Consider the following 52,168-nt stretch of genomic DNA (forward strand, 5'->3'; position numbering starts at 1 on the left):
TGCGGGTTGTCTCTCACCACCTCGCGCAAGGCTGCGTACTCTGCCGGCGCAATTACGGGTGGTCGGCCTGTCCTTGCCATCACATTGTTCCTGTTCAATCAAGGCTGCAGGATTGTATTTTGTTTTTTCTACACCCTCTTGGCGACGCAAGAGAAAGTTACTGCGCCGCCGGGCGCACATCCCGGCTCCCGCCCTCAACCAAGGCATGCCGCCAGCACGACCAGAAAACCGTCACCCACGTCCCCGCACACCGCCCCATTCAACGCGCCACCACCAACCTCAACGACCCCTGATAAAACGCCTGCCTGCGCAAGGCCCCATACCGCGCATCCCAAACCCCCGACACCAGATCCCCCCGCAACGCAGCCACACTCGCATCGACCGATGCAGCCGGCACAACCCCCCACGCCGAACACACCGTGCGCGCAGCCGGCACCAGCAGCATCTCGGGCCGCCCGTAGTACGCCTCGTTGAACCCATCTCGGCAATCCCAGGGAATCGGCACCGGCAACACCTCCACATGCCCGCCCAGCGCCGCAGCGATGCGCTCCATGGCCGGGTAGCGCCGCGCCTCGGCCGCCAGCACCCCGGGTGCATAGTGGGCCAGCCAGAAGTCCTGCACCGCCAGCGGTTCGCAGGTGAGAATGACCACCGCCCCGCGCGCCACGCGCCGCATTTCGCGCAGGCCGGCCTCCACGTCGCTCCACTGGTGGATCGAGAAGGTGCTCATGGCCGCGTCGAACGCGCCATCGGCAAACGGCAGGTGCTCGGCCACGCCGTCCACCGCGGGCGGCAGGTGCGCAGGCCGCTGCTCGCGCATGGACTGCGAGGGCTCGAGCGCAGTCACCGTGCGGCCCGTGGGTTCGTACGACCCGGCCCCGGCGCCGACATTGAGCACGGCGGTGGCCGCCGGGCCCAGGGCCTGCTCGATCAGCGCGGCGATGCGCGGCTCGGGCTGGCGGTAGGCAGCGTAGGTGGTAGCACCACCCACGGCACCGTAGTTGACATCGCCTGCGCTGCCGTCGGCGGACCGGACGATGGTGGCGGGGTTGTTGTGGTTGTCTGCAGGCATGGGCAAAAAGGCCTCCCGGGGATGATCAAGGCCCCCATGCTGGCCCCAGACTGGCACACCGACAAACGAGATTTGCAGCGCCCATGCGTGAGAAGAATGCACACATGGGCCCAGGGGGCGGGCAGCCCCTCAGGCCGGGACCAGCGTGATCCAGTAGCGCGTGCGTGTCACCACCTGCACCGGCAAGGTCTCGCGCAGCATCGCCAGGATGTACTCGGTATCGTTCAGCTGGAAGGCGCCCGAGATGCGCAGCGCCGCCACGGCCGGGTCGCAGCGCACCACCCCCGGGCGGTAGCGCGCCAGCTCGGCCGCGAAGTCGTCCAGCCGCATGCCGTCGGCATACAGCACGCCCTGCGCCCAGGCCAGGGCCTGCTCGCCCAGCGCGGTGGAGGCCTGCACACCGCTGGCCGTAAAGCGGCATTGCGAGCCGGCCTGCAGCACACGCTGCGCGCCGTGGTGCGGCGTGACTTCGACCGCGCCTTCGGCCACGGCCAGGTGCACGGCGCCCTCGTCGAGCAGGCGCACGGCAAAGCGCGTGCCCAGGGCGCGCAGCCAGCCGCCGGGTGTCTCCACGCGAAAGCTGCGCGCGGCGGAATCCTTGGACGTGGTGATGAGCACCTCGCCCACGCGCAGGCGCAGCAGGCGCTCATGGGCGTCGAAGGCCACATCGAGCGCGCTGGCGGTATTGAGCAGCACCTCGGAGCCATCGGCCAGCGTGACGCTGCGCCGCTCGCCCGTGGCGGTGCGGTGCTCGGCCGCCCACTGCTGCCAGGGCATGTGGCGCCAGCCCAGGTATGCCGCCGGTGCCGTGGTGCCCACCAGGGCCAGCACACGCAGCGCAGCGCGGCGGTTCACCGCGGTGCGCTCGGCCTGCGCCAGCACCGGCATCCCCAGGCCCGCAGGCACGGCGCCAAAGGTGCGCGACAGGCGTTCTGCCCGCTGCCAGGCGGCTTCGTTGGCGGCATCCTGCGCGCGCCAGGCGGCCAGGGCCTGCCAGTCGTCTGGGCGGGCCTGGCCGGAGTTCAAACGCACCAGCCACTGCGCGGCCTCGCGCAGGGCGGCACGGCTGGGCGCGGTATCAGGATTGGCGGATGAGGTGGCGCTGCCCATGGCGGATTCACTCCATGGCCAGCAGGCAGCACTCAAAGCCCTGGGCCATGTAGCGCTTGATGGTGCGCTCGCTCACCTGCAGCTGCACGGCGATCTCGGCATAGCCCAGGCCTTCGAGCTGCGACAGCAAAAAGGCCTGCCTTGCCTTGGGCGCGAGGCCGTCGAGCATGGCATCGATCTCGTGCAGGGCTTCGAGCACCAGCGCGCGCTCTTCGGGCGACGGGGCCAGCGGCTCGGGCATCAGGGCCAGGGCATCGGTGTAAGCCTGCTCCAGCGCGCGGCGGCGCCACAGGTCGGAGACCAGGCCCTTGGCAATGGTGGTCAGGTAGGCGCGCGGCTCGCGCAGGCCCTGGAGTGCCTGGGGGCGCAGCAGCACGCGCACAAAGGTGTCCTGCGCCAGGTCGGCCGCCTCGTCCCTGCAGCCCAGCCGCCGCTGCAGCCACGCACGCAGCCAGCCATGGTGGTGGCTGTACAGCGTGTGGGGGTCGTGGTCGGGATGGACCAGGCCGGGGTCAGCGGTGCTCATGCGGCAGGATGGGCAAAGAGAATGGGGGGATGTCGCAGAAATTATAATTGAGAACAATTCTCAATTCATAGCCTCGGTGCCCTTGCAGGCCAAGGGATATGCCCGCAATACACCCTGCATGCCATTCGATCTGAAACGCTATGAGTCCGCCGGCTACGGCGTGGTGACCGATGCCGTGCCCGCCCGCCTTCTCGCCGCCATGGATGCATGGCTGGCCAGCGCCGAGGCGGCGGCACGCCAATGCAGCGCGGAGGAGCAGGCGCGCGATCTGGTGTTCGAGAAGGACCTCTCTGACGCGGGGCGCAACGGCATCCCTGCCACCGAGGTGGGCGATGCCATTTTCATCCTGGGCGACCTGTGCCGCTATGCGCCGCAGTTCAGCGCCCTGCTGCAGTTACCGGCGCTGGTCGATGCCTGCGCACAGGCCCTGGGTAACGCCGATCTGGTCGCGCATTTCATGAACGCGACCAGCAAACACCCGGGCTTTGGCCGGGGCATCGGCTGGCACCGGGATTTCCCCAACGCGTACCTGAGCGGCGCCGACTCGCGCTTTCTGCGCGTGATGGTGTGCCTGGATGGCATGGCCGAGCATGGCGGGGCCACGCGCTTCATTGCCGGCAGCCACCGCGTGGACGACAGCTATGCGGCGCAAGAGGAGCGCGGCGGCGCCAGACACCGCTATGGCGCACACCATGGCGTGGCGGCGGAATGCGCGCCGGGCGATCTGGTGCTGATCCACCCCAAGGTGGTCCATGGCGGCCCCGCCAACACCAGCGCCCTGCCCCGGCGCAATGTCATCGTTCAGGTGGGTGTGGCTGGAATGGAATTGGTCGGTGAGCGGGAGACAGTGACGGGCTGGCCAGTGGCCTTTCCACCTCAGCCCGCAGCTTCTTCATCCAGCTGAAACAGGCTGGTCGCCACCAGGTCCAGCACCGCCGCCCCGTCCTGGTTGGCCAGCTCCCAACGCCAGCGCAGAATGCCCAGGCCGGGCTTGCTGGTGGAGCGACGCACCTCCTGCACCGTGGCGGTGAGCACCAGTTGGTCGCCCGGGCGCACCGGGTGCGGCCAGCGGATGTACTCGATGCCCGGCGAGGCAAAGGATTCGGAGCCGTGCAGCGCCTTGTCCGCCACCAGCCGCATGGCGATGGCGCAGGTGTGCCAGCCGCTGGCGATGAGGCCGCCAAAGCGGCCCTCCTGCGCGGCGGCCGGGTCGGTGTGGAACCACTGTGGGTCGTAGGACCTGGCGAAGGTGAGCACCTCGTCTTCGGTCACGGTGTAGGGCCCGGCCGTGAGGACCTGGCCGGCATGGAATTCGGCGAACTTCATGACTGGTCTCCCCCGAAGTTCGCGGGCCGCTTGGCGTTGAGTGCAGCAAAGCCTTCGCGCGCATCACGGCCGGCAAAGCCCAGCATCTCCAGCGCCAGCGAATGCTCGAAGGCCGGCCAGGCCGCGCGCAGCCAGTGGTTCAGGCTGCGCTTGGTGAAGGCCAGCGCCGTGGGGCTGCCGCGTGCGAGTTCTTGCGCGATCTGCAGGGCCCGAGTGTCCAGCTCTTCATCGGCCACGGCCAGGCTGACGAGGCCGATGCGTTCGGCTTCCTTGCCTGAGATGGTGTTGCACAGCAGCAGGTGGTACTTGGCCCGGGCCATGCCGCACAGCAGCGGCCAGAGCACGGCGGCATGGTCGCCAGCGGCCACGCCCAGGCGGGTGTGGCCATCGATGATCTTGGCGCGCTGGCCGGCCACGGTGATGTCGGCCATCAGCGCCACCGCAGCCCCTGCGCCCACGGCCGCGCCGTTGATGGCCGAGACGATGGGCAGATCGCAGTCCATCATGCCCTGCACGATGGCGCGGGCCTCCTGCATGGTGCGCAGACGGGCCTCCTGGCTGTGGAGCATCGCCGTCACCAGCTCGGGTGAGCCGCCCGCGCAAAAGCCTTTGCCCTCGCTGCGCACCAAGATGCTGCGCACGCCCGGCGTGGCCTGCAGGCGGGCCCAGATGGTGCCCAGGTGCGCATGCCCCTGCACGTCGGTGAAGGGCATGCCGCCCGCGGGGCCGAAGATGACGTGCGCCACGCCGTCGTCGGCAATGCGCACCTGCAGGTGGGGACCGAGGTCCCAGGGTGGGGCTTGCGGGTCTTGCATGGGGTGGTGTCTCCTGTGGTGTTCTGGTGCGGTGAAGCAGCTTACACGCTGCGGCCTCGGCAAGAGCCAGCGCCCGACCGTCAGGGAGGCGGTATCTGGCCGGCCAGGGCATCCCGGACCAGCGAGCGGCAGAAGTCGCGCACGACCTGCAGGGCCGGTGACTCTGCGCGCCCCTTGAGCGTGACAAATGCGAACTGCGCCTGCAGCTTCGCATCGGGCGTGGGCATGAGTTCATGCAGGCCGCCCTCGGCCAGTTGCGCGCGGGCCGCTGCCACCACGCCGAGGAACACCGCGTCGGTCGCGGCCACGGTGCGCAGCAAGGCACCGACGTCTTCCGAGGCGGCCTGGATCCAGGGCTGGGGGTGGGCGCGCTCCCCATAGCGTTCGATCAGCGTACGCGCGGCATCGTCGCTCACCTGCGTGCACACCAGGGGGTAGGCCCGCAGGTCCTCGAAGCGCAGACGGGGGCGCTGCGCAAGCGGGTGCCTCGTCCGGCAGACGAAGCCGGAGCGCAGCGCCGGCAGAACCTCGAACTGCAGGTCGTCCACCGGAGGCAGCGCCCGGTAGGTGATGACCAGGCCATCGGCCTGGCGCGCGCGCAACTGCGCTATCTGCAGCTCGGGCGCCCCGCCCAGCAGGCGCAACTGGACCTGTGGGTGCGAGCGCAGCAGATGCGTCATGAGCGGCGCGGCGAACAGCGCCCCAGGCGCAGACCCCATGCCCAGGGCGATGGTGCCGGCCGCCCCGCCCGCCATCAGCGTGGCGGCACGCCGCAGTTCTGCCGCCTCCTGCACGATGTGGCGCGCCCGGGCCAGCACCTGGGTGCCGAGCGGCGTGAGTTCGTTGCTCTTGCCGATGCGGTCCACCAGGGGCATGCCGAGTTCCTGCTCCAGCATCTGGATGCTGCGCGACAGCGCGGACTGGGTTACATGCACCACCTCCGAGGCACGGCTGAACGAGCGCGTGTCGGCCAGTGCGACGAAATGGTGGAGCTGCTGCAGGTTCATGGACTTCAATTATTCACAAAACTCATGCAAATCACAAAAACAACCCATTGGACGACTGGACTACAAGCCCGAAGAATGCGTCTGCATCCATTTCCCCAAGGAGTTTCCCCATGCACCATCCCTGTCGCCGCGCCATCGCCGGCATTGTTTGCAGCCTGCTGCTCGCCCCGCTGGGCGCGCAACCGCGCGAAGGGGCGTTCACGCAGCCCGTTTCGCTGATGGTTCCCTACCCCGCGGGCTCGGCCAGCGACTTCACCGCACGCACCATGCAGGAGCCGCTGGCACACCAGTTGGGCGTACCCGTGGTAGTGGAGAACCTGGGCGGCGCCGCCGGCGCCATTGCCGCCAACAAGGTGCTGGCGGCGGCGGCCGACGGCCAGCAGCTGTTCCAGGGCTCGCCCAACGAGCTGATCCTTTCGGGCCTGGTCAACAAGGGCGTGAAGTACCAGCCGGACGATTTCCGCATGGTGGCGCCGGTGGCCATCTCGCACCTGGTGGTGATCGCGCAGGCCCGCCTGCCCGCAGACAATCTGGACCAGCTGGCCGAGCTCGCGCGGGCACGCCGCAGCGAGCCGTTGAACTACGGCTCTTCGGGCCCGGGCACGATGTACCACTTGCTGGGCGAACTGGCTTCGCGGCGCGTGGGTGCCCCCATGACGCATGTACCCTACAAGGGCGGTGCGCCGCTGATGCAGGACCTGATCGGCGGGCTGATCGATTTCGCCTTCGTGCCCTACCAGAGCAGCTATGCCGACCTGGCCAGGCAGGGTCGGATCAAGGTCATAGGCTCGTTGGCCGACGCACGCCTGCCCGCGCCGTTCCAGAACGTGCAGAGCTACCGCGATACCCAGAACTTCAAGGATTTTTCCTTCAGCATCTGGACCGGCTACCTGGTCAAGCGCGGCACGCCGCAACGTGCGGTGGAACAACACGCCGCCGCCTTGCAAGCAGCCTTGAAACTGCCCCAGGTGCGCAGCCCGCTGGAAGCCCAGGCCAAAACGCTGTTTGCCCCCATGTCGCTGGAACAGGCAGCGACCTTCTACCGAAATGAGACCGCCCGCTACCGCGAGCTGGTGAAAACCGTGGGGTTCGAGCCGCAATGAACACCAACACCCCCCTCCCGGCCAGCGGTGCACTGGCCGAGGTGCAGCGGCACCTGCTTGATGGCAAGGCCGCCACCATCGCCTGGCTCGAAAGCTACCTGCGCCTGCAGAGCGTGAGCGCCGACCCGGCCCATGGCCCGGACATGGCGGCCACGCGCGCCTTCCTTGTCGAGCGCCTGCACGCCATGGGCCTGGCGGATGTGCAGTTGCTCGATGCAGGCGGCGAGGCAGCGGTGTTCGGCCAATGGCTCGGCGCGCCGGGCCGGCCCACGCTGCTCATCTATGCGCACTACGACGTGCAGCCGCCGGAACCGCTCGCGCTTTGGCGCACGCCGCCGTTCGAGCCCACCACCGTGGGCGACCGCATCTATGCGCGCGGCGCCTCCGATGTGAAGGGAGCCACTGCCATCGCCCTGGCCGTGGTCGAGAGCTTCCTGCGCGTGCACGGCGGCTGCCCGGTGAACATCAAGGTCTTTCTGGAAGGGGAGGAGGAGACCGGCAGCCCCTCGCTGCGCGCGCTGGCCCTGCGCCATGCTGCGCTGCTGCGTGCCGATGCCGTGCTGTCGGCCGATGGCGGGCGCGCCAGCGCCCTGGTGCCCACGGTCAACACCGGCGCGCGCGGCAACGCCCAGTTGGAGGTGCGGCTGCGCACTGCGGACAAGGACCTGCATTCGGGCCGCTACGGCGGTGCCGTGCGCAATGCGCTGCACGAAGCCGCCCGCCTGGTGGCCTCGCTGCACCGGGCCGATGGCAGTGTGGCAGTGCCAGGCTTCTTTGCGGGCGTCAGGGCGCCCGGCGAACGCGAACGTGCCGACACGGCGGCCTTTCCCTACGATGAAGCGGCCTTCTTTGCCGATGTGGGTGCCCTACCGCATGGCGAAGCGGGCTACAGCGCGCGCGAGCGCATCACCTTGCGCCCCGCGCTCGATGTCAACGGGCTGTACGGCGGCCACACGGGGGCGGGTGGCAAGACCATCGTGCCCTGCGAAGCCGTCGTCAAGCTCACCGTCCGTGTAGTCACAGGCCAAGACCCCGCCCAGGTGATACACGCCGTGGCAGAGCACCTGCAGGCGCTGACCCCGCCCGGATGCTCGCTGGAGGTGACGGCCCTGCACGAAGGCTCGCCCGCATCCACGCTGGCGCCAGAGCACCCGCTGGTGCGCGCCGCAGAAACGGTGCTGGCGCAGGCCTCGGGCATGCGGCCCATCCACGTGCGGCTGGGGGCCAGCGTGCCCATCACCTCCCTCTTCAAGGAGACGCTGGGCATGGACACGCTGATGTTTGGCTACAACCTGCCCGACGAGGATGTGCATGCCCCCAACGAGTTCTTTCGGCTGTCTTCGATCCATGACGGCCTGATGGCCTGGTCGTCCCTGCTCCATGAGCTGGGCCATTTCTCCGCAGCCGACTTCCCTCTTGCCACCACACCCACCCAGGAGATTTAGCATGCCCTCATTCCACACGGCCCTTGCGGCCTGCATGGCCTTGTGCCTGGCCCTGACCGGCTGCGGCGGCGGTTCGGACGCGCCCGCCGACCCCGGCCTGGCACGCACCAGCGAAGGCCTGGTGCGCGGCCAGGCCGCCGGTGAGCTTGTTTCGTTTCTCGGCATTCCCTACGCGGCCCAGCCTGTGGGCGCATTGCGCTGGGCACCCACGGCGGCCGCACCCGCCCGCACGGACACCTTGAAGGCCGAGCGCATGGGCCCCTCGTGCCCACAGAGCGGTCCGGGTGCGGACACGGCCACGGACGAGGCCTGCCTGTACCTCAACGTATGGAAGCCCGCAGGGGCCGCACCGGGCGCCAAACTGCCCGTGCTGGTCTTCATGCACGGTGGCGCCTTCGTGCTCGGCTCGGGTGCCCAGACCGACCTGCGCGAGATCAGCCGGCGCCAGGTGGTCACGGTGAGCTTCAACTACCGGCTGGGCGCTCTGGGCTACCTTGCCAACCCGGCGCTGCGCGCGGCGAACAAGGACGGCAGCATGGGCAACTTCGCGCTCATGGATGCCATCGCCGCACTCCAGTGGGTGCGCCGCAACATCGAGGCCTTTGGCGGCGACGCCGGCAACATCACGCTGTGGGGGCTGTCGGCCGGCGCGACGCAGACCTTCTCGCTGCTGCATTCCCCCAAGGCACGGGGCCTGTTCCACCGCGCCATGATGCAAAGCGGTGGCGGGGCGGAGTATTCCAACCTCAGCGCCGACGCGGCCACTGCGGTGGGCGATGCAGCCGTCAAGGCGCTGGGATGCGCGGGCGCGAGCGACCAGGTAGCCTGCCTGCGCGCCCTGCCCGTCGCGGCCATCCTGGCCGCACAGGGGGCGGGCAAGTGGCGGCCCACGGTGGACGGCCAGGTACTGACCCAGGTTCCGCTGCGTGCCTTCGCCACAGGGGACTTCAACCGCGTGCCGGTGATGGTAGGCGGGGTGTACGACGAGGGCACGCTGTTCTCCGATCCCGGCATGAGCGCGGCGGTGTACCCGCTTGCGCTGCGCTCCCTGGTACCGCCGGGCTTCGACACGGCACAGATCGATGCAGCCTATGCCCTGTCGCGCTTTTCCTCGCCAGGCCAGGGCTTTGCCCGGGCCACGGGGGATGCGATGTACGCCTGCGGCAACAGCGTACAGCGCAGCACGCTGTCCGCCTGGGTGCCGGTGTTCGGCTGGGAGATGACCGATCCGGCGATGTCGTTCCCGGCACAGCCCAAGGCCTACTACTACGGCAGCTCGCATGGCATGGATGCCATGTACTGGGCCGGTGGCGTGGACTTCCTGCCCAGCTACCCGTTTCTCGACGCGGCCGTGGCCGCCGAGGTCACGAGCCCGTCGGCGCTCGCGCAGCGCAAGGCCTTGAGCGAGCGCATGCTGGGCCACCTGGTCAACTTCATGCGCATGGGTGATCCCAATGGCGCACCCGGTTCTGCCGCCCCGGCCTGGCCACGCTTTGCCGGCGCCACCGAGCGCCACCTCATGCACTTCACGCTGCCGCAAAGCCGCGTGTCCAATGGCGAGTTCGAGGCGTCGCACCAGTGTGCACTGTGGCCCGTCATCTGAGCAGCCTCCATTGCAGGACCCGATGGCCTCATGTCCGGCGCGAAGCCATCGTGGACTGGAAGAACGAGCGCAAGCACGAAGCAAAGTGGCTCTCATGCGTGTTGCGCGCCGCCAACCAGGCTCGCAGTAGGTCGCGGCGAAACAGAATGTCCGGCTTGAAGGCTACTGCCAGCCGGGCAGCCGCATGGTGCGCACAAGGCAGGTGGCGGCGGCGTGCGATGTCTCCAACACCATGGTACGGCCATCGCCGCCAACCAGGCTTCATCGGGCCTGGACATGTGGGTGCGGCACACCTTCCGATACGGATTTGCATTTGATCGTATAGCGAGGCGAAAGCCGCTGACCGTGCTACAGCACGGCAAGGAAACCCAACTATCGCTTGCGGTTAAAGGCAAATCCGTATGAGCAGGGTTTGCCGGCGGGCCAGCCTGGCCGCAAGGAGTGGATGACGGCACAATAAGCCAGCACCAGCCGCATTCCCCCCCAACCCATGGCCCGTACCCCAGCCCCATCCCTGGCAAGGCACCTGCTGCCTGCAACCGCCGTGCTCGTCCTGTGCGTCGGCATCGCCCATGCTGCCGACGTGCCCCCGGACATCCTGGAACTGCGCACCCGCTGCGTCGCCGGCACGGCCGGCATCGACCTGGTGTTCGAGCTGCGCAACCGCAGCGAGCGCACGGTCTGGGTGTCGGCCGATACGGCGCCGTGGACGCCCTCTTCGCGCAGCCTGCGCATCACGGCAGAACGCCAGGGCGCGAATGCGCAGCGGCTCCAGGGGCCGGTTGTGGCAACGGCCCCTACCCCATCAGGTTCGGCCCGGGTACCGCCCTCGGGCCATGCCGATGGCATGGTGCCGCTATCGCGCCTCTTCCCTGAACTGGCGCAGGCCGCGCAGCAAGCGCCCGTGCGCATCCACTGGACCTGGCAGGGCCTGGTCAGCGATTCGGGCACGGCCGGGGCCTGGGGGGTGACGGGGCGGTTCGAGGGAGAGGCGACTGTGCAGGGTGGCGGGTGTTCGATGGTGAATGCCCGGCGGGTCTGACCGGCACACAGTTCCCCACTGCAGGGCAGTTCAGGCAGACGCCTCGATCAGCTCGCGGGCCCCGCGCAGCACCAGCCCCTGGCCCAGGCGTCCGGCGCGGTAGGCCGCGATGAGGGCCTGCTCGGTGCCCAGCGCCCGCAGCCCTGCGCCGATCTCGGTGGCCAGCAGGTCCAGCAGCAGCGGGTAGGCCGCAGGCTGCCCTGGGTTGTCGAGCGCGCTGGCGGCCAGGATCAACTCCCGGTGCGCAGGGAACAGCCTCTCCAGGCGAAAGTACATGTGGGTCTTTTCCACCCGCTCCACCGGCGCCGGGTCCAGCCGGTGCAGGCAAAAGCCGGCATTGATGAACCACTGGTCGCCAAAGCCTTTCTCTGCGTTGACCAGCACCGTCGCGCCCTCGCCCGGCGCATGCAGGGCATGGCGCTGCTTGGCAAAGCCTGCGCGCTGGAGGGCGCCGTAAACGCCGCGTTTGTATTCGGTGCCCGTCATGGCCTGGCTTCGCGGATCACCTCCCGCACCCGCATCAGCGCAAAGCCCAACAGATTGCTGCCCTGCCACTGCGCCGGCTGCAAGGCGCGCGGGTCATCGCCGGCCAGGCCGATGCCCCAGACCCGGTCCACAGGGCTGGCCTCGACCAGTACGCGGTCGCCGGTGGTGCGCAGGAACTCGCCCATGGCGGGGTACTGCGTGAACTTGGCGACATTGCCTTCGACCACGGCATCGAAGCCGCGCGCCTCCCAGCGCGCATTGTCGAAACCCGCGACCTCGCGGCCGAGCTTCTTGGCGTGGGCGGGGGTGGGCGCGGAGAGGATCTTGTCCAGCGTGGCTTCATCGCCGAAGAGGCGGGCCTTCTCGGCCATCATGTAGTGTTCGGCGGTGGCGTAGTGGATGCCGTTCAGGATGAACGGCGCCTCGAACCATTGGCTGAAACAGGTCTTGCCGATGGCGCCGTCCTTGCGGGGCTGGTGGCCCCAGAAGAAGAGGTACTGCGGCTCCAGGCCCTGGGCGATCTGCGCGATGAGTTGTTGGGTGTGGTGTTCGGGTCGCATATTGTTTTCGTTCGTCATTCAAGTGGGAATCGGTCAGCGCAGCAAGGCCTCGTACAGCGCCAGGTCGCGTGCCGAGAAGCAGCAGAAGCTGATCTCCAGCGGTGCATCGCCCGCGGCCTCACGGCAGGCCTCCACCGCGATCTGCGCGGCAGCCTGCGCGGGGTAGCCATAGGCCCCCGTGCTGATGCAGGGGAAGGCGATGGACTGAACACCCTGCAACTGCTGCAGCGCGAGGGCGATGCAGGCGCGGTAGCAGGCGGCGAGCAACTCGGCCTCGTTGCGGTTACCGCCGTACCAGACGGGGCCCACGGTGTGGATCACGTACCTGGCAGGCAGGCGAAAGCCCGGCGTGGCCTTGGCCTGGCCGACCTTGCAGCCGTTGAGCGGGCGGCAGGCCTGCAGCAGCTCGGGGCCCGCCGCACGGTGGATGGCGCCGTCCACCCCGCCCCCGCCCAGCAGCGAGGTGTTGGCGGCGTTGACGATGGCGTCCACCGGCAGCCTGGTGATGTCGCCTTGCAGGGCCTTGAACGTTGCCATGGCGGTAGCCTCCTTGAAAATTGCTTGACTTAGTTTATTCGTTGAACTTATGATAGTTTCACAACAGCACTAAGTCAACATCCCAGCTGTTGCAAACGGTGCATGCAAGGCACCGAGAGGATCACAACAACAACAAGAAGAAAGGAAAGCTTCCATGAACAACAACAACAACAACGAACAAAGCAAGCGCATCGTCTCCACCAGCAAGTTCCTGAGCCTGGTGCTGCGCCATGAACCCGGCCGAGCCGGCCTCACCCTGGGCGAAGGCGGCTGGGTTGCGGTGGCGGACCTGCTGGCCGGCTGCGAGCGCGCGGGCAAGCGCATCGGCCCTGCCCTGCTGCGCGAGGTGGTGGCCAGCAATGACAAGCAGCGCTTTGCCTTCAGCGACGATGGCCTGCGCATCCGCGCCAACCAGGGGCATTCGGTCGATGTGGACCTGGGCCTGGTGCCGCAAGTGCCGCCGGACCGGCTCTACCACGGCACGGCATCGCGTTTCCTGAAATCCATCCTCGCGCAAGGCCTGCTGCGCGGCAGCCGCCACCATGTGCATCTGACCGAGAAGCAGGACGTTGCCGTGTCCGTCGGTACGCGCCATGGGGTGCCCGTGGTGCTGGTGGTGGATGCCCTGCGCATGCAGCGCGACGGGCATGCGTTCTACCGCTCGGACAACGGGGTGTGGCTGACGGATCGGGTGGGCGTGGAATACCTCGCGCAGTTGGAGGGCAAGGCATGAAGCTGCCTACTGAGTTGCATAGTATTCAGGACGCCGGGTGGCCTGCCTCGGGCGAGCACATCCTGGCGCACTTCGACGATGAGAGCATCGTTGTCTACCAGGCGTACCGGCCTGAGACGGCACTGTATGCGCTACAGCACGGCCACTTCGGTGGCCCGACCTACAGCTTCAACCGCATGAGCTGGATCAAACCCAATTTCCTGTGGATGATGTACCGCTGCGGCTGGGCGACCAAGCCCGGGCAGGAGATGGTGCTGGGCCTGCGCATCCGCCGCAGGTTTTTCGACCAGGCACTGGCCAGCGCAGTGGCATCGACCTGGCGACCCGCGCAGTACCCCACCCGCGAGGAATGGAAGGCTGCGGTCGAAGCATCGGACGTGCGACTGCAATGGGACCCCGACCATGATCCGCTGGGGGCGCCCCTGGAACGCAGGGCCGTTCAGTTGGGCCTGCGCGGGTCGACGCTCAAGGCCTTTGCCACCGACGAGTTGCTCGAAGTGATCGACATGGCGCCCTTCGTGCATGCGCAGCGGCCGTTGGCGCTGGCGCGGAACGGCGGGATGCGCATGCCGGTGGAGCGGATCTATGGGCCGGCATGAGAACGCGCCGTGACCTCGTTCTCTTCCACACCGGCAATCACGGCCACCCGATGCCTTGCCCAGAAGGTTTGGTCCTACTAGCGGTACGTATCCACCGCCGACAGCCCATGGAATGACAGCCCCGTGCGCTCTTCAATGGCGGCGATGGGGGTCTGCTGGTAGTTACCGAAGTCGATCTCCTCGGTGATCGGTCCATGCGCGCGGATCTCATCGGACTGGTCCAGGATGAAGCCCGCGGCCTGGAGCAGGCCGCCCTCGACCCAAGCCACGACCTTCCAGAAACTGGTGGGCACGCGCATGCCCTTGCGGCGCTGGGCCAGGGGAACGCCGGCCTTGAGTTCGTTGAAGAACTTGTCTTCCACATCGAAGATGGGGCCTGCGAAGTACGACACCTTGTGGCCCGCCTGCAGGTGCTCCGAGACCAGGTCTTCCAGGTCGCCCCACTCCACGTTGTTGAAGTTGCCGATCATGGGCGTGGCATTGGTGATGACGAAGGAGTGCTTGTCTGCCAGGTCCAGCTGGGCCTGGTCCTCGCCCTGCACGGCATCTTCACGCTTGAAGAGGTGGCCGCGCTGCATGGCGTTGCTGAAGATCGCATCGTCGGGCTGGTACTTGTCGTCCATGCGCGGGTCGAAGGTCCAGGCCGGCCGCTTGGGCATGGGCCCGTCCATCACGTTCTTCCACAGCAGCTGGCCGTCCACATTGGCCGCCGCGAAGATCGCGGTGCGGCGCCGGGCATGCATGAAGACGCTGTAGTTGCGGTACCTGAGTTCGCGCTCGTCGCTGTCGATCAGCGGCGCCGTGGCGCGGCCCACCTCATAGGACATTTGCGCCAGCGGCACCTCGAAGCCCTCCCCCAGGAAGTGGGGGTCGTAGCCTGCAGCGCCCGCGAAGAAGGCCTGCGGCCGGCGCACCAGCTTCTCCTCGGTGCTGCCCGATGCATCGGACAACGGCTGGGGAATTCCCAGCACCGCAGTGGGCATCTGCACCGGCCCGGTCAGCGGGTCCCGCGCCACGGCGCGGATGCGCGCAAGGATCGCCTGCGCAGGCGCGGCGTCGACGCCCGGCGCGGCCGCCTTGTCCTTGAGCGAGGCAAAGATGCGGCTGACACGGGTGCCTTCGTTGGTCACATAGTCGATGGAGGCCCTGGAGTCACCCTGTCGCGCAGGTGTGCCATCCTTGCGCATGACCGTGGGCTTGCCGTCCACCACGGTGACTTTGGGCACCCCGCCACGGTGCAGGGCGACCACAAACCATTCGTCCGTGCAGACAGGGGAGCCCGACGAGCCGCGCAGGGTGTCCGAGCCGTAATAGAGCGAGTTCTGGTCGGCGCTGCCGGCGATGCGGTCCTTGGGTGGCTCCATGAAGTAGTTGTCGCGGATGGCGATCTTCTTGCCCTGGCCCAGCGGATGCTGCAGGATGTTGGCGGCCTGGCGCCGGTTGGGGTCGACCTTGCCGGTCTCTTCAAAGAGCCGCAGGTAGCCGAAGTCGGCCAGCGGCTCGCCCTGCCCGGTGGCTGGTGCCACGGCCACGAAGGCATAGTCCAGGTCCTGGTCTGCCACAAACAGCTCGTTCGGGTTCAGGTCGAACAGCTTGGGGGTGCGGGGCTTGCCGTCCAGCCCGTCTTCGTAGTCGAACGACACGAAGGAGGCCACGGCGTAGTCCACCGACTTGAGCACATGCCAATTGGTCAACAGCAGCCCGGGCGCCACGAGGAAGCCCGTGGCATCGCCCTCCTCGTCGACCACGCCACGCACCGTGATCTTGCCGACCGCGCGCGCAGCCAGCAGGGCGATGTGCAGGTAGCGGATGGGGCGCAGGTCGTTGTCACCAAAAGCGATTTCCTGGCCGGCCACGTCGGCGGCCAGCAACGGGGGCAATTGCGCAGGCGGCGCATCGGGAACCGGGGGTTCCGCCAGCCGCGCCTTGAAGGCGGCATTGGCCAGCACACCCAGGCGATCGGACTTGGAGGTGAACTTGTGCGCATTGGTCACGCCCAGCTTCAGGCGCTCCTGTACGACCTGTTCGATGGGCGCCGCAATCTGCGCCTGCTGAAAGCTCTGGTACCGCTGCGCTGCTGCCTCGAGATCTGCGAGTTGGATGCCCATGCGACCCTCTCTTCTGACGTGGCGCTTTTTTAGCAGTTCTGTGTGACATTGCCATCACAAAATGGCAGGCGGGCCCGCCGCGTGACGCAATTCACACCCCCAAGGCCACAGGCAGGCCGGCATCCTTCACCTGGATGATGCGCAGGGTCCGCAGGCTTTCTACATTCGCTCCCATTGCGACTGCTTGCGTCCTTGCGTGCACCCACCCTCCTCTCCGCCCACACCCCAGCCAACCGCCGATGGCATGGTGGCCGATGCCTTGTTCGACACCGCCCTGTGCCTGAACTGCGGGGCCACCCTCACCGGGCCGTTCTGCGCGCAGTGCGGGCAGAAGAAGGCCGGGCGCATTGGCCGGGCCACGGTGCGCCAGGAGGCCTGGGCGCGGTTTCGCTGGTTTGAATGGGGCGTGGTGCGCAACGCGCTGCGCGTGCTGCCGCAACCGGGCACCATGGCACGCGAGTATGTGCTGGGCATGCGCAAGGACCATCTGCACCCGCTGAGCCTGCTGTGCCTGGCCATCGGCTTCCTGCTGGTGGTGCTGGGACACACTGACTACCTCAAGCCAGAGCTGCCCAGCGAGGCAGCCGCGCGCATGTATGCGCTGGTGGCCAGTTACTCGAAGTGGTCGTTCTCGCTGGGGGCGCTGGCCGCGTTCGCGAGCGCTGCGGTGGTCTTCTGGCGGCGGCGGGGTTACAACGCCGCCGAGCTGCTGGCCTTTGCGCTGGTGTGCCAGGCGGTGTTCATTGCGCTGCAGATCCTGAACCAGCTGCCGCTGGTGCTGGCCCCCTCACCCGGCCTGCTCAAGTGGCACAAGGCCTGGTCGCCGTGGTACATGACGGGGGTGCAGGCGCTGGTCTTCATGGTGGCGCTGTGCCAGTTCTACCTGGTGGACCTGCGGCGCGAGGGCTGGAGGCTGCTGCTGGCCGGCGCGCTGTTTGCCCTGCTCAAGTGGCAAACCACCGCACTGTACGCGCGCGCCGTGGTGGAGCTGGTGCTGTGGCAGATGGGCCTGTGATGCGGATGCGCCTTCCACCGCCCAATGCCGTTGGTTCGCCTTGCCGCGCTGCAGCACGGTCTGCGGTTTCCCGCCTGGTTGTGCGGCCGAACGCGAGGCCGCACGAGGGGAGCGCCGGCCCCATGCGTGGCACGCCCACAACATCATCCATTTGGATGATGCCCACCTCCAGACGCCCGTCATACCATGCCCGGCACAACAATCCAACGACGACGACAAGCGGGAGCAAGGCCTTGACCCACGGGAACTGGCTGGGAGAGCAATTGGGGATGAGCGGGTTCGAGACCCTCATGGCCGAGAGCATGGAGGCCCTGGGCGAGCCCGGCATGGTCGAGCGGCTGCTGCAGCAGCTGGGTGAGCGCCTGGGCAGCCGCAAGGTGGTGCTGTTCTGCCCCCTGCCCGGCACCGATGACCCGCTGGCGGCCTTCCAGTCGGGCATGCCCGACGATTTCCTGTCGCGCTATGCCTCGCTGATCCAGGTGAGCGATGCCTGGAGCGATGCGCTGGAGCGCCAGCATGCCGAGGCCGCCGCGCGGGGCGGGTCATTGAGCCAGCAGCTCATCGGCACGGCCGAGTTGCGCCGTGGCGCCTTCTACGCGGAATACCTGCGCCCGCTGGGCATCGATGCCATGGTCAACAGCGTGGTGGAGAGCTCGCCCGAGGTGGGCGTGCATGTGCTGGCCATGTACAACGAGCTGGGCCAGCCGGAGTTCACGCAGCAGCAGTTTGCCTGGCTGCGGGCCGTGACGCCCTGGGTGCGCAGCCTGCTGCGGGCACAGCGGCGCATGCAGCAGGCGCAGCGCCACGCCGGCGCGCTGGAGCAGACGCTCAACCAGCTGCCACTGGGCGTGCTGCACGCCAACCGCCAGGGCGAGGTGCGCTACCTCAATGACCATGCCCGCACCTGGCTGGGCGTGGAGGATGAATGCCGCGTGCTGCTGCGCCATGCCACGGGCTGGCACAACCGCCAGCCGCTGCGCCTGGCCCAGGTGGATGCCGCCCTGGTGCCGCTCATCGCCGCCAGCCTGGGCACGCGCACACCGGTCTCGCTGCGCCTGCGCACGGCGGGCAACCAGCCCCTGGTGGCGCTGGCGGCGCCGCTCAAGACCGCGCCGGGCGCCATGGGCGAGGCACTGGTGCAATTCATCCTGGTGCCCGAGACACCGCCCCACGCCTCGACTGCGGCCTCCGTCTGCAGCGCGCTCTACGGGCTGACACCGGCCGAGGCCGCCCTGCTGCCCCTGCTGCTGCAGGGCATGACGCCACGCGAAATGGCCGACACCCAGGGCGTGAAGATGCCCACGGTGCGCACCCAGCTGGCCAGCCTGTATGCCAAGACGGGCACGCGCGGCCAGGCCGACCTGGCCCAGCGCGTGCTGCGCGTGGCCGCACTGGTGGCGGCCTAGACAGTGTCCTGCCCCTCCCAGCTTTCCCCGTCTATCCGTTCCTTCTCGCCCTCTCCGGCACCCACCCACGGCCACCGGCCGCATGAAAGGCAAGCACCCGCATGACCACCCAACGCCGCTCTACCCACCTGCACCCCGGCCTGCACCCCGTGGCGCGGGCCAGCATGGCGCTGCTGCTGGGGCTGGCCTGCGCCACCCCGGCGCTGGCGCAGAAGGCCCAGTCCACCACGTCCAGCAGCAGCGCCGGCAAGCCCAGCCGCGCCCAGCTCACGGCCGAGCTGGCCGCCACGCTGCAGGCCTGCTCGTACGACGGCAGCCCGGTGGCCTTCTCCCCGCCCGATCTGTCCAAGGGCGGCAGCACCGGCAAGGAGGTGGTGGCCGAGATCATGAAGTACACCGGCCTGCCGCCCAACTTCGTGGTGGTGGAGGGGCAGGTGCCCAACGCGGCCGCCGTGATCATGCAAGGCCCCGACAAGGTTCCGCGCCGGGTGATCGCCTACAACCCGGCCTTCATGGGCGATGTGATCCGCGCCACCAAGGCCAACAACTGGGCTCCCGTGAGCATCATGGCGCACGAGATCGGGCACCACCTGTCGGGCCACACCATCGTGCCGGGCGGCAGCCAGCCCCCGATCGAGCTCGAATCGGACAAGTTCAGCGGCTTCGTGCTCTACAAGATGGGCGCGCCCCTGGCCGATGCCCAGCGCGCCATTGCCACGCTGATCCCCGAGCAGGACGGCCAGACCCACCCCGGCCGCCGCAAGCGCCTGGCCGCCATCGAGGCCGGGTGGAAACAGGCCTGCGAGCTGCAGGGCGGCAAGGACTGCGCAGGCGGCACAGCACCCGCCGTGGCCGTGGCGGCCGCGCCCTCCACGCCTTCCGCCCCCGCTGCTCCCTCCGCCCCCAAGGCGGCCCCGGCGCCTGCGCCAGCCCCCGCTGCGGCCACCGCACCCACTCCCACGGCCAAGCCTGCGCCCACAGCCCTGGCCGCGGCGGCCGAGACCTTGCCACGCCCCGATGCGCAGGCCCTGCCCTCCAAGGGCACGCAGTTCATCTACGACGAGTTCGGCTTTCTGGAGCCGGCCCAGCGCGCCAAATTCGAAAAGCAGATGTACGAGCACGCCCAGGCCGTGGGGGTGGAGATCGTCACCATGCTGGTCAAGGACCTGGGCGGCCTCACGGCAGAGCAGTACGCCTGGGCCATGATGCGCCAGCTGCGCGTGGGCAAGCTGGACGTGGGCAACGGCGCGGTGCTGGTGGTGGCCCCCAACCAGCAGCAGGTGGGCGTGGCGCTGGGGGCCGGCGTGGCCCTGGAGATGGGCGGCAGCGACAAGGCCGCCCAGCTCAAGCGCTGGATGGATTCGGCCTGGAAGCTGTGCCAGTCCAAGGGCAACTGCGGCAACTGGACCGAAAACCTGATGCTGGCGGCCGACCACATCCGCCGCGACACGCGCCACTGGGACTGGAGCATTGCCTACAACTCGCTGGGCGACATCCAGAAGGCAGCGGCCGAGGAAAACGGCAAGCCCTCGGCCGACCCCAAGCAGAGCAAGGTGTGGCGCAAGGTCGTCCGCCTGACCGGCACGGTGGAAAACCTGGCCCCGCAGCCCGGCAACAAGGCCGCATGGGTCAACGAGCCCAAGCTCGATGGCGGCAAGAAGAAGGCCGTGCTGCTGCGCAGTGGCGAAGGCCTGACCACCATGCTCTATGTGGATGCGCACACCGAGGCCCTGATGCCCGGCGGCAAGCTGCAGCAGGGCAAGACCTATGCGCTGGTGGCCCGGGAGTCGGGCCTGTCGTGGAATCCCAAGGACACCCAGTCCCTGGACCTGCTGAGCTACGCCCTGGCCGAATGATGGCGCGCACCGCCCCCATCCTCCCCCGGCTGTGCGCCGCACTGCTGTTGCTGCTGGCCGGGGCGCAGGCCACAGTGCACGCCCAACAGCCCACCGCGCACCACTGCGGGCGCACGGCAGCGCACCCCATCGATGCGGCCTACGTGGCCGCCATGGAGCGCAGCGGCGGCGTGACCGCCGACATGCGCGACGCCCAGTCCACTGCCTACGCGGCCTGGGACAAGGAGCTCAACCGCCTGTACGCCCAGGTGCTCAAGGCCGCAGGCAGCGCGCGGCGCGACAGCCTGCGCGCTGCGCAGCGCGCCTGGCTGGCGTTCGACAAGGCCCAGGCGCAATGGGACATGGCCGTGCATGCCGACCAGGGCAGCTCGGCCGCCCTCAACGTGGCCGGCGCTGGCCTGGCGCGCCTGCGCGCGCGGGTGTGCGACCTGGACACCGACCTGCAGGCGCTCAAGGACAGCCCATGATGCGCCGCCATGCGCTGCACCAGGGCATGCGAGTCTTGCTGGCCGGGATGGCGGGCCTGGCCACGGGCGGGGGCCGCGCCCAGGGACCACACGCCCACGGCGGCAAGGTCTGGCTGCGCGTGCGCAATGACAGCGACACCCCTTTCGAGCATGTGTGGCAAGGCTGGCCGCAGCGCGGCACCGATGTGGACCTGGGCCCCCTGCAGCCCGGGCAGACCAGCCGCTGGCATGGCTTTCCCGCCGAACTGCCGCACTACCGCAAGACCCGCATCCAGCTGCCGGACCGCCAGGTGACGGACGTGATCGACAGTGCCTTCCCCGCCGGGCGCAAGGCATTGGCACCGGGGTACTACACCCTCGCCTACTCGGGGAGCGGCAGCCCGGGCCTGCAGCTCAGGCTGATCGAAGACCCGGGGCCGCGCTGACGCCGCCCGGCTGCTCACCCCGCGCCAGCCGCACCGCAATCGCATCGAGCACCGGCGGCAGATCGGCCACCGAGTCGATGACATAGTGCGCGCCGGCAGCGCGCAGCCTGGCCTCGGCGGCCGCACGGCGCACGGCCTGCTCGGCCGGGCCCAGGGCCTGCCATTCGGCCAGGGGCAGGCCCATGGCGTTGCCGCTGACGGCCAGGCCCACGGCCCAGGTGCCGGCTGCCAGGCCTTCCTGCACGCCGACCTCGGTGTCGTCGACCTTGACCACGGTGGCGGGCCAGCAGATGCCCAGGTCGGCAAAGCACTGCCACATCATCAGCGGTGTGGGCCGGCCGGTGGCCTGGTCGCCGGCGCAGACCAGGTTGTCGGGCACATAGCCGCCCTGGGCGGCGATGGCGCTCACCACTTCCATGATGGGGCGGTTGTAGCCCGTGGTGGAGCCGACCTTGAGGCCGCGCGCGCGCACCGCGGCAATGGCGTCGAGCGCGCCGGGGATGAAGTCGCAGAAATCGGGCACGACGGCGGCGTTGAGCGGCGTGAACACTTCGTAGAGCTGGTCCACATCGGCATCGGTCAGGGGCCGGCCATACTTTGCTTGCCATTGCGCCGCCACCTCGGGCAGGCGGCCCAGGGCCTGGATATGGTCCCACTTGGCCATGCCCATGGGGCCGCGCGCCTGGGCGATGCTGAGGGTGATGCCGAACTGCTCGAACAGGCGCACGAAGGCGCCCATGGGCGCGCAGGAGCCAAAGTCAAGGATGGTGCCGGCCCAGTCGAAGACGACGGCGCTCAACTGGTCGCGCGCGGACGATACGGCGGGGACGGACGGGGTGGTATTGCTCATGGTTCTGAAAAAATGCAATCTGAGACGGTGGCTTACCAGGCGTTGAACACATCCTCGGCAATGCCGAAGGCGGTGCTGGCGCCGGTGCCGCTGGTGACCAGCACCACGCGGGTGGCGTCGTCGGGGGCGTCGATCAGGCAGTCGGTGCTGGCCGACGAGGGGTAGGTGCCGACCCAGCGCGCGCTGACGGTGGCTTCGCGCAGTTGGAGGGTTTCACGCAGATGGCGCAGGATGAGCGCGTCCACGCGCTCGCTGGCAAAGGGTTCGGGCGCGGCGCCGTAGTGGTGCGAGTCGCCCACCACGAGCGAGCCGTCGGCGCTCTGCACCACGATGAGGTGGATGCCGTGGTCCAGCGATTCGCCCTCTTCGCGGCGCATCTGCGTGAGCAGGGGCGCGGCCTCGGGCAGGCGGCTGTAGCCGTGGTAGCGCACCAAGCTCAGGTCGGCCATCACGGAGCCGGGCAGCTGGAAGCCCGGCTCGGGCACCACGCGCAGCATCTGCAGCTGGCACAGGCGCAGATCGTGCGGCGCCAGGCGCTCGGCGAACAGGCCATGCAGCTCGGTGTTGGTGCACACGGCCACGCGCTCGGCATGCAGCACGGCGCGCGAGGTGCGCACGCGCGGCGTGGCCACTTCGAGCACGGCCTCGCCAAAGCGGAACTGCACGCCATGGGCCTCGGCCAGCCAGCGCGCCAGCAGGCCGATGGCGGTGCGCGATTCCACGCGCATCTCGTGCGGGCTGTAGAGCACGGACTGGGCGCCCTCCAACCGCAGCGCGGGCGCGCGGCGCGCGGCCTCTTCAATGCCCAGCAGTTCGCAGCCCTCGGCCATCTCGGTGCGCATGAAGGCTTCGAGCACGGTGTGCGCCAGCGGGCGGAAGGCGCTGAGGTACAGGCCGTGGTGCACGGCCGCTATGCCGGCCTGCGGCGCCACATCGCCCCAGACCTCGCGCGCACGCCGGGCCCGGCGCCAGGTGTCGCCCGCACCCTGGCCGGTGACGGTGATGAAGCCGAAGTTGCGGATGGAGGCGCCCACGCAGGCGGCGTCGCGCTCCACCACGCAGACCTTGAGGCCGCGCTGTGCGGCGGTGTAGGCATGGGCCAGGCCGACGATGCCGGCGCCGACCACGATGAGGTCGAAATGGTGTTCAGAAGAATGCTTGGTCGTCATGTTGTCTCGGTGGCAAGAGAATTGCGCGCCAGCCGCAGCACGGGCCAGGCGCGTGCCTGGGCCTCGGCCAGCAGGCGCGGGTCGGGATCGACCACCACGGGGTGGCCCACGGCCCGCAGCAGGGGCAGGTCGTTGATGGAATCGCTGTAGAACGTGGCGCCGGCCAGCGCGGCATCGGCATCCGAACCACGCGCAGCGAGCCAGGCGCGCAGCCGCTGCACCTTGCCCTCGCGCATGTTCAGCGTGCCTTCGGTACGGCCGGCCAGGCGGCCGTCGGGCAGCAGCTCCAGCTCGGTAGCGATCAGGTGCCCGAAGCCCAGGGCCTGTGCGCTGGGTTCGGCCAGGATGCGGCTCGATGCCGTGCTGAGCACCAGCACATCGCCAGCGGCGCGGTGGCGCTGCACCAGGGCGTGGGCGGCCTCGGGGATGCGCGGGGCGATCACGCTGGCGAACCAGCCGTCCAGCAGCGGCTGCCATTGCTGCGGCGTGCGGCCGGTGAACAGCGCGGCGTAGAAGCTGCAGAACTCCGCAGGCGCCACGGTGCCGGCGTGGTAGCGGCGGTCCATGTCGGCATTGCGCTCGGCCATGGCGGCATCGAGCAGGCCCTGCGCGCGCAGCCAGGCCAGCCACAGCACCTCGCTGTCGCCGGTGAGCAGGGTGTTGTCCAGGTCGAAGATGGCAAGACGGGGTTGCATTTCAAATATCTACAGTGCTGTGTGCGACCCATGGGGCATGAAACTGGCGCGCCCAAGGCAAGTGCTCCCGTGCAAGGGCCGCCCCGCCGCACCGGGAGCGTCCCCCTCCCGACTCGCGCAGCGAGACGAGAGAGGGGGAAGGCGCGAAGCGACTCAGGGGGTGCTTCATCTCTCGGGAGCGCGCCAGGCCTGGGTGCGCTTGTCGACCAGCTTGCCCAGGCCCAGGTACAGCAGCGTGACCACGGCAGAGGTGGCAGCAATCAACACGGCCATGGCGGCGGCGGGGCCGGTGTCGCCGGCTTCGTCGAGGTTGAGGATGGCCAGCGAGGCCAAGCGCGTGTCGGGCGAGTACAAAAACACCACGGCCGAGATGGTGGTCATGGCGTTGATGAAGAAGTAGCGCGACACATCGAGCAGCACGGGCAGGCAGATCGGCAGGGTCACGCGCCAGAAGGTGGTGTACTGCGGCACCTTGAGCGAGGCCGAGACGGCTTCGAACTCCGCGTCGATGGCCTTGAGCGCGGTGACCATGGTGATGTGGCCCGTGGTGTAGAAGTGCACCACGGTGCACAGCACCATGAGCGGCAAGGTCTGGTACAGCGCGTTCAGCGGATTGCCCGGCGCGTTGAAGAAGAAGATGTACCCGAGGCCCAGCACCAGGCCGGGCACGGCCATGGGCAGCGTGGCCAGCAGGCGCACCACGGGTCGCAGCGCGTCCATGCCGCGTGTCTTCTCCAGCAGGTAGGCGCCCACGAAGACCACCAGCGTGCCCACCACGGCGGTGCCGGCGGCGAGCTTCAGGCTGTTGAACAGCGCGGTGGACACGCCCGCATCCACCAGGCCGGCCACATAGTGGTTGAGGCTGGGGGTGAGGTTGTAGGGCCAGAACTTGGCGAACGAGGCGAACACCGCCATGCCGAACATGGCCAGCACCAGGGCGGCAATGGCCAGGCAGTACAGCAGCATCAGCGTGTCGAAGCCGCGCCGGGGCCGGGGCACCAGGGCCACGGCGCGCGCGGTGAGCGTGGCGGTCTGCTTGCGCTGCACCAGGGCATCGACGCCAAAGGTCAGCACCGCGGGCAGCAGCAGCAACAGGGCCACCACGGCGCCGCGCTGAAAATCCTGCTGGCCGATGACGAGCTTGAACACGTCGGTGGCCAGCACGTTGAAGTTGCCGCCCACCACCTTGGGGATGCCGAAGTCGGTGATGACCAGGGTGAAGCAGACCAGCGCGGCCGAGATCAGCCCGTACTTGGCGCCGGGCAGCGTGATGGTGAAGAACTTGCGCACCATGCCCGTGCCCATGGCATCGGCCGCCTCGTACAGGCGCGCGTCGGCCAGCGACAGGGCCGTGACCAAAATCATCAGCACATGCGGAAAGGTGGCAAAGCACTGCGCCAGAACGATGCCCGAGGCGCCGTAGATGCCGCTGAAACCCAGGCCCTGCCAGAAGTCCTTGGCAATGCCCTGGTTGCCGAACCAGTAGATCATGGAGATGGCCGACAGCAGCGAGGGTGCCAGCAGCGGCAGCAGCATGGTGCTGCGCAGCAGGCCCTTGCCCGGCATGCAGCTGCGCGTGAGCGCATAGGCGAAGGTGAAGGCCAGCGGCAGCACGATGGCCGTGACCAGCAGCGACACCCAGACACTGTTCCACAGGCTGCCCAGCAGCGCGGGCGATGCCAGGTAGGAGGTGAAGGCCGCCAGCCCCGCGGTGGCGCCGTTGCCCTGCAGCGACTGCGAGAGAATGGCCACCAGCGGTGCCAGCAGGCCCAGCACCAAGAGCAGCACCACGGCCAGCAGACCCGCGTGGGCCACACGGTCGCTCCAATGCAGGCGCTGGCGCAGTGGCGGGGCGGCCACGGGCAATGCCATGGCGTTCATGCGCCCTCCCCTTCGGATGCTTCGGATTGCGCCGCAAACACGCGCAGCCGGTCCATGCGCAGCGCAAAGCGCAGCTGTGCGCCCTCGCGCACGCCGAACTCGTCCATCTGGTTGAGCGAGTACTGCAGCTGCAGCGGCTGGCCCGGCAGGCCGTCCACATCGACCTCCACCAGGCAGTTGCCGCCCAGGAACTCGGTGCGCAGCACCCGGCCCGTGCACAGGCCCGGGGTGTCGTCAGGCAGCGCGCCGACCACGCGGTCCTCGGGCCGCAAGTACAACTCCACCGGCCGGCCAGCGCGGAAATCGGCGCCCGCGCCGGGCGCGCACTGCAGGCGCTTGTCGCCGCAGCGGAACCAATGGTCCCCCTCGGCCACGGCCTGCAGGCGGTTGACCTTGCCGATGAAGCGGGCCACGAAGGGCGAGGCCGGCTCGCGGTAGACCTGGGCCGGCGTGCCCACCTGCTCGATCACGCCATGGTTCATGACCACGATGCGATCGGCCACGGACAAGGCCTCCTCCTGGTCGTGCGTGACCATCACCGTGGTCACGCCCAGCTCGCGCTGCAGCGCGCGGATCTCGTTGCGCAGGTGCACGCGCACGATGGCGTCGAGCGCCGACAGCGGCTCATCGAGCAGCAGCAGCCCCGGCGAGGTGGCCAGGGCGCGCGCCAGCGCCACGCGCTGCTGCTGGCCGCCGGACATCTGCTCCGGGTACTTGGCGCCGCTGCCGGGCAGGCCCACCAGGGCCAGGAGCTCCTGCACGCGCGCGGCAATCTGCGCACGCGGCTGGCGCCGGTTGACCAGGCCGTAGGCCACGTTGTCGGCAATGCTGAGGTTGGGGAACAGCGCGTAGGACTGGAACACGATGCCGTAGTCACGCCCGGCCGGCGGCAGCACGGAGATGTCGCGCCCGGCCTGGTGGATGCGGCCGGCGGTCTGGGTCTCCAGCCCGGCGATGATGCGCAGCAGCGTGGTCTTGCCACAGCCCGAGGGGCCCAGGAAGCACACGAACTCGCCGCGCGCGATCGCCAGGTCGATGCTTTCCAGCGCCGTGAAGCCGCCATAGCGCTTGTGCACGCCATGCAGTTCCAGGTAGGTGTCGTTGCGCACGGCTGCCTTTGCGGGGGGCAGATCCAGGCCGTTGGCGCCGTAGGCCTCTCGGGGGGCGAACATCACTTCTTCGCTTCGCTCTTGGTGTCGTAGCGGCGCGTCCACTCGGCCAGCACGCGCTCGCGGCTGGTGGCCGACTGCTCGAAGTCCATCTTGATCAGGCGCGCCTCGTAGTCGGCCGGGATGTGGGCCAGCTTGGGCGCCACGCCGGGCTGCGCGGTGATCGCGAAGTTCTTGCCGTACAGGATCATCGCGTCCTTGGACGAGGCCCAGTCGGCCAGCTTCTTGGCGGCATCAAGCTTCTTCGTGCCCTTGTAGACGGCAAAGCCTTCCAGGTCCCAGCCCAGGCCCTCCTTGGGGAACACCAGCTCGATAGGCGCGCCCTTGGCCTTGTTGGTGTAGCCGCGGTACTCGAACGAGATGCCGGCCACGAACTCGCCGGCCGCCGCCATGTTGCAGGGCTTGGAGCCCGAGTGCGTGTACTGGGCGATGTTCTCGTGCAGCGCGTCCATGTACTTCCAGCCGCCGCCCTTGCCGCTGTCGTCGCCCCACAGCTGCAGCCAGGCCGCCACGTCGAAGTAACCGGTGCCCGAGGAGGCCGGGTTGGGCATGACCACCTGGCCCTTGAACTCGGGCTTGAGCAGGTCCTTCCAGGTGGTGGGCAAGGCGATGTTCTTTTTCTTGGCCTCGACGGTGTTGAAGCACACCACGGCGCCGAACACGTCCATGCCCCACCAGGCGGGGACCTTCTTCTTGTCGCGGTACTGCGGCATCAGCGCGTCGAGGTTGAGCGGCGCATAGGGCTCGAGCATGCCGCTCTTGTCGAACAGGGCCAGGCTGGAAGCGGCCACGCCCCAGATCGCGTCGGCCTGGGGGTTGGCCTTCTCAGCGAGCAGCTTGGCGGTGATGACGCCGGTGGAGTCGCGCACCCACTTGATGGCGATGTCCGGGTGCACCTTGTTGAAGGCCTCCTGGTAGGCCTTGAGCTGGTCCGTCTCGAGCGCGGTGTAGACCACGAGCTCGGTCTTCTGCGCATGGGCGGCAGCGGCAACAACCAGCCCGAGGGCTGCAGCGATGAGGTGTTTTGCAATTTGCATGGAAGAACTCCGGGTCAGAAAAGCGGCGAATATGCCGATGCGACAAGTCATCTTCATGACACATTGCTGATGCAAAATGCAGGCCAACCCGGTTGATTGTCTATTGCATATCGTAAATTGTAGACAATCTGCGCTCTGCAACGTACCATTGCACCCCATGGCGACACCCTCTTCCAGCACCCGCACCACCATTGCACAGCTTCAGGGCAATTCGCTGCCCAAGCTGGTGCAAAACGAGATCGAACGCATGATTCTGGACGGCGCCCTGCTGCCCGGCGCCAAGCTCACCGAGGCCACGCTGGCCGACCAGCTGGGCGTGTCGCGCGGGCCGGTGCGCGAGGCATTTCGCCTGCTCGAAGAAGCGGGCCTGGTGCGCACCGAGAAGAACCGCGGCGTGTTCGTGCGCGCCGTGCCCATCGAGGAGGCGCTGGAGATCTTCGAGGTGCGCGCCGTGATGGACCTGTACGTGGGCCGCAAACTCGCGCAGACGGCCACCGCCACCGAGGTGCGCGAGCTGCGCCAGCTGGTCGATGCCATGGACCAGGCCGTCAAGGGCGGCAACGCGCAGGACTACCACCGCTTCAACCTGCAGTTCCACGACCGGCTGCTGGAGCTGGCGGGCAATGCCAAGCTGGTGGCCACCTACCGCAAGCTGGTCAATGAGCTGTCGCTGTTCCGCCGCCAGAACCTGACCGAAGAGTCCATGGCCGTGTACTCGCGCGAGCACAAGGCCATCGTCAAGGCGATTGCCGCGGGCGACGCCGAGGCCGCCGGCCAGGCCATGCACGACCACGTGATGAACAGCCGCGAGCGCACGCGCCTGAACTACGAAGCCCGGCATGCCGATCCGGCCGCCGCACCGGGCGCGCGCCGCACGGTCGCCGCCTGAGCGGATACAGAGAGCACACCATGGCACTGACACTGGACGACATCGGCCAACTGTTCGCCCGCAAGGGCAGCGCGCAGTACAGCGGCGAGCCGGTCACGCAGCGCGAGCATGCGCTGCAGTGCGCCTGGCTGGCCGAGCAGTCGGGGGCAGACGACGAGCTGATCACCGCCGCCCTGCTGCACGACCTGGGCCATCTGCTCAACGACCAGGGTGAATCGCCCACTTTGCGCGGCATCGACGACCTGCACCAGTTCTACGCCCTGCCCTTTCTGCGCGGGCTGTTTTCCGAGCGCGTGCTCGACGCCATCCGCTGGCATGTGGACGCCAAGCGCTACCTGTGCGCAGTGCAACCGCACTACTACGAGAACCTGTCCGAGGACTCGCGGCGCAGCCTGCAGCTGCAGGGCGGCGTGTTCAGCGCCGAGGAGGCTAAAGAGTTCCTGGCAAGGCCGCATGCGCACGATGCGGTGCGCGTGCGCCTGTGGGACGATCTGGCCAAGCAGGCCGACTTTGCCACTCCCAGCATGGCCCACTACCTGGCGCGCGCGCGCCGCTGCCTGCGGGAGGGCGCCCCCGCGTGACGCTGGCGGCCCCCGTGGTTCTGGCGGTGCTGTTCGGCGCTCTGCTGCACGCGAGCTGGAATGCGCTCATCAAGTCGGCCACCGACAAGGAGCTCGACACCGCGCTGATCCACAGCCTGGGCTTTTTCATCGCCGCCCCGCTGCTGCTGGCCACCGGGCTGCCGGCGGCTGCGGCCTGGCCGTACCTGGCGGCCTCCAGCGTGATCCACATCGGCTACTACCTGGCACTGGCCGGTGCCTACCGGCATGGCGACCTGGGCCTGACCTACCCGGTGATGCGCGGCTGCGCGCCACTGCTGGTGGCATTGGGCAGCCACCAACTGCTGGGTGAATCGCTGTCGCTGCTGGCCTGGGCCGGCGTGGCGGCCATCTGCGCGGGCGTGCTGCTGCTGGGGCTGTCGCGCGCCAGTGCATCGCCGCCCGGACAGCGCAGCCGGGCGCTGCGCTTTGCGCTGGTGAATGCGCTCATCATCGCCGCCTACACCGTGATCGACGGCCTGGGCGTGCGCGCCGCGGGCGACGCCGGGGCCTACGTGGCGGCGCTGTTCCTGTTCGACGGCATTCCCTACCTGCTCGTGGTGCTGTACCAGCGCGGGCCGCAGGGGCGGCGCGCCGCGCTGGCCTACATGGCCGGGCGCTGGCGCATTGCCAGCCTGGGCACCCTGGCCTCTTTGGGCAGCTACGCCATCGCCCTGTGGGCCATGACGCGCGCGCCCGTGGCCGTGGTGGCGGCACTGCGCGAAACCTCGGTGCTGTTTGCCGCGCTGCTGGGCACGCTGTGGCTGCGCGAGCCTTTTGGCGCGGGCAAGGCGATGGGGGTCTGCACCATCGTGGCGGGTGTCATGGCCCTGCGCTTCGGCTAGCCAGGAGCAAGGCCCCTACGGCCAGGAACACCACCCACGACAGGTGCCGGCCGCGCGTGAAGACCAGTGGGAAGACGGCCGACACGAGCGCAGTGGCGCCAATGACCAGCAGCAGCTCGTCGCGGGACAAGGGACCATGGGCCAGCGCATACACCACATAGGCCAGGGCCCACCACGCCACCGTGGTCAGGTGCCAGGCAAAGCGCAGAGTGCCCACGGTGAAGGCCGTGCCGCCCAGCAGCCGGGGCAGGCTGTCGGCCCGGCGGAACAGGCGGATCAGGATATAGCGCTCGCCCAGGACGGAATGGGCAAGCCCGGTCAACCAGATCAGGGCGGCAGCAGTTACAAGCATGGCAGACATCTCGCAGGGAGTGCGGTGGATCATAGTTGCTTACGAAATCAGCCCCTGGCTTGAACCGAAGCGACATGGCCCGTGCACATAATGCCGGCGAAGGGATGGATTGCATACCGTCGCGACCATTGCAACTAGGAGGAATGAGACCATGAACCAACACCCGAACCGCATGCGGCGCAAGGCCTGGCTGCTGTGCGTGCCGCTGATGCTGGCCCAGACGCACCAGGCCGTGCAGGCGCAGCAGCAGGACCAGATCGTGGAGCTGCGCTCCAACGGCGGCTACACCTCGGCCCGCCTGGCCGACGATGTGACCCAGGTGGACCTGGCCGAGCAGGTGCAGGGCGCCTGCCGCTTCAACCGCACCTGGGGCTATGACCTGACCAACCGCGAGCTGTGGACCAACGACGGCTGCGGCGCGCGCTTTCGCATCACGCGCAGCTATGCACAGAACAACAACAACGGCGGCGGCAGCTCCAACAATGCGGGTGCCGCTGTGGCGGCCGTGGCGGCGATTGCCGGCATTGCCCTCCTGGCCAACCAGCACAACCGCGACGACGACCGCCGCCCCGACTACCCGGACTACGGCCACGGAGGCGGTGGCGGACGCGGCGGCGAGATCCGCGTGGACGGCCGCCTGTGCCTGGACGTGACCAAGGGCAACTTCCGCCCGGGCAATGCGCTGCAGGTGTTCGAATGCAATGGCACGGATTCGCAGCGCTTTCGCGTGGGCCGCGGTGGCGAGATCCGCGTGCGCGACCTGTGCCTGGACGTGGACCGCGGCGACCCGCGCGACGGCGCCCGCGTGGTGCTGTGGTCCTGCTCGGGCTCGCGCAGCCAGCAGTGGGGCACGCGCGGCGGCCAGATCGTGAGCCAGCTCAACGGCAAGTGCCTGGACGTGGTGGACGGCCGCGTGCGCCCCGGCAACCCGACCATGGTCTGGCAGTGCAATCGCAGCCCCAGCCAGCGCTGGTGGTGGTAAGACTGGAGGACCCGACCATGAAGAAGCACCATAAGCTCACCCATCGAGCCCTCCCCCTGCTCTGCGCGGCTGCCTGCAGCCTGGCGCTGGCAGCCCCCGCCATGGCGCAGAACAGCACCGGAGCACCTGCCGCCGCCCCCGCCAAGCCCGCTGCTGGCGCCCAGTCGCACCGCCCTGCGGGCAAGCGTTCGCTGGACGAGCGGCTGCAGGCGCGCTGCGCCGCCGCCGACATGGACCACGACGGCAATGTCTCGCTCGACGAGTTCCACCAGGACATCGTGCAGGGCTGGCACAGCCTGGGGCCCGACGCCAGCGGCCACGTCGTGCTGCTCGAACTGGCCCAGGTGCCCGGCATGGGCAAGGGCCGCGTGCGCCGCCTGGCCGCCACCGACAAGGACGGCGACGGCAAGCTCTCCTTCAAGGAGGTGGTGGAGGCGCGCATGGCCTACTTCGATGCCGCCGATGCGGACAACAACGACCTGCTGTCGGTGCAGGAGTGCGTGGCGTTTGAGAAGAAGCGCCGGGCCATTCGGCAATAGGCCCCCTTGCCGCCGAGTTTGTCAGTCAGCGCATAGGTCCCAACCCGACTGCCCGGGGTGGGCTCAACAAGCATGATTAAGACGCCTGAAGCGTGCTTCGGCGTCCTTCCATCTGCATCCCGTGCTGCTCAGCGCATCAGATGTGGACATTGCTCGAGATCGGCCCCTATGTTTCCGCTCCCCCGCTGTATCACCACCAGCAGATTGCCGTAGTTGTTGCCATAGAAGCGATGTGCATCGTTCACATAGAACGAGAGCGATCCCTCCAGACACTCCAGCCGCGACCGACTGTGCACATGCAGTGGATTGCTGCTGATGCTTGCCGTGGCCATCAAGGCAAACCAGTTGTGCTCCTGGTGTTTTTTCATGGACCCCAGCAATTTGGTGACGAAACCACCAGTGTCCCCCTGAGGGGCTGGCACCCTGCGATCCTTGTCGTACCAGGCGCGCGAAGCCGCTTCGGGAATGCTGATCCAGTACCCATCGTGCAGACCCAGAGTTAGACCGGGACCACTGTCCCCATCTTCGAAATGTGTCCCCGATTGCACAACGAACCAGCAGCGCTGACCGACCTCCAGCTTTGCCAACGCACGCTGCAGCCCGGGCCGCACACTCTTATCCTGCTCCCAGGCTTGCCCGGAGGGTGAGCTGGGCCGCTGCAGAACAACGTCGGCCCGGCCCAACTCCAGGCATGACTTCAGCGTGCGGATCGCCGGATGCTTCACACCCTTGAGGTTTTGCGGGTCTTCCGGGTCTTCGGCCAGCGACTCAAACGGCAAGGGCTGGTCGATGCGATGTTCCGTGAACTCATTGGACGCGCACCCGGCCAGCAATGCGCAGCCGCCAAGGGCCAGCGTGGTGAAGACGCCGTTCAGGCGGAACGAGGAGAAGGTGTTCGACATGGCGTTCACTTGGCAGAAGGGTCTTTGCAGGTCTTGCTGCTCGCGTCCCACTCTCTTACCTGGATGGCGGCAGACCCGACAGGGCAGCGAAAGTCACCTGTCTCACCGCTACCGGCAGAGAACGCCACCTCGCGCAGAATTGGAGGGTTGGCCAGCTCCTTGTCTGGCGCCACGCAAAAGGTGCCTGTGCGGCGCAGATCCAGATACCGGTTTTCATTGGGCCGAGGCGGCATCGCCACGCGGCGCTCGGCCACACTGGGGTGCATGCACAGTTGCCCAGCAAACTGGGCCATGGGCTCATGCACACCCGCGTCGCCACAGGCCGAAGGATCCCCTGCCAGACTGCATGCCTTGGCCTGGCCCAGTGCGTAGGCGGCCAGGTTGCGGTTCATGCGGTGGTAAATGGCCGACATCGCAGACTCCGGGTCGTGGCTGCTGCCGTAGGCGTCTTGTCTGACTCTGGTATCTGCCGGCAACAAGCGCTGCTTGGCCTCTATTCCTGCTTCTACATGGTTCAGCATGGTGACCATCCAGTTCAGGCTCAAACCCGACAAATCCGAACCTACGTATCCCCCACCCACGTCGGAATGGGCCCCCGGGAACCAAATCTCCTCAATAAGCTTGGGCTGCCCTTGCAGGTCGCTCGGAGCCACGGCGTCAGGCGTGCCTTCAGGGCAGTTGTCGTGGATCTTGGCCAACGGATCTGAGCGCCGGGGCAGGCGCTTGTTGCTCAGGAGATGCTGGCGCGTGACCAGCAGGGGCGTGAAGATCCATTCCCGGTTGTCGTCCAGTGACACAGCATGCAGCACGTTCTCAACGTTGTGCAGTTGGTCGCCATACCTTTGGTTGGGTTCATCGATATCGACATGCAGGGCCCGTATGTCGCCCTTGTGCAGAAGCCGTGCAGGCCAGCCGGACACACCGCCTCCCAGGGCGCCCACGGTGTCCCAGAGGCCGAGCACCGCCACGGGGCGGGACTGGTAGGCAGTGGATCCATCGGAGTTCAAGCCACCGCGCACGCGGGCTATCGTGCAGGGGTAGCGGCGATGGAGGAAGGCCTCGCGCATCTCGTCATACATCGCAGAGACGTACTGCACCTGCTCCGAGAAGGTCCGGGGCGTCACGCCTTTGGCCACAGTGAGCTGCGGCGGCTTGTCGGGCAAGCCTACATACTGCAGCATGGATGCCAGCACCCGTGCCTGGTACGCACCGCGGCTAAAACCAAAGATGTAGACCTGATCACCGGCCTGGTAGTTGTTGAGCAAAAAGTTGTACGCCAGCACCACCCTGTTCTGTGCTCCCAGGCCCAGGCCCGCGCCAAACGCATCGTTGCCCACGCCGACCCCTTCGACATACAGCGTGGACAGGTGGGGCTTGTCCTGCAACGACACCAGCGAATGCAGGCGCTTCACGTTGGTGCTGCTCTCGGCATCGTTGGCCGTACCATCGAAAAAGATCGCATGCGTCCTGGGTCCTGCACTGGTCGCCGTGCGTGCAGTGACTCCCGGTGCGGACTCGGCCCCGATACGAATCAGCTGCTGCTGATGGTAGATGCCGGAGCATCCCGCCAACGCAAGCGCGGTCACACCCGCCAGCAATGACTGGAGAAATCGTTTTGCAAGCATCCCATCCCTCTCATATGTATCTTTTCAGTTACATACTAGGACGCACTTCGCGGATCTGGCAAGCAAAGAATGGCACTGCCGCACGGTCGGCTCCGGTGCACAAGCAGCGCAGCCCTCAGGCTGCAAGCATCCCAACAGTTCAGGTCCGCGCTTTATCCCATCGCATGCACCAGCCCCCAGAGCACCCCCACCCCTGACAGCAGCGCGCAGGCCGCCAAGGCCGTGTCGCCCCAGGGCATGGGCCGGCGGCTGCCCCGGGCCCACAGGAAGGCGATGGGCAGCGGCGCCACGGCGACCGTGGCGGCACCCACCCAGAGTGCGCCGGTCCACCAGCCGATGAGCCCGCCCCAGACCAGGCCGAGCAGGCACAGGCCGAGCGCAGCGATGGGGCGGGAGATGTTCCAGGGCTCGCCCTGCCAGGCGAAGTCCGCCGGCGTGCCGACGGGGGTGTGCGCGGTCGCGGGCTTGCCAGCGGCCGTGGCCTGGGCATCGGCATGCCACAGAATGCCAATGCCGGCGGCCCCCAGCACCAGCCAGATGCCCATGCCGCCCGTGAACCAGTCGACCCACTGGGCCAGCGCCACGGCCGCCAGCAGGCCCAGCAGCAGGGGCAGCAGCAGGCGGCCATAGCACCGGTCGGCCAGGGTGGCGATGAATGCGGCCGGGGGTGTGGCGTCCATGGTGCGATCCGTTGTGGCCTCAGCCGAGGCTGGCGGGCGCGGAGGGCACGCCCCGCACCAGGGTGACCGCCGGCTGCGCGCTCTGCCAGAACGCGGCCTCGCGCACGGGCGCGCCCCAGGCGTGCAGGCAGTCGAGCACGGCCTCGCGCTGCAGGCGGTCGCGCACGCGGCGGGCGGTGTAGGCGTGCGTGGCCTCGCAGGGCAAGGGCTCGCCCTGCTGGAAGAAATCCCAGCGCGGCGCATCCTTCATGGCGCGCACGGCACGCTGCATGCGGTTGCCCGCGTAGGTGATGAATTCGTTGATGGGCTCGGCGTCCGCCATTGTGCTGCTGCGCACGGCCACGCCATCGTGGCCGAAGCGCTCGCACGCATACGACAGCACGAAATGGTCGCCCGAGCCCACACCTGGCATGACCGCCGTGAGCCCCGGGTCGCAGGCGGGCGACCACAGCAGCAGCGGCAGAGCGCCCCGCTGGTAGCCTTGCGCCGGAAAGTCCAGCGCAGTGTTCTCGGCGCGCAATGCCACCAGCGGGGGCAGGCCTGCGAACTGCCCGACCAACCCGTGCAAGGGCGTGCGCACCACCGAGAGGTTGAAGAACGGGCGTTCGAGAACAGGGGGCATGGTCGTCAAGGGCCTGCGCGGCGGGCGTGCCGCGCGCGCATCATGGCACAGCCGCGCCCCAGGCAGGGGGCGGGCTGCAGCAGCGCTGGCCAGGCCTGCCGCCACGGCCTCACCGGGTGGCCGTCTGCTTCCACCAGTTGGGCATGGCAGCCAGCACCTCGCCGCCGGCCTTGAGGCTGTTGGCCAGCTCCAGCGCGGCGCTGCCAGGGGCCGTGGCGATCAGGTACCAGTTGCCCATGGCTCCGGTGGCGCCCATGCGCTGGGTGACAGCCAGGCCCTTGGCCTGGGCCCAGGCGCGCACCTGGGCATCGCTCCAGTCGGGGGCGAACTTCACGAGCACGCCACCGGGCAGCGCCATGAGCCGGCCCGCGGGGGAGTTGCCCTCGCGGTACACGGGCGAGGTGTGCGTGCCCGCGCCCTTGGCCACGGGCTGGCTGGCGGGCTGCAGCTGCACCAGGGGTGCGGGGCTGGCGGCATCGCCCACGCTGCGCGCCTGGGTGTTGCTGCTGCCGGCGTCGGGGGTGGGGTTGATGATGGCGACCAGGCTGGTATCGAGCGTGATGGTGCGCTGGGTATCACCGTCGAAGTAGTGGGCTGTGCCAGCGGCCAGGGCGCCCGTGGTGAGGGCACCGGCAGCCAGGGCCAGGGCGGCGTGGCGCAGCAGGGAAAGGGAGAAAGTGGTGGTGAGCTTCATGGTGTGAGGCCTCGGCAGGGGTTCGGTGGAAAGGTGTGGCGTGGAGGACATGCCGGGCTCAATAGCCATAGGCCTTGATGCTCCAGGCCGAGACGCTGCCGGTCTCGCCCGTCTTGCCGTCGCGCACGGACAGGGTCCAGTTGCCGTCGGCCGCCTCGCCCATCAGGCGCACGATGCCGAAGGTGAAGCCCCCTTCGAGCGCGGCGCCACAGCTCACGGCATTGCCCGCCGTGTCCTTGCAGTCGCGCACCACCGACACCGTGCTGCGCGTGCCCGCGGGGCTGGTGAGCGTGATCTCCAGGTGGCCCACGTTGGTGTGGTTGGAGGTGATGGCCAACTCCACAAACTCGAGCTTGCCAATGCCGCTGCCCTGCAGCGTGAGGCTGCTGGTGGCGGCCGGGCCGTCGTCGGCAATGGCCAGGGCACTGCCCAGCGTGGCCGCCTGGGTGGCGGTCTTCTGCGCGGGCAGCAGCGACCAGCCGGTGGCGGCGCGCACGGCGGCCAGGGCGTCGATGGCGCCGTAGCCGTACTCATGGTTCACATGCAGGCCGCCGCCATTGGTCACCCAGCCGGTGTTGTTGGGATCGGTCTTGCGTGCGGTGCGGGCGAAGATGGCGCGCACATCGCGCCAGGTGAGTGCGGGGTTGGTCTCCAGCAGCAGCGCGGCCACGCCGGCGGCCTGGGGCGTGGCGGCCGAGGTGCCATTCATGCAGCGCGTGTAGTTGGGGCTGCCGGTGATGTCCTGGGGCTTGTTGCCGTCGTTGTAGCCGCCCGCGCCCGAGACATCGGTGGTGGTGGTCGTCTGCGTGCTGCAGAACTCGCCGCCATAGGCCGTGACCAGCACGTTGGAGCCGGGCTCGGAATACGAGGAGCGCTGGCCCTGGTCGTTCATCGCGCCGATGGCCAGCACGCCCTGGAAGTTGGCCTGGCCATCGTAGTCCGACCGGTCTTCGGGCGCACCGTTGCCGGCCGCCCAGGTGTAGATGGCGCCCTTGCCGCCGCGCCCGCTGGTGATGCCGGTGCGGATGGCATCGCGCCACAGCTCGTCGGCCGGGGCCAGCAGGCCGTTGCTGTCGGCCGCGCCGTAGCTGTTGGTGTAGATGTGGTTGCTGGCCAGGTCCTTGGTCACGGCGTCGGCACCGAAGGCCCCGGTGGTGGCCGCCAGCAGGTTGTAGCCCACCAGGCGCGCATTGAAGGCCACGCCCGTCACGCCCAGGTTGTTGTCGCCAATGGCCGCAGCCAGCCCGCCGCAGCTGGTGCCGTGCGAGCTGGTGGAGGAGGAGGGGTCGCCATAGCTGTTGGTGCGGTAGTCCCAGCTCTTGCCGGCCACCACGCGCAGGTCTTCGTGGGCGATATCGAGGCCGTCGTCGATCACCGCGATCTGGATGCCCGTGCCCGTGGCCAGTTGCCAGGCCTTGCCCACGTTGAGGTCTTCGCCCGCCAGCGCGGCCGGGCCGCCCGCGCCGCTCTGGCCGGTGTTCTTGAGGTGCCACTGGCGGCTGAACAACGGGTCGTTGGGCACCAGTGCGGCCAGCGGTGCGCCGCCGCCCACGCTGACCAGCCCGCCCAGCGTGATCACCACGTCATAGAAGGACTGGCTGCCCACGGTGAGCGTGGCAATGGTGAGCTGCCCGTTGGACGGGTTGAAGCTGTCGTAGCTGCGGTTGGGCCCCGTGGCGCTGAAGCCCAGCACACTGCCCACGGTGACGACGACGTTCTCGTACTTGTTGTCCCCCACCACCAGGCTGCCGATGCGCACCTCGGTGGGGCGGTCGGGGGACCAGGTGGTGGCCGCACCCGCCAGCCCGCAGGTGGCGGCCAGCATGGCGGTGACGAGGGCCAGGCGCGCAGGCCTGCGGATGGTGGATCGTGGAAGACGCATGGAAGACACCCCTGTTGGTTTGATTTGATGGCGGCAGGATCTTGGTTGCAGGTGCCGCTTGGCGATTATCAAAACCACTTTTGCTTTGCGCCAGCGAAATATGGCTGAGCGGTCGTCCACCCCGCAGCACAGCGGTTTGCTGGGCATGGCTTGCCCTGGGTTCATCTTCAAGTCAATAATGTTGACATGAAAAACCCTGAAGACAGCCTTTCCCCAGCCAGCACCGCTCCGGGCCCCACCGGCCTGCAGATCCTGCAGGCCATGCAGGCCGGCCGCATCCCGCCCTCGGGCATTGCCACCACCATGCCCATGCGGCTTACCACCGTGGAGCGCGGCCACATTGCGATGGAAGCAAGAACCTGTTCAAGGTCTTTTTGAAGCCGCGCAAGTCCCTTTTCGGGATGGGATGCAAGGCGCGGTGCGCAGTTGATAGCCCGGCTATCAACAAGCGCCGCAACGCCGCAGACCGCCCAAAAAGCGACTTGCCCTTCGGGTTGGAGTGAAATCGGGCGATTGGACGCCCCGGCTGCTTGCATGGGCATGAGCCCATGCGGCGCATCCGAAGCATCCACTCATCCCGATTGCACTCCAACGCGGCTGCAAAAAGGCCTTGAACAGGTTCTAGGCCCCGATGCCCGCCACCTGAACCCCGCCGGCGCCGTGCACGGCGGCTTTGCCGCCACCTGCCTCGATGGCGCGGCCGCGCTGGCCCTGCTCTCGGCCCTGGGGCCGGGCGCGCAGTATTCGACCGTGGATTTGAATGTGAAGTACGTGCGGCCGTTGACGGAAGGGCTTGTCTACGTTGCCACTGGCCGGCTGGTGGAGCAGACGCGCAGCCTGGGCATCTGCAGCGCCGAGATCCGCGGAGCGGATGGAAAGCTCCATGCGATGGCCTCGGCCACGCTGATGGTGAAGGCATGAAAGGCACCTGGAGCCGCCCCGGCTGCTAGCATGGCAGCACATACGCCCTTGCCTATTCGCCCCGCATGCAAAGCCCCACGGTTCCGTTTCGCCTTCCCGCTGATCGCCTGGCGGAGCAACTGGCGCAGTTCAATGCACGCGCGGAGGTGCAGTGGTTCGGCTTTGCGGGCGCCTTCCAGGCACCGGGGTCGGCGCTCATCACCTTCTCGCGCCTTGGCGATGGCCTGCAGGGCGGTGGCGGCACGGCGGCCATCAATGGCGGGGTGATTGCCGCGGGCTTTGACGCCGCCTTTGTGCTGGCCGGCCTCGGGCAGTACGACGCACCGGTCGTGGTCACGCTGGAGCTGTCGGTCAAGTTTTTGTCGCTCGCGCTGGCGGACAAGCCGCTGGCCTTTCAGGCGCATGTGGTCCGCTCGGCGAAGAACTTCTCGTTTGCCGAGGGCTTTCTCGCCCCGGTGGGTGCGGCAGCAGGCCCGCACATGGCGATCGCAACGGCCATGGTGGCGCCAGCGCGCTGAGCTAGCCCGTCGTCAGACCATGCGTGCCAGCGCGGTCATGACCTCGCGCCACGCCTCCTGCCCGTCGGGGGAGACGGTGCGCATGGCCTCTTCCATGGCCTCGCGCTCGTGGCGGGATGCCGTGGCCTCCACCTCGCGGCCGCGCTCGGTGAGCGACAGGCGTTTGGTGCGGTGCTGCACCGGGTCGCGCCGGGCCACGACATAGCCCTCGTCCTGCAAAAACTTGAGCGGCCGGTGCAGCGCCTGCTTGCTCACGCCCAGCAGTTCGATGAGCTGCCCGACCGAGATGCCCTCGGCCCGCGCCACCGCGTAGAGCAGCCGGTGGTGCACGCGCGACAAACCCTGCTCCGCCAGGAACGCATCGGCCTTGACCACCAGCCCGCGAAAGGCAAAGTGCATGAGCAGCAACGCCCCATCGAGCGGCTGCAGCGGGCGCATGCCGGCGCTGGCGGCGCGCGGCAGGTCGAAGGCGGGGTGGTCGGCAGGCTGGGCGGGCATGGGCGCAGTCTAACTACAGCCAGCGCCCGCAGGTTCACGGGCCGATGACATCCGCACCGAGCCCGCGCATCTTTCGCCAGATGAAGAACACCGCGTAGGCCGCCATGCACAGCCAGCAGGTGGCCACGAAACGCAGCACGAAAACGGCCTGAAAGCCTCCCCACCCCTTGAAATCCACGCTGGGGTTCATCTCGCTCGCCACCCAATGCACCAGGGCCTGCGCCAGCGGAAACAGAACCAATGCCCCCACCATCCACACCAGGGGGCTGTGTCTGCGAAACCCGAACCAGAGAAAGACAAAGCCCAGCCACTCCAGCACAAAGCCCATGGCGGGCAAGCCTGCGGGTTTGGGCCATGGCGATGCGTACCAGTATGCCGAACATGCGGCACTGGCAATGCCCAAGGCCATCAACAACAGGCAGCGGGCGGCAAGTACCCATGGCATACGGAGGACCTTCATCGTGGTGTGGATGCATCCAGCGTAGCGGCCCGGATTGGTCCTGTAGGCCATGGACTGCAGGAGAGGCCTGCGCCGCTACCGGCGGGCGCACCACAGGCTACCTGGCGGGTATCTGCTCGTACGCCACAGCGACGCCGGCTACCGCATCCTTCTGCGTGAACACCCGCGCGCCTGCATGGTGCGTGATGACCAGCGCATGGCCCGACGCCCACCGCACCTGCACCACCAGCCCGCCCGCGGCGCTGGTGGGCGCGGCACCGCGGTTGTCGTCGGCCGTGAAGACGTTGCCGGATTCGTTGGGCAGCGTCTCCTGCGCGCCGATGATCGACACCTGCGTCGAGAATCCCGTAGTCGCGCCGCAGTCGCGCTGGAAGACCACGCCCTTGTGGCGCTGGTCGGGCGACAGGGCTTCGGCAAGGATGGTGTTGCCGCACAGGCCGCCGAGCCCCTCCCAGACGGCATACGCGCCCATGGCGGTCAATGCCAGCACGACCAGTGCACCAGAAACCACAATGGTGAAGGCAGTGCTTGGGCGTTTCATGGGGCGGGTTGGGCGTGGGCAGCAATGTAGCCCAAAGCGGTAGGATGCCGGCCAGCCCCTCAACCGCGAGAGTCCTGCATGACGACGATGCGCACTGCCGATCACCCCCTGCCCGCCCTGGACTGGCCCACGCTGCTGCGCCGCGCACCGTTCTTCAGTGCCGCGCTCATCGATGCGCTGTGCGAAGGGGACATGCCGCCCGACACGGCGCCGCACCTGCGCGCGGTGGTCGATTTCGACGTGTTCGATGCCCAGGTCTCCAATGGCGGGGTGGACCAGTACTTTCGCAACGTGCTGCTGGCCATGGACGGCGACCCCGACCGGGTGCCCGCCTCCATTGCCCAGAACCCGGCGCTGGCAGGCGCCCTGCCCTTTGTCGAGGAGGTGCATGCCCTGTGGCACACCATCGCCCCAGCCTACACCGCTGCCGCCGACAGAGAGGACGATGAAGATGGCGAGGACGGCCCCGGCTGCGACGCCGTGCTGGCCCCGCATGCCGGGCACATCGAGGCGCTGCAGCAGCGCTTCTTTGCCGCCCACCATGCGATCCGCCAGGCGCTGGAGGCCGACATCGTGCGCGCGCCCGAACGCTATTTTTCCATCGAGGCCGTGCCCGGCCTGCGCGGCCAGGGCATCGAGCATGTGGTGATCGATGGCGGCGCGCACCGGCTGCGCTTTGACGATGGCTTCCCGGTGGGGCCGAATGTGCTGGAAAACGAAGACGGCAGCTGCGACGTGGTCTGGTTCTCGCGCGACCGCATGCTGCTGGAGGCCGAGACCTCGGGCTGGGCTGGCAACCGCGACCGGCGCTGGATCCACTACCCCAGCCAGGCCAGCGGCAGCTGGAGCTTCAACTTCAATGGCGAGGGCGAATCGGTGCGGCAGGACTCGCGCTCGCTCGGGCTCACGCAGCACGGCGTGCAGGAGTTTCTGGGCGCCGACGGGCGCGTGCAGAACTCGGCCGTGTACTGGCACGGGCAGGAGCTGCGCCAGGAGTTCTTCTACCCCGATGGCAGCCTGCAGCTGCTGACCGAACGCACGAGCGAGGGCGACGAGCGCCACCAGCGCCACTGGCCCGGCGGCCAGCCCCATACCGACAGCGTGCTGCAGGCCGCCGATGGCCGCACACGCTACACCCGCTGCCTGGACGCCGAAGGCCGCGACCTGGCACCCGGCGGCACCGGCAGGCTGGTGGAGCTGCTGAGCCTGGACGACGGCATGCGCCAATGGCGCGAAGGCACGCTGGTGGAGGGCTACCTGCACGGCCCGGTGGTGCGCATGGCAAGCCACCTGGACGGCACGGGCGCGCGCGAGACAGAGCGCAGGGAGTTCGACCACGGGCAAGCCCGGGATTGGTGAGCGATGCCCGGCAACACCAGCCCCGACAAGGCCCTTGCCAAGCTGCAGCAGTGGCTGGCCCACCCGGGCAACCGCGCCACCCTGCTGGAGCGCCCGGAACGCGCGCTGACCGAGTATGCCGCCTTGCCCGTGCGGCGCTTTTCCAACGCCCACACCGAAAAGGCTGCGGGCTATATACGCTCGCCCTCCACGGTGTGCATGGACAGCATGGGCTACTGGCTACAGGCCGAGGCCATCCATGCCTGGGCCGCCCAGGGCACAGACCCCGCCCCCGCCTGGTGCCGCGCTGCGGCCTGGCGCCTGTGGGGCATGGCCGTGCAGTGCGCGCGGCTGGAGGGCGGTGAGATCCGCGAGCCACACATCCAAAGCGACAAGGCGGCCGAGGTGCTCTACCTGCTGGCCGCCGTGGGCGACCGCCTGCGCTGCGCGCAATGGGGCCAGCGCATGCTGGCGCTGCGCGCGGCCGGCCATCTGCAGGATGCGGGCTCCAAGTCGGGGCCGTTCGCGCTGTCGCTGCTCACGCACTGGCTCACACCCGCGCAGGCCCAGCCCGTGAGTGCGTTCTGCATGCCGTACATGGTGGATACCTCGGGCGCATGCGCGGCCTACCAGGGGCTGATCGACCACCTGCACGCCGACAGCGGGTCACCCGCCCTGGGCACCGCCCTGCAGGCCGCGGCCGAGGCGCACCAGCAGGAGACCCGGGTCACGACCGATGAGGAGACCTTCGACTTCGACGCCTTCCACGACATGGTGGTGGCCATGGAGCTGCTGGGCTGGTTGCGCATACGCAGCTGGCTGGGCCATGCACCGCCACCCGGCTGGCCCGCGCCGCCACTGCATGCAGCCAGCGCCCTGTCGGCCAATTGGTGGGCCCACGAGCGGCAGACCGAGGCCGACCCGCTGCTTGTGCGCGTGATGCACCGCGTGCAGCAGGTGCTGCCCGGGCGCGAGATGCTGGCGCGCGAATTTGCGCCGCTGCCGCCCGACCCCTCTCCTGCGCCATGAACGTCATCGACCACGAACCTGCCAGCTGGTTCCTCGTGCAGCACGGCGACCAGTGGCTGCTTGATGTGCACTGCAGCCACAGCTTTGTGTCATACACCGTGCTGATTGCGCTCAATGCGCAAGAGACCGCCTTGTACGCGCAGAAAGGCCATGCCTACCTGAACGAATTGGCACATGCTGTCCATTATTCGGCCCCCGGGGTGAAGGGCAGCCAGTCGCCCTACAGAGACCGCAATGTGGACCGGGAGTTTGGCGCCCAGGTGTCGCAGGCCATTGCCACCTTTCGCGCCTAGAGCAGCGCTCTATCTCCCTACCGCCCGCGCCCCAGCCACAGCGCCACGGGCAGCGCCAACAGCTCGGCCACAAAGCCCACGGGCGCCCAGAAGGTCTGCCAGCCCAGGATGCGGATGTCGCGCAACCCCAGCGGCCGGGCCATGCTGGCCGGGGCATACAGCAGGATCAGCGCCGCAATGGCAATGCCGAACAGCACCAGCAGACTGGCCGCGCGCCAGGGCCGCAGGCCCAGCCGCGCGCCAAAGCGCGCATGCACGGCATACAGCACCAGCAGGCCCAGCGCCAGCGCGGGCGCCAACAGCCACAGGCCCAGGGCGATGAGTTCGGTGGGGTAGATGATCATGCGGCAGCCCGTGCGCGGGCACGCCGCCAGCATGCCAAAGGCGGTGGGATGTTAGGGCGTGTCACCATTCATTTCCCCCCCGCGCTGGCCCCGGCATGCGGATGGATGCGCGAAGCGCGGCGCAGCCCATAGTGGACTATGGGCAAGCCGCGCGACAAAGCAGACGCCGCATGCCGGGGCCAGCCCGAAGGGAAAGCCTGCAGCGCGGCGCATTGCGGCGTTGCCCTTCGCTTGCGTAGCTGGGCTACGCGGCACTCAGGGCGCCTTGCACTGCACCGCGCTGCAGGCTTTCGCGGGGGCGAAATGAATGATGACATGCCCTAAAACGCATCCTTGTACATCTCGGTCGCCAGCTCCAGCGCCAGCGCCTTGCCGCCGATGGCGCTGAGCACGTTGGCCATGTCTTCGGAGGTGTCGGTGTAAAACCAGTCGATGGTGAAGCGCAGGGTGCGGCCCAGTTGCTGCTCGCCCGCCACCATGGGGGGTTGGCCCAGGGTGCGCAGCTGCATGTTCTCGCCCAGGCGCGACTGCTCGCGCACCCACCACGAGAGGAATTCCGCCGCGCGCAGCCCGCCCTCGTTGCGCTGGATGCGGAATTCCAGCGACAGCAGCAGCTCATTGCCCAGCGCACCGCTCGAGCGGCGCAGTGCGGCGATGGGCAGGTCGGCGTGCGGGCCATTGGGCAGCGACAGGTCGGCCAGCGCCACATCGGGCAGGTAGGTGTTGTCCAGCTGCGCCTGGGTCACGCCGGGGATGGCCGTGATCGCGGCGATCAGGCGCACGACCTCGGGCGGGGCGTCCTGATCGGGCTCTGCGCCGGGGGAGCCCCCAGATCCGTCCAGCTCCGCGGGTTGCGTGGTGTCCGCATAGTCGGCGGCCAGGGCCGCGGGCTGGGTGGTTTCCGCCGGGTCGTAGGGGTCGGTGGGCTGGGTCATCGGCAGGTCTTCTTGCGGGGAGGCCAAAAATCAGGTGAGCGACGGCATATTGTCAGCCCTCAGCCTGGGCTCAGGCGGCCCATTCGTGGGTTTCGATGCCAAAGGCATCGGCTGCAAAGGCCTGGGCTTCGTCCAAGGTGGGAAACCAGTGGTCTGCCGGGGCCAGGCGGCCGTCGAGCGAGGCGTATTCCAGCAGCACGCCCCGGCCCTCCTCGCCCGTGATCTGAAAGCGCAGATCCACGTCTTCGGCGCCGGGCGTGCCCTCGTCGGCGCCAGACCAGCTGCCACCGGGGTTGACGGAGACCAGCAGGCTGCGGCGGGGAATGGCGGCACGAATGGGCATGGAGCAGGCGATGGGGCTGAGGCAGATTGGATGGGAGGTGCCGAAGTCTACCGTGTGCGCCAGGCCCGGTCAGGCCCGTAGGCTCCAGGCCCGGCGGGCGTCAAGGTTTGCCGGCGGCCCCTGGCGCAGGGGCGGGGGCGGCGGCGTTTTCATCACGCATGCGGCCCAGTGTCACCAACAGGGCATAGGCGACGACCAGGGTGGAGTGGATGGCGATGTCCGGCCAGGGGTTGCCGATGAGCCAGGCCTGGCCCACCTCGTGCAGCCCCTTGGCACCGGCCCAGGCGTGGTTCACGGCCATCACCAGCGCCAGCCGGCGCCGGTACACCGGTGGCAGAGTAGCCCCCACCAGGCACACCAGGCCGACCACCACGTAGAGGATGGACAGGCTGGACAGCGCCGCCAGCACCAGCCCCGGCGCACCCGCGCCCCGGATGTCGACGATGGTGCCGAAGGTCGCCATGGGCGCCCACCACGAGGCCAGGCCAAAGCCCAGGGCGAGCAGGCCGTCGAGCACCAGAACGGCAGCCAGCAGCTTGCCGGCAGTGAGGGGGCGAAGGGGCATGGGCAGGGAAAGAGCAAAAAGAGAAGAAAAGCAAGGAGGGCCGTGTTTGCTTGTCCGGCGCGTCCTCAGCCCCCCGCGGCAGCGGCAGCCTCGATGTTCTGCACGATGGCGTCCACATAGGGGTCATGCAGGCCGCGCTCGCGCAGCGCGCGGTGCAGCGAGAGCACGTAGTCGATGTTGGGCCCGAACACGCCCTTGGCCACCGCCACCAGGCGGGCCACGGTCTGGGCGCAGGCATCGTGCTCGTGCTGCGGGTGCTCGGGGTTGGCCACGAAGGTGATGGCGGTGACGCTGCGGCCATCTTCGAGCTGCACGGCCTGCCAGCGCGGCCAGTAGCCGCCGCCGGTCATCTCGCGCGTCCAGAGCATGCGCACCTCGTCCTGCGCCTCGGCCTCGGGCAGCTGCAGTGCCACGCCCTGCACAAAGCCGCCCGGCATGAGCGACAGCACCCTGCCCGGCCGCTCGGGGCTGCCCCGGCCGGAGATGGAGCGCAGGCAAAAGCTGCGGTGCCAGCCCTGCAGCGTGGCCGTGTGCTGCGCCTCAAAGGGCATCAGCGGGTTCCAGATCAGCGAGCCATAGCCAAACACCCAGACCGGCCCCGCGGGCCGCTGGCCCCAGGTCTCGGCAAACGAGGCATCGATGCGCTCGTTGGACCAGGCCGTGCCTTCGGGCATGGCCATGCGGCTGCGCAAGGTGCCGTTGCGGAGGTTCTCGCGGGTCAAAATGCTCATCTTGTGTCGACAATGCCCCAGGTGGTGGCGCAAGTTTGCCATGGTGCGCGCCCCTGCGGCTCAGGCCCGCCCGCCAATCTGTAACCGGTTTCGTGCAGCAGTGCCTACATGAATGGCCAGCACGAGGCCAGCGAGGTGCCGCCGCAGCACTTGGCATTGCGCAGGGTGAACAGGGGGCATGGTTCGTTGAGCGGCTCGGTATCCGGCGCTTTCGGCCCAGCAGCCATCAAGGCCCGGTAGGACGCAGCGCAGGCCAGAAACCGGCGCCGCAGCAGACGCAAACCCGCGAGCAGCCCACAGCGCTCGATGGCACGCCGGGCAAACTCCGAGCACGATGCATGCCCGGTGCGCGCGCGATGGGCACAGCAAAAGCCCTTGTACGGGGAGACGTAGCGCTGGTAGGCGCCGATGGCGGCAAGGGCAGCGGACGCGGCGGGTGTGGAATGCTCAGGCATCTGGCGCAGGTTTTCTTTCTGGGAACGCATCTCGCCAGCCCTCTGGAAACGGCGGTTCCACCCCGGCAATGGCGTACACCTCGCGCCACACAAGCGTGTCTTCGGAGTCGAGCCATACATCGCCAAGGAGCTTCTTGAACACGCCGCACACGGCGGCCTGATGCGCCGCTCGTTCAATGAACTGCGGGCCATGCGCAGTCAGCAGGTCCTCCAGCAGCAAAGCCGACAAAATCGCCAGAACCTGTGGCGGCGGCTTGCGGGCGATGACGGCAAGGATGAACTGCCAAGCTCGCTCGGGCTGGTCATCGGGCCACCGCATCACCTCCAGCATCAAGGGTTGCCGGCTTTGGTATTGTTCAGACTCCACGCCACTATGGGACTGGCCAACAATCCATTCATCGACAAAGTAGTCGAGTTGAGCGGTCATGGTAGCCAGACAGCAGCGTGCAGCGACAGCAACTGGTCGTCCACGGGAACAAAGAGCGTTGAACAAATCACCATCTATCTTCGCACTGTAGACGCAGAGTCTTTGTGGGTGAAGCCCTGTGCTGCGCAAACGGATACCTTTCGGTGCGCCTCGACTCCTTTGCAGCAATTGCCTGCACGGATAATCGCGCAGTTCGCGGGTTGCGGGCCCATGGCAAATCGTCCCGGGCCAGCGCAGTTGCTGCCTTCTCTCCAAACACCCCACCAGTCCCCCATCCATGCCCCAGGCCCTACGCAACACCTTCCTCACGCTGCGCGACCTGATCGTCTCGGCCGGCCCGCTGGCCTTTCTGGCCGTGGGCCTGCTGATCGCGGCCTACTGGTGGCTCAACCCCAACCCGCCCAAGTCGGTGACGCTGGCCACCGGCCCGGCGCAAAGCGCGTACGAGGAGTTCGGCAAGCGCTACCAGAAGGCATTGGCGGCCGATGGCATCGAAGTGGTGCTCAAGCCCAGCGCGGGCTCGTCGCACAACCTGCAGCTGCTGCGCGATGGCGAGGCCGACCTGGCCTTTGTGCAGGGCGGCACGGCCGAGTTGCTGCCCGACGACCCGGACAACCTGGCCTCGCTGGGCAGCCTGTTCGTCGAGCCCATCTGGCTGTTCTACCGCGCCGACTCGGCCCTGCGTGTGAACGCCGCGGGCCGGCTCGACAACCTGCGCCAGCTGCGCGGCCTGCGCGTGAACGTGGGGTCGGAGGGCAGCGGCGTGCCGCGCCTGATGGAGCAGTTGCTCGAGGCCAACCGCGTGGAGCTCAAGCAGGTGCGCCTGTCGCAACTGGAGCAGACGCCCGCTACGGTGGCTTTCCTGGACGGCAAGCTCGATGCCCTGGTGTTTGCCTCGGCCCCCGAATCGCTGATGGTGCAGATGCTGCTGCAAACCCCCGGCGTGCACCTGATGGACTTTGCCCAGCACGAGGCGTATGCGCGGCGCTTTCCCTACCTCACGCCCGTGACCCTGCCGCGCGGCGTGGTCGACCTGGCCAGCAACATCCCGCCGCTGGACGCGCGCCTGGTGGCCACCACCACCTCACTGCTGGCACGCGACGGCACCCACCCTGCCCTGCTCACTTTGTTTGCCCAGAACGCACAGAAGCTGCACGGCGGTGCCAGCTGGTTCAACCGCGCGCGCGAGTTCCCCAGCACCCGCCACAGCGAGCTGCCCATTGCCAAGGAGGGCGAGCGCGCCATCAACGAGCCCGTGCCCATGATGCAGCGCTACCTGCCGTTCTGGATCGCCAACCTGATCGACCGCATGTGGCTGGTGATGGGCCTGTTGATCGCCGTGCTGCTGCCCCTGTCGCGCATCGTGCCGCCGCTGTACCAGTTCCGCGTGCGCTCGCGCGTGTTCCGCTGGTACGGCCGCCTGCGCGAGATCGAAGACACCCTGGAGAGCAACCCCGCCGGCCACCCCGACATGCTCAAGGCGCTGGACGGGCTGGAGGCCCAGGTCGAGAAGATCAGCGTGCCGCTGTCGTATGCGGACGAGCTGTATGCCCTGCGCAACCATATCCAGATGGTGCGCAAGAAGTTGATGCGGGTGCAGGCGGGGGGTGTGGCGGAGGAAGCTCCTGCAGCGCAGCCTACGGAGCAAGCGGGGTGAATTCTGCGGGTGGGATGAGGCAGTTGTGCACGCCTTGATGGCGGTAACAAACTACTCCCACCAGCGCAACGGCTCGCCCGTCGTCGTGTCATAGACGTTTGCATATTGCCATTGAGCGCCCGGAAACTCACTGACAGCCGCGGCAAGGACATTTTCGATGGCAGAAAAGCCGGCCTTAACGGGAACGGTGTAGACGATCAGCCCAGCAGTCTGTCCGTCCAAGCGCCCGCCCAACCGGGCAATTTCAGGGGCGAGCCTGTTCACTGCACTTGCCGTTGCTTGTAGGTCGTCAGACTCGCTCTCGGCAAGAAAAAAATGAACAGCGACATTGCCACCCCGCGCAATGACTTCAAATGCACCGGCCTCGTTGTCAGCAAGTCGTATGGTGTCTCCCGCCGCCAATTGCAACGCATACAAAGGGGATCGAAGCAGTAGCCAGTTGCCATCCGTCTGAGGTTGCGCTGGGACCAGTTCCACTCCGCCTGCAGTTGCCCCGTCCACAGCAACACCCACATGGTGGTGCGCTGCCAATTCAGTCCGTTCTTCCATAAGGCGCTCCGCGATATTTCCATTCTGCCCAATCCAAAAGGCGCTGGCCGAAGATATGCCAGTGGCCCGGTCGACAGGGCTCGCGGCTGGAATTCAAAGGGTGGAACCCAGGCAGTCGACTACACCTGACGAGCCTGCGACCCCAGCACGCCCATGGCGCTATTCAATGCCGTTGCTGCGCAGCCAGACCGGGTCGGTCTTCCACAGGTGCTCGCGGCCGGCGTACACCTCGTCCTCGCGCAACTCCGCACCACTGCCTTCGCGCCAGTTCAGGTTGCCCAGGTGCATGAACCAGGTCTGCACACGCGGGGCCTGCACGCTGCCCTGCACGCAGGCATAACTGCGGCCCCCGTAGTCGGCCCGGTCCGGGTCGTCATGGTGCGCAGTGGCCAGCACGGCGCGCGAGGCGACCAGGTCGCCCGTGATCCAGGCCAGATCACCCTGCCAGAACTCGAAGGCGCCACAGCGCACGCTGCCGAACACGAACAGCGCCTGGCAGCCGCGCGTGTCGATGCGCGGCGCCTGCAGGTTGCCATTGACGACCACGGTGCAGGCGCGTTCCAGCAGTTCCTCCAGCGGCGTGGCCGTGCCGTCCATGTGGCCGCGCCGCTTGGCGCCAGCGGCCATGGCGTCGAAGGACTCGTCCAGGCAGGTGTCGCCGTCGAACACCAGGGCCATCAGCGGACCGTCCGCATGGGGCGAACCGAAGGGGTGGGCCATGGTGTCTTCCATGTCGTCGAAGCTGCCATCGCGGTGGAACAGCGCCGCGAGGCCAAATTCGGCGATGGCTGCGCTCAGGGGGATCAGGCGGTGGTGTGCAGGGATCATGGGGGGCACCTGTGAGGGTAGATTGCTGCGCCGGTCATCGGCATCTCGCGCTGTGTGAGATCTCCCTGCACCTGTGCATCGACTCCGTCACGGGTCTTGCCGCCCATTGGCATCATGTACAGCGCCCACATTTCGGCGCTTGCTGCCTGGCAGGTCTTTCCACCATTTCCAGGCAACTCCAAGCCCGCCCATCGTGAAAAGAAAGCCCGCCGCGACCTGGCTGTAAAACCACACAGCGCGCCCCGCGTTGTCTTGGCCTTGAAATGACGCGATCCAGAGGGTCTGCATGGCCCATGAAAGGAAGAAAAGGCTTGCACCAATGCAACCTAGCACGACCACAAGAAATTTGAAGTCACGCAGCGTCATGGTTGTCAGGGACCAGGCGAGAACTGAGCTTGCACAGTTTGCATCGAGCCAGCCCCAGGAGGTTATTCATCCGGCCGAACGAGACGGACAGACACGGAACGGACCGAACTTTTCACGCGTCTCCGCCAGGAAATCCTTGCGCCAGGTCTCGTTCAAACGGGCCTGCAACTTGTCAAGGAGCGCACTGGTGGTGTTGCAGTTGTGGGCCAAGGCAATAACGGCCGCACGAAACCGGCTCTCTGCAATGTCCTCGGCCATGCCTTCCAGCAGCGACATGTCGGCAGCGCTGCCCGATATGCCAAGCACCAGCATGGCCTGGTTGGCGACCTGCGTATCGTTCGAGGTAATCAAGCCCCGCGCATACTGGGCGAAAGCGGCTTTGTCCAAGCCCTGGTAGCCGTTCTTTTCCTGCTGTGCGAGCACATCTGCGATTTCGATCCGGATCCGCGGATGGTTCAGGAAATTGGGGTCGACTCCGCGCAGGTCCGTGCCGTTCCAGAAGCCGACAAAGATGGGCGTCAAATGGCCTGCATACTGCGCGCGTTTGGCATCGTTCATGGTCCGGATGACGCGATCGAAATCCTGGGACCGAAGGTCGTCCAGCAAGCGCGCTTCGCTGACGTTGGACTCCGCTGGCGCACGGCTCTGCACGGGCGCCGATGCGGTCTGCGTGGGAGCAGCGGGTGCGATGCTGCTCGGCGGCGCAGTGCTGGATTG

At 68.0% G+C, this 52,168-nt stretch carries 61 protein-coding genes (1 of these 61 cut by a window edge); 24 read left to right on the plus strand and 37 right to left on the minus strand.

What is annotated here, in order from left to right; translation table 11 throughout:
- Positions 1 to 259: 259 nt before the first annotated feature.
- From HNP48_RS23530 to HNP48_RS23540, 3 genes are all read right to left on the minus strand, one after another.
- Positions 260 to 1,072, minus strand: a complete 813-nt coding sequence (locus HNP48_RS23530; protein WP_184861678.1) for a class I SAM-dependent methyltransferase — start codon at positions 1,070 to 1,072, stop codon at positions 260 to 262.
- 129 nt (positions 1,073 to 1,201) lie between these two features.
- Positions 1,202 to 2,182, minus strand: coding sequence for a FecR domain-containing protein (locus HNP48_RS23535; RefSeq protein ID WP_184861680.1), 981 nt, complete (start codon positions 2,180 to 2,182; stop codon positions 1,202 to 1,204).
- Between the two features lie 7 nt (positions 2,183 to 2,189).
- A complete protein-coding gene (locus HNP48_RS23540; protein WP_184861682.1) occupies positions 2,190 to 2,708 on the minus strand; it encodes a sigma-70 family RNA polymerase sigma factor in 519 nt (172 codons plus the stop codon).
- 118 nt (positions 2,709 to 2,826) lie between these two features.
- On the opposite strand from HNP48_RS23540, the gene HNP48_RS23545 reads away from it, so the two are divergent.
- Entirely contained in the window at positions 2,827 to 3,612 is a 786-nt protein-coding gene (locus tag HNP48_RS23545) for a phytanoyl-CoA dioxygenase family protein (RefSeq protein ID WP_184861684.1), read from the plus strand.
- Here HNP48_RS23545 and HNP48_RS23550 read toward each other — a convergent pair.
- From HNP48_RS23550 to HNP48_RS23560, 3 genes are all read right to left on the minus strand, one after another.
- Positions 3,585 to 4,034 (minus strand): MaoC family dehydratase, encoded by a 450-nt coding sequence (locus HNP48_RS23550; protein ID WP_184861686.1) that lies wholly within the window; start codon positions 4,032 to 4,034, stop codon positions 3,585 to 3,587. The two genes, HNP48_RS23545 and HNP48_RS23550, sit on opposite strands and share 28 nt — an antisense overlap.
- On the minus strand, positions 4,031 to 4,849 hold the full coding sequence (locus HNP48_RS23555) for an enoyl-CoA hydratase/isomerase family protein (protein WP_184861688.1): 819 nt from the start codon (positions 4,847 to 4,849) through the stop codon (positions 4,031 to 4,033). The genes HNP48_RS23550 and HNP48_RS23555 overlap by 4 nt, the downstream gene beginning before the upstream one ends.
- Positions 4,850 to 4,929: 80 nt before the next feature.
- Positions 4,930 to 5,856, minus strand: coding sequence for a LysR family transcriptional regulator (locus tag HNP48_RS23560; RefSeq protein WP_184861690.1), 927 nt, complete (start codon positions 5,854 to 5,856; stop codon positions 4,930 to 4,932).
- A 110-nt stretch (positions 5,857 to 5,966) separates the two neighbouring features.
- Between HNP48_RS23560 and HNP48_RS23565 the strand changes: the two genes are divergently transcribed.
- The 4 genes from HNP48_RS23565 (at position 5,967) to HNP48_RS23580 (ending at position 11,049) form a co-directional block, all read left to right on the plus strand.
- The gene (locus HNP48_RS23565) at positions 5,967 to 6,959 is read left to right on the plus strand and encodes a tripartite tricarboxylate transporter substrate binding protein (protein ID WP_184861692.1); all 993 of its coding nucleotides are present in this window, start codon (positions 5,967 to 5,969) and stop codon (positions 6,957 to 6,959) included.
- Positions 6,956 to 8,404 (plus strand): M20/M25/M40 family metallo-hydrolase, encoded by a 1,449-nt coding sequence (locus tag HNP48_RS23570; RefSeq protein WP_184861694.1) that lies wholly within the window; start codon positions 6,956 to 6,958, stop codon positions 8,402 to 8,404. The genes HNP48_RS23565 and HNP48_RS23570 overlap by 4 nt, the downstream gene beginning before the upstream one ends.
- Before the next feature lies 1 nt (position 8,405).
- Positions 8,406 to 10,007 (plus strand): carboxylesterase/lipase family protein, encoded by a 1,602-nt coding sequence (locus HNP48_RS23575; protein ID WP_184861696.1) that lies wholly within the window; start codon positions 8,406 to 8,408, stop codon positions 10,005 to 10,007.
- A 490-nt stretch (positions 10,008 to 10,497) separates the two neighbouring features.
- On the plus strand, positions 10,498 to 11,049 hold the full coding sequence (locus HNP48_RS23580; protein ID WP_184861698.1) for a hypothetical protein: 552 nt from the start codon (positions 10,498 to 10,500) through the stop codon (positions 11,047 to 11,049).
- Positions 11,050 to 11,079: 30 nt separating this feature from the next.
- Here HNP48_RS23580 and HNP48_RS23585 read toward each other — a convergent pair whose 3' ends face one another.
- From HNP48_RS23585 to HNP48_RS23595, 3 genes are read right to left on the minus strand one after another with little or no spacing between them, the layout of a single operon-like run.
- Positions 11,080 to 11,535, minus strand: coding sequence for a hypothetical protein (locus tag HNP48_RS23585; protein ID WP_184861700.1), 456 nt, complete (start codon positions 11,533 to 11,535; stop codon positions 11,080 to 11,082).
- On the minus strand, positions 11,532 to 12,095 hold the full coding sequence (locus HNP48_RS23590; protein ID WP_184861702.1) for an NADAR family protein: 564 nt from the start codon (positions 12,093 to 12,095) through the stop codon (positions 11,532 to 11,534). The genes HNP48_RS23585 and HNP48_RS23590 overlap by 4 nt, the downstream gene beginning before the upstream one ends.
- A gap of 33 nt (positions 12,096 to 12,128) precedes the next feature.
- Complete coding sequence (locus HNP48_RS23595; protein ID WP_184861704.1) at positions 12,129 to 12,632, minus strand: O-acetyl-ADP-ribose deacetylase; 504 nt, start codon at positions 12,630 to 12,632, stop codon at positions 12,129 to 12,131.
- A 154-nt stretch (positions 12,633 to 12,786) separates the two neighbouring features.
- Between HNP48_RS23595 and HNP48_RS23600 the strand changes: the two genes are divergently transcribed.
- Positions 12,787 to 13,365, plus strand: coding sequence for an RNA 2'-phosphotransferase (locus HNP48_RS23600; protein WP_184861706.1), 579 nt, complete (start codon positions 12,787 to 12,789; stop codon positions 13,363 to 13,365).
- Entirely contained in the window at positions 13,362 to 13,964 is a 603-nt protein-coding gene (locus tag HNP48_RS23605) for a DUF4291 domain-containing protein (RefSeq protein WP_184861708.1), read from the plus strand. Before HNP48_RS23600 ends, HNP48_RS23605 begins: the two co-directional genes overlap by 4 nt.
- A gap of 77 nt (positions 13,965 to 14,041) precedes the next feature.
- Here the strand turns inward: HNP48_RS23605 and HNP48_RS23610 are convergent, their stop codons facing one another.
- Complete coding sequence (locus tag HNP48_RS23610; RefSeq protein ID WP_184861710.1) at positions 14,042 to 16,072, minus strand: DNA/RNA non-specific endonuclease; 2,031 nt, start codon at positions 16,070 to 16,072, stop codon at positions 14,042 to 14,044.
- Between the two features lie 196 nt (positions 16,073 to 16,268).
- Between HNP48_RS23610 and HNP48_RS23615 the strand changes: the two genes are divergently transcribed.
- The 5 genes from HNP48_RS23615 to HNP48_RS23635 all read left to right on the plus strand — a co-directional run bounded on the left by HNP48_RS23615 (position 16,269) and on the right by HNP48_RS23635 (position 21,241).
- Complete coding sequence (locus HNP48_RS23615) at positions 16,269 to 17,087, plus strand: DUF3667 domain-containing protein (protein WP_184861712.1); 819 nt, start codon at positions 16,269 to 16,271, stop codon at positions 17,085 to 17,087.
- Between the two features lie 269 nt (positions 17,088 to 17,356).
- Positions 17,357 to 18,493: a helix-turn-helix transcriptional regulator gene (locus HNP48_RS23620; RefSeq protein ID WP_184861713.1), complete on the plus strand. Its 1,137-nt coding sequence runs from the start codon at positions 17,357 to 17,359 to the stop codon at positions 18,491 to 18,493.
- Between the two features lie 101 nt (positions 18,494 to 18,594).
- Positions 18,595 to 20,349, plus strand: coding sequence for a TPM domain-containing protein (locus HNP48_RS23625; protein ID WP_184861715.1), 1,755 nt, complete (start codon positions 18,595 to 18,597; stop codon positions 20,347 to 20,349).
- Positions 20,346 to 20,816, plus strand: a complete 471-nt coding sequence (locus HNP48_RS23630; RefSeq protein WP_221480319.1) for a lysozyme inhibitor LprI family protein — start codon at positions 20,346 to 20,348, stop codon at positions 20,814 to 20,816. Before HNP48_RS23625 ends, HNP48_RS23630 begins: the two co-directional genes overlap by 4 nt.
- Positions 20,813 to 21,241, plus strand: a complete 429-nt coding sequence (locus tag HNP48_RS23635; RefSeq protein ID WP_184861719.1) for a hypothetical protein — start codon at positions 20,813 to 20,815, stop codon at positions 21,239 to 21,241. Before HNP48_RS23630 ends, HNP48_RS23635 begins: the two co-directional genes overlap by 4 nt.
- On the opposite strand, the gene phnX is transcribed toward HNP48_RS23635, so the two are convergent.
- The 6 genes from phnX to HNP48_RS23665 form a co-directional block, all read right to left on the minus strand.
- Positions 21,210 to 22,091: a phosphonoacetaldehyde hydrolase gene (gene phnX, locus HNP48_RS23640; protein WP_184861721.1), complete on the minus strand. Its 882-nt coding sequence runs from the start codon at positions 22,089 to 22,091 to the stop codon at positions 21,210 to 21,212. The genes HNP48_RS23635 and phnX overlap by 32 nt on opposite strands.
- Positions 22,092 to 22,123: 32 nt before the next feature.
- Positions 22,124 to 23,260, minus strand: coding sequence for a TIGR03364 family FAD-dependent oxidoreductase (locus tag HNP48_RS23645; protein WP_184861723.1), 1,137 nt, complete (start codon positions 23,258 to 23,260; stop codon positions 22,124 to 22,126).
- Positions 23,257 to 23,955, minus strand: a complete 699-nt coding sequence (locus HNP48_RS23650) for an HAD family phosphatase (protein ID WP_184861725.1) — start codon at positions 23,953 to 23,955, stop codon at positions 23,257 to 23,259. The genes HNP48_RS23645 and HNP48_RS23650 overlap by 4 nt, the downstream gene beginning before the upstream one ends.
- A gap of 165 nt (positions 23,956 to 24,120) precedes the next feature.
- Positions 24,121 to 25,836 carry a putative 2-aminoethylphosphonate ABC transporter permease subunit gene (locus HNP48_RS23655; protein WP_184861726.1) on the minus strand — a complete coding sequence of 572 codons (1,716 nt, stop codon included), beginning with the start codon at positions 25,834 to 25,836 and terminating at the stop codon, positions 24,121 to 24,123.
- Positions 25,833 to 27,008: a putative 2-aminoethylphosphonate ABC transporter ATP-binding protein gene (locus HNP48_RS23660; RefSeq protein WP_260420352.1), complete on the minus strand. Its 1,176-nt coding sequence runs from the start codon at positions 27,006 to 27,008 to the stop codon at positions 25,833 to 25,835. The genes HNP48_RS23655 and HNP48_RS23660 overlap by 4 nt, the downstream gene beginning before the upstream one ends.
- Positions 27,008 to 28,042 carry a putative 2-aminoethylphosphonate ABC transporter substrate-binding protein gene (locus tag HNP48_RS23665; protein WP_184861727.1) on the minus strand — a complete coding sequence of 345 codons (1,035 nt, stop codon included), beginning with the start codon at positions 28,040 to 28,042 and terminating at the stop codon, positions 27,008 to 27,010. The genes HNP48_RS23660 and HNP48_RS23665 overlap by 1 nt, the downstream gene beginning before the upstream one ends.
- A gap of 157 nt (positions 28,043 to 28,199) precedes the next feature.
- On the opposite strand from HNP48_RS23665, the gene HNP48_RS23670 reads away from it, so the two are divergent.
- The 3 genes from HNP48_RS23670 to HNP48_RS23680 are packed head-to-tail and all read left to right on the plus strand — an operon-like array spanning position 28,200 to position 30,375.
- Positions 28,200 to 28,931, plus strand: coding sequence for a phosphonate utilization associated transcriptional regulator (locus HNP48_RS23670; RefSeq protein ID WP_184861728.1), 732 nt, complete (start codon positions 28,200 to 28,202; stop codon positions 28,929 to 28,931).
- A gap of 20 nt (positions 28,932 to 28,951) precedes the next feature.
- Positions 28,952 to 29,512, plus strand: coding sequence for a phosphonate degradation HD-domain oxygenase (locus HNP48_RS23675; RefSeq protein WP_184861729.1), 561 nt, complete (start codon positions 28,952 to 28,954; stop codon positions 29,510 to 29,512).
- On the plus strand, positions 29,509 to 30,375 hold the full coding sequence (locus HNP48_RS23680) for a DMT family transporter (protein ID WP_184861730.1): 867 nt from the start codon (positions 29,509 to 29,511) through the stop codon (positions 30,373 to 30,375). Before HNP48_RS23675 ends, HNP48_RS23680 begins: the two co-directional genes overlap by 4 nt.
- Here the strand turns inward: HNP48_RS23680 and HNP48_RS23685 are convergent.
- Positions 30,353 to 30,727 (minus strand): hypothetical protein, encoded by a 375-nt coding sequence (locus HNP48_RS23685; protein WP_184861731.1) that lies wholly within the window; start codon positions 30,725 to 30,727, stop codon positions 30,353 to 30,355. The two genes, HNP48_RS23680 and HNP48_RS23685, sit on opposite strands and share 23 nt — an antisense overlap.
- Before the next feature lie 151 nt (positions 30,728 to 30,878).
- Between HNP48_RS23685 and HNP48_RS23690 the strand changes: the two genes are divergently transcribed.
- Positions 30,879 to 31,709: a lectin gene (locus tag HNP48_RS23690; RefSeq protein ID WP_184861732.1), complete on the plus strand. Its 831-nt coding sequence runs from the start codon at positions 30,879 to 30,881 to the stop codon at positions 31,707 to 31,709.
- Positions 31,710 to 31,726: 17 nt separating this feature from the next.
- A complete protein-coding gene (locus HNP48_RS23695; RefSeq protein ID WP_184861733.1) occupies positions 31,727 to 32,248 on the plus strand; it encodes an EF-hand domain-containing protein in 522 nt (173 codons plus the stop codon).
- Between the two features lie 128 nt (positions 32,249 to 32,376).
- Here HNP48_RS23695 and HNP48_RS23700 read toward each other — a convergent pair whose 3' ends face one another.
- The 6 genes from HNP48_RS23700 to HNP48_RS23725 form a co-directional block, all read right to left on the minus strand.
- Positions 32,377 to 33,150 (minus strand): hypothetical protein, encoded by a 774-nt coding sequence (locus HNP48_RS23700; protein ID WP_184861734.1) that lies wholly within the window; start codon positions 33,148 to 33,150, stop codon positions 32,377 to 32,379.
- A gap of 5 nt (positions 33,151 to 33,155) precedes the next feature.
- Positions 33,156 to 34,775 carry a DUF2235 domain-containing protein gene (locus HNP48_RS23705; protein WP_184861736.1) on the minus strand — a complete coding sequence of 540 codons (1,620 nt, stop codon included), beginning with the start codon at positions 34,773 to 34,775 and terminating at the stop codon, positions 33,156 to 33,158.
- Positions 34,776 to 34,927: 152 nt separating this feature from the next.
- Positions 34,928 to 35,455 (minus strand): hypothetical protein, encoded by a 528-nt coding sequence (locus tag HNP48_RS23710; RefSeq protein ID WP_184861738.1) that lies wholly within the window; start codon positions 35,453 to 35,455, stop codon positions 34,928 to 34,930.
- Positions 35,456 to 35,474: 19 nt separating this feature from the next.
- On the minus strand, positions 35,475 to 36,077 hold the full coding sequence (locus tag HNP48_RS23715) for a hypothetical protein (protein WP_184861740.1): 603 nt from the start codon (positions 36,075 to 36,077) through the stop codon (positions 35,475 to 35,477).
- Positions 36,078 to 36,186: 109 nt separating this feature from the next.
- Complete coding sequence (locus HNP48_RS23720; RefSeq protein ID WP_184861741.1) at positions 36,187 to 36,771, minus strand: hypothetical protein; 585 nt, start codon at positions 36,769 to 36,771, stop codon at positions 36,187 to 36,189.
- 58 nt (positions 36,772 to 36,829) lie between these two features.
- On the minus strand, positions 36,830 to 38,653 hold the full coding sequence (locus tag HNP48_RS23725) for a S8 family serine peptidase (protein WP_184861743.1): 1,824 nt from the start codon (positions 38,651 to 38,653) through the stop codon (positions 36,830 to 36,832).
- A 186-nt stretch (positions 38,654 to 38,839) separates the two neighbouring features.
- Here HNP48_RS23725 and HNP48_RS23730 point away from each other — a divergent pair, with 186 nt between their 5' ends.
- The 3 genes from HNP48_RS23730 (at position 38,840) to HNP48_RS23740 (ending at position 40,092) form a co-directional block, all read left to right on the plus strand.
- Positions 38,840 to 39,031 carry a hypothetical protein gene (locus tag HNP48_RS23730; RefSeq protein ID WP_184861745.1) on the plus strand — a complete coding sequence of 64 codons (192 nt, stop codon included), beginning with the start codon at positions 38,840 to 38,842 and terminating at the stop codon, positions 39,029 to 39,031.
- 162 nt (positions 39,032 to 39,193) lie between these two features.
- Positions 39,194 to 39,574, plus strand: a complete 381-nt coding sequence (locus HNP48_RS23735) for a PaaI family thioesterase (RefSeq protein WP_260420364.1) — start codon at positions 39,194 to 39,196, stop codon at positions 39,572 to 39,574.
- A gap of 65 nt (positions 39,575 to 39,639) precedes the next feature.
- Positions 39,640 to 40,092 carry a hotdog domain-containing protein gene (locus HNP48_RS23740; protein WP_184861747.1) on the plus strand — a complete coding sequence of 151 codons (453 nt, stop codon included), beginning with the start codon at positions 39,640 to 39,642 and terminating at the stop codon, positions 40,090 to 40,092.
- Positions 40,093 to 40,104: 12 nt separating this feature from the next.
- Here the strand turns inward: HNP48_RS23740 and HNP48_RS23745 are convergent, their stop codons facing one another.
- Genes HNP48_RS23745 through HNP48_RS23755 form a run of 3 tightly spaced genes read right to left on the minus strand, consistent with a single transcriptional unit; the run spans position 40,105 to position 41,591 of the window.
- Entirely contained in the window at positions 40,105 to 40,590 is a 486-nt protein-coding gene (locus tag HNP48_RS23745) for a MarR family winged helix-turn-helix transcriptional regulator (RefSeq protein ID WP_184861749.1), read from the minus strand.
- A gap of 34 nt (positions 40,591 to 40,624) precedes the next feature.
- Positions 40,625 to 41,101, minus strand: a complete 477-nt coding sequence (locus HNP48_RS23750) for a hypothetical protein (RefSeq protein ID WP_184861751.1) — start codon at positions 41,099 to 41,101, stop codon at positions 40,625 to 40,627.
- A gap of 46 nt (positions 41,102 to 41,147) precedes the next feature.
- A complete protein-coding gene (locus HNP48_RS23755; protein ID WP_184861753.1) occupies positions 41,148 to 41,591 on the minus strand; it encodes a hypothetical protein in 444 nt (147 codons plus the stop codon).
- A 78-nt stretch (positions 41,592 to 41,669) separates the two neighbouring features.
- On the opposite strand from HNP48_RS23755, the gene HNP48_RS23760 reads away from it, so the two are divergent.
- From HNP48_RS23760 to HNP48_RS23770, 3 genes are read left to right on the plus strand one after another with little or no spacing between them, the layout of a single operon-like run.
- Positions 41,670 to 42,950 (plus strand): hypothetical protein, encoded by a 1,281-nt coding sequence (locus HNP48_RS23760; protein ID WP_184861755.1) that lies wholly within the window; start codon positions 41,670 to 41,672, stop codon positions 42,948 to 42,950.
- Between the two features lie 3 nt (positions 42,951 to 42,953).
- Positions 42,954 to 43,958, plus strand: coding sequence for a hypothetical protein (locus tag HNP48_RS23765; RefSeq protein ID WP_184861757.1), 1,005 nt, complete (start codon positions 42,954 to 42,956; stop codon positions 43,956 to 43,958).
- Entirely contained in the window at positions 43,955 to 44,251 is a 297-nt protein-coding gene (locus tag HNP48_RS23770) for a hypothetical protein (RefSeq protein WP_184861759.1), read from the plus strand. Before HNP48_RS23765 ends, HNP48_RS23770 begins: the two co-directional genes overlap by 4 nt.
- A 17-nt stretch (positions 44,252 to 44,268) precedes the next feature.
- Here HNP48_RS23770 and HNP48_RS23775 read toward each other — a convergent pair whose 3' ends face one another.
- From HNP48_RS23775 to HNP48_RS23805, 7 genes are all read right to left on the minus strand, one after another.
- Positions 44,269 to 44,595, minus strand: coding sequence for a hypothetical protein (locus tag HNP48_RS23775; RefSeq protein WP_184861762.1), 327 nt, complete (start codon positions 44,593 to 44,595; stop codon positions 44,269 to 44,271).
- 320 nt (positions 44,596 to 44,915) lie between these two features.
- Positions 44,916 to 45,530: a hypothetical protein gene (locus tag HNP48_RS23780; protein ID WP_184861764.1), complete on the minus strand. Its 615-nt coding sequence runs from the start codon at positions 45,528 to 45,530 to the stop codon at positions 44,916 to 44,918.
- 70 nt (positions 45,531 to 45,600) lie between these two features.
- Positions 45,601 to 45,873 (minus strand): hypothetical protein, encoded by a 273-nt coding sequence (locus HNP48_RS23785; protein WP_184861766.1) that lies wholly within the window; start codon positions 45,871 to 45,873, stop codon positions 45,601 to 45,603.
- A gap of 100 nt (positions 45,874 to 45,973) precedes the next feature.
- A complete protein-coding gene (locus HNP48_RS23790) occupies positions 45,974 to 46,438 on the minus strand; it encodes a hypothetical protein (protein WP_184861768.1) in 465 nt (154 codons plus the stop codon).
- 65 nt (positions 46,439 to 46,503) lie between these two features.
- Positions 46,504 to 47,169, minus strand: coding sequence for a gamma-glutamylcyclotransferase (locus HNP48_RS23795; protein WP_184861770.1), 666 nt, complete (start codon positions 47,167 to 47,169; stop codon positions 46,504 to 46,506).
- A 104-nt stretch (positions 47,170 to 47,273) separates the two neighbouring features.
- A complete protein-coding gene (gene yidD, locus HNP48_RS23800; protein WP_184861772.1) occupies positions 47,274 to 47,624 on the minus strand; it encodes a membrane protein insertion efficiency factor YidD in 351 nt (116 codons plus the stop codon).
- On the minus strand, positions 47,617 to 48,051 hold the full coding sequence (locus HNP48_RS23805) for a DUF6869 domain-containing protein (protein WP_184861773.1): 435 nt from the start codon (positions 48,049 to 48,051) through the stop codon (positions 47,617 to 47,619). Before HNP48_RS23805 ends, yidD begins: the two co-directional genes overlap by 8 nt.
- Positions 48,052 to 48,328: 277 nt before the next feature.
- On the opposite strand from HNP48_RS23805, the gene HNP48_RS23810 reads away from it, so the two are divergent.
- Positions 48,329 to 49,708: a TAXI family TRAP transporter solute-binding subunit gene (locus HNP48_RS23810; protein WP_184861775.1), complete on the plus strand. Its 1,380-nt coding sequence runs from the start codon at positions 48,329 to 48,331 to the stop codon at positions 49,706 to 49,708.
- Between the two features lie 51 nt (positions 49,709 to 49,759).
- On the opposite strand, the gene HNP48_RS23815 is transcribed toward HNP48_RS23810, so the two are convergent.
- The 4 genes from HNP48_RS23815 to HNP48_RS23830 all read right to left on the minus strand — a co-directional run.
- Complete coding sequence (locus HNP48_RS23815; RefSeq protein ID WP_184861777.1) at positions 49,760 to 50,257, minus strand: DUF4265 domain-containing protein; 498 nt, start codon at positions 50,255 to 50,257, stop codon at positions 49,760 to 49,762.
- Positions 50,258 to 50,416: 159 nt separating this feature from the next.
- Positions 50,417 to 51,085, minus strand: coding sequence for a hypothetical protein (locus HNP48_RS23820; RefSeq protein ID WP_184861779.1), 669 nt, complete (start codon positions 51,083 to 51,085; stop codon positions 50,417 to 50,419).
- An 87-nt stretch (positions 51,086 to 51,172) separates the two neighbouring features.
- Complete coding sequence (locus HNP48_RS23825) at positions 51,173 to 51,451, minus strand: hypothetical protein (protein WP_184861781.1); 279 nt, start codon at positions 51,449 to 51,451, stop codon at positions 51,173 to 51,175.
- 66 nt (positions 51,452 to 51,517) lie between these two features.
- A protein-coding gene (locus HNP48_RS23830; protein WP_184861783.1) for a hypothetical protein crosses the window boundary here: on the minus strand, positions 51,518 to 52,168 show its 3' portion. 60 nt of this gene lie beyond the right edge of the window; 651 of the gene's 711 nt are visible here — the last part of the coding sequence; its start codon lies beyond the right edge, outside the window; it ends in the stop codon at positions 51,518 to 51,520.

The organism is Acidovorax soli, assembly GCF_014207955.1.
In the GTDB taxonomy this organism is placed as follows: Bacteria; Pseudomonadota; Gammaproteobacteria; order Burkholderiales; family Burkholderiaceae_C; genus Acidovorax; species Acidovorax soli_A.

Excerpts from the sequence above, each read along its gene's own strand:
- HNP48_RS23535 (WP_184861680.1), bottom strand. The coding sequence starts at position 2,182 with ATGGGCAGCGCCACCTCATCCGCCAATCCTGATACCGCGCCCAGCCGT.
- HNP48_RS23605 (WP_184861708.1), top strand. The coding sequence starts at position 13,362 with ATGAAGCTGCCTACTGAGTTGCATAGTATTCAGGACGCCGGGTGGCCT.
- HNP48_RS23620 (WP_184861713.1), top strand. The coding sequence starts at position 17,357 with ATGAGCGGGTTCGAGACCCTCATGGCCGAGAGCATGGAGGCCCTGGGC.
- HNP48_RS23530 (WP_184861678.1), bottom strand. The coding sequence starts at position 1,072 with ATGCCTGCAGACAACCACAACAACCCCGCCACCATCGTCCGGTCCGCC.
- HNP48_RS23770 (WP_184861759.1), top strand. The coding sequence starts at position 43,955 with ATGAACGTCATCGACCACGAACCTGCCAGCTGGTTCCTCGTGCAGCAC.
- HNP48_RS23630 (WP_221480319.1), top strand. The coding sequence starts at position 20,346 with ATGATGGCGCGCACCGCCCCCATCCTCCCCCGGCTGTGCGCCGCACTG.
- HNP48_RS23610 (WP_184861710.1), bottom strand. The coding sequence starts at position 16,072 with ATGGGCATCCAACTCGCAGATCTCGAGGCAGCAGCGCAGCGGTACCAG.
- HNP48_RS23745 (WP_184861749.1), bottom strand. The coding sequence starts at position 40,590 with ATGCCCGCCCAGCCTGCCGACCACCCCGCCTTCGACCTGCCGCGCGCC.
- HNP48_RS23665 (WP_184861727.1), bottom strand. The coding sequence starts at position 28,042 with ATGCAAATTGCAAAACACCTCATCGCTGCAGCCCTCGGGCTGGTTGTT.
- HNP48_RS23580 (WP_184861698.1), top strand. The coding sequence starts at position 10,498 with ATGGCCCGTACCCCAGCCCCATCCCTGGCAAGGCACCTGCTGCCTGCA.
- HNP48_RS23765 (WP_184861757.1), top strand. The coding sequence starts at position 42,954 with ATGCCCGGCAACACCAGCCCCGACAAGGCCCTTGCCAAGCTGCAGCAG.
- HNP48_RS23550 (WP_184861686.1), bottom strand. The coding sequence starts at position 4,034 with ATGAAGTTCGCCGAATTCCATGCCGGCCAGGTCCTCACGGCCGGGCCC.
- HNP48_RS23715 (WP_184861740.1), bottom strand. The coding sequence starts at position 36,077 with ATGCCCCCTGTTCTCGAACGCCCGTTCTTCAACCTCTCGGTGGTGCGC.
- HNP48_RS23595 (WP_184861704.1), bottom strand. The coding sequence starts at position 12,632 with ATGGCAACGTTCAAGGCCCTGCAAGGCGACATCACCAGGCTGCCGGTG.
- phnX (WP_184861721.1), bottom strand. The coding sequence starts at position 22,091 with ATGAGCAATACCACCCCGTCCGTCCCCGCCGTATCGTCCGCGCGCGAC.
- HNP48_RS23740 (WP_184861747.1), top strand. The coding sequence starts at position 39,640 with ATGCAAAGCCCCACGGTTCCGTTTCGCCTTCCCGCTGATCGCCTGGCG.
- HNP48_RS23660 (WP_260420352.1), bottom strand. The coding sequence starts at position 27,008 with ATGTTCGCCCCCCGAGAGGCCTACGGCGCCAACGGCCTGGATCTGCCC.
- HNP48_RS23590 (WP_184861702.1), bottom strand. The coding sequence starts at position 12,095 with ATGCGACCCGAACACCACACCCAACAACTCATCGCGCAGATCGCCCAG.
- HNP48_RS23755 (WP_184861753.1), bottom strand. The coding sequence starts at position 41,591 with ATGAAACGCCCAAGCACTGCCTTCACCATTGTGGTTTCTGGTGCACTG.
- HNP48_RS23655 (WP_184861726.1), bottom strand. The coding sequence starts at position 25,836 with ATGAACGCCATGGCATTGCCCGTGGCCGCCCCGCCACTGCGCCAGCGC.
- HNP48_RS23575 (WP_184861696.1), top strand. The coding sequence starts at position 8,406 with ATGCCCTCATTCCACACGGCCCTTGCGGCCTGCATGGCCTTGTGCCTG.
- HNP48_RS23815 (WP_184861777.1), bottom strand. The coding sequence starts at position 50,257 with ATGGAAGAACGGACTGAATTGGCAGCGCACCACCATGTGGGTGTTGCT.
- HNP48_RS23795 (WP_184861770.1), bottom strand. The coding sequence starts at position 47,169 with ATGAGCATTTTGACCCGCGAGAACCTCCGCAACGGCACCTTGCGCAGC.
- HNP48_RS23650 (WP_184861725.1), bottom strand. The coding sequence starts at position 23,955 with ATGCAACCCCGTCTTGCCATCTTCGACCTGGACAACACCCTGCTCACC.
- HNP48_RS23600 (WP_184861706.1), top strand. The coding sequence starts at position 12,787 with ATGAACAACAACAACAACAACGAACAAAGCAAGCGCATCGTCTCCACC.
- HNP48_RS23785 (WP_184861766.1), bottom strand. The coding sequence starts at position 45,873 with ATGCCCATTCGTGCCGCCATTCCCCGCCGCAGCCTGCTGGTCTCCGTC.
- HNP48_RS23690 (WP_184861732.1), top strand. The coding sequence starts at position 30,879 with ATGAACCAACACCCGAACCGCATGCGGCGCAAGGCCTGGCTGCTGTGC.
- HNP48_RS23670 (WP_184861728.1), top strand. The coding sequence starts at position 28,200 with ATGGCGACACCCTCTTCCAGCACCCGCACCACCATTGCACAGCTTCAG.
- HNP48_RS23720 (WP_184861741.1), bottom strand. The coding sequence starts at position 36,771 with ATGAAGCTCACCACCACTTTCTCCCTTTCCCTGCTGCGCCACGCCGCC.
- HNP48_RS23760 (WP_184861755.1), top strand. The coding sequence starts at position 41,670 with ATGACGACGATGCGCACTGCCGATCACCCCCTGCCCGCCCTGGACTGG.
- HNP48_RS23710 (WP_184861738.1), bottom strand. The coding sequence starts at position 35,455 with ATGGACGCCACACCCCCGGCCGCATTCATCGCCACCCTGGCCGACCGG.
- HNP48_RS23825 (WP_184861781.1), bottom strand. The coding sequence starts at position 51,451 with ATGACGCTGCGTGACTTCAAATTTCTTGTGGTCGTGCTAGGTTGCATT.
- HNP48_RS23695 (WP_184861733.1), top strand. The coding sequence starts at position 31,727 with ATGAAGAAGCACCATAAGCTCACCCATCGAGCCCTCCCCCTGCTCTGC.
- HNP48_RS23750 (WP_184861751.1), bottom strand. The coding sequence starts at position 41,101 with ATGGCCTACAGGACCAATCCGGGCCGCTACGCTGGATGCATCCACACC.
- HNP48_RS23730 (WP_184861745.1), top strand. The coding sequence starts at position 38,840 with ATGAAAAACCCTGAAGACAGCCTTTCCCCAGCCAGCACCGCTCCGGGC.
- HNP48_RS23540 (WP_184861682.1), bottom strand. The coding sequence starts at position 2,708 with ATGAGCACCGCTGACCCCGGCCTGGTCCATCCCGACCACGACCCCCAC.
- HNP48_RS23810 (WP_184861775.1), top strand. The coding sequence starts at position 48,329 with ATGCCCCAGGCCCTACGCAACACCTTCCTCACGCTGCGCGACCTGATC.
- HNP48_RS23725 (WP_184861743.1), bottom strand. The coding sequence starts at position 38,653 with ATGCGTCTTCCACGATCCACCATCCGCAGGCCTGCGCGCCTGGCCCTC.
- HNP48_RS23545 (WP_184861684.1), top strand. The coding sequence starts at position 2,827 with ATGCCATTCGATCTGAAACGCTATGAGTCCGCCGGCTACGGCGTGGTG.
- HNP48_RS23635 (WP_184861719.1), top strand. The coding sequence starts at position 20,813 with ATGATGCGCCGCCATGCGCTGCACCAGGGCATGCGAGTCTTGCTGGCC.
- HNP48_RS23570 (WP_184861694.1), top strand. The coding sequence starts at position 6,956 with ATGAACACCAACACCCCCCTCCCGGCCAGCGGTGCACTGGCCGAGGTG.
- HNP48_RS23675 (WP_184861729.1), top strand. The coding sequence starts at position 28,952 with ATGGCACTGACACTGGACGACATCGGCCAACTGTTCGCCCGCAAGGGC.
- HNP48_RS23645 (WP_184861723.1), bottom strand. The coding sequence starts at position 23,260 with ATGACGACCAAGCATTCTTCTGAACACCATTTCGACCTCATCGTGGTC.
- HNP48_RS23555 (WP_184861688.1), bottom strand. The coding sequence starts at position 4,849 with ATGCAAGACCCGCAAGCCCCACCCTGGGACCTCGGTCCCCACCTGCAG.
- HNP48_RS23705 (WP_184861736.1), bottom strand. The coding sequence starts at position 34,775 with ATGCTTGCAAAACGATTTCTCCAGTCATTGCTGGCGGGTGTGACCGCG.
- HNP48_RS23775 (WP_184861762.1), bottom strand. The coding sequence starts at position 44,595 with ATGATCATCTACCCCACCGAACTCATCGCCCTGGGCCTGTGGCTGTTG.
- HNP48_RS23625 (WP_184861715.1), top strand. The coding sequence starts at position 18,595 with ATGACCACCCAACGCCGCTCTACCCACCTGCACCCCGGCCTGCACCCC.
- HNP48_RS23560 (WP_184861690.1), bottom strand. The coding sequence starts at position 5,856 with ATGAACCTGCAGCAGCTCCACCATTTCGTCGCACTGGCCGACACGCGC.
- HNP48_RS23735 (WP_260420364.1), top strand. The coding sequence starts at position 39,194 with ATGAGCCCATGCGGCGCATCCGAAGCATCCACTCATCCCGATTGCACT.
- HNP48_RS23585 (WP_184861700.1), bottom strand. The coding sequence starts at position 11,535 with ATGACGGGCACCGAATACAAACGCGGCGTTTACGGCGCCCTCCAGCGC.
- yidD (WP_184861772.1), bottom strand. The coding sequence starts at position 47,624 with ATGCCTGAGCATTCCACACCCGCCGCGTCCGCTGCCCTTGCCGCCATC.
- HNP48_RS23565 (WP_184861692.1), top strand. The coding sequence starts at position 5,967 with ATGCACCATCCCTGTCGCCGCGCCATCGCCGGCATTGTTTGCAGCCTG.
- HNP48_RS23780 (WP_184861764.1), bottom strand. The coding sequence starts at position 45,530 with ATGACCCAGCCCACCGACCCCTACGACCCGGCGGAAACCACCCAGCCC.
- HNP48_RS23820 (WP_184861779.1), bottom strand. The coding sequence starts at position 51,085 with ATGATCCCTGCACACCACCGCCTGATCCCCCTGAGCGCAGCCATCGCC.
- HNP48_RS23805 (WP_184861773.1), bottom strand. The coding sequence starts at position 48,051 with ATGACCGCTCAACTCGACTACTTTGTCGATGAATGGATTGTTGGCCAG.
- HNP48_RS23700 (WP_184861734.1), bottom strand. The coding sequence starts at position 33,150 with ATGTCGAACACCTTCTCCTCGTTCCGCCTGAACGGCGTCTTCACCACG.
- HNP48_RS23790 (WP_184861768.1), bottom strand. The coding sequence starts at position 46,438 with ATGCCCCTTCGCCCCCTCACTGCCGGCAAGCTGCTGGCTGCCGTTCTG.
- HNP48_RS23685 (WP_184861731.1), bottom strand. The coding sequence starts at position 30,727 with ATGCTTGTAACTGCTGCCGCCCTGATCTGGTTGACCGGGCTTGCCCAT.